The organism is Billgrantia saliphila, assembly GCF_002930105.1.
GTDB lineage: Bacteria > Pseudomonadota > Gammaproteobacteria > Pseudomonadales > Halomonadaceae > Halomonas > Halomonas saliphila.
The window spans coordinates 57,226-113,155 of sequence record NZ_PJRN01000009.1 but is presented as its reverse complement, the minus strand read 5'-3'; the positions used below and the strand labels follow the sequence as shown (position 1 = coordinate 113,155).

Annotated in this window: 58 protein-coding genes and 1 pseudogene (2 of these 59 running past the window's edge); 25 read left to right on the top strand and 34 right to left on the bottom strand. The window is 60.4% G+C overall.

What is annotated here, in order from left to right; all coding sequences use genetic code 11:
• The 3 genes from CYJ07_RS11900 to CYJ07_RS11890 form a co-directional block, all read left to right on the top strand.
• On the top strand, positions 1–482 hold the 3' portion of the coding sequence (locus CYJ07_RS11900; RefSeq protein WP_104203916.1) for a phosphatase PAP2 family protein. It extends 274 nt beyond the left edge of the window; 482 of the gene's 756 nt are visible here — the last part of the coding sequence; its start codon lies beyond the left edge, outside the window; the stop codon is at positions 480–482.
• Between the two features lie 1,364 nt (positions 483–1,846).
• The gene (locus CYJ07_RS11895) at positions 1,847–2,971 is read left to right on the top strand and encodes a hypothetical protein (protein WP_104203915.1); all 1,125 of its coding nucleotides are present in this window, start codon (positions 1,847–1,849) and stop codon (positions 2,969–2,971) included.
• 152 nt (positions 2,972–3,123) lie between these two features.
• Entirely contained in the window at positions 3,124–7,209 is a 4,086-nt protein-coding gene (locus CYJ07_RS11890) for a DEAD/DEAH box helicase (RefSeq protein WP_104203914.1), read from the top strand.
• 503 nt (positions 7,210–7,712) lie between these two features.
• Here CYJ07_RS11890 and CYJ07_RS20310 read toward each other — a convergent pair.
• The 5 genes and pseudogenes from CYJ07_RS20310 to CYJ07_RS11875 all read right to left on the bottom strand — a co-directional run bounded on the left by CYJ07_RS20310 (position 7,713) and on the right by CYJ07_RS11875 (position 11,113).
• Entirely contained in the window at positions 7,713–8,273 is a 561-nt protein-coding gene (locus CYJ07_RS20310) for a hypothetical protein (RefSeq protein ID WP_156085496.1), read from the bottom strand.
• Positions 8,266–9,237 (bottom strand): DUF4747 family protein, encoded by a 972-nt coding sequence (locus CYJ07_RS20220; protein ID WP_106427352.1) that lies wholly within the window; start codon positions 9,235–9,237, stop codon positions 8,266–8,268. The genes CYJ07_RS20310 and CYJ07_RS20220 overlap by 8 nt, the downstream gene beginning before the upstream one ends.
• A gap of 52 nt (positions 9,238–9,289) precedes the next feature.
• Positions 9,290–9,664, bottom strand: a complete 375-nt coding sequence (locus CYJ07_RS11885) for a DUF427 domain-containing protein (protein ID WP_104203913.1) — start codon at positions 9,662–9,664, stop codon at positions 9,290–9,292.
• A gap of 313 nt (positions 9,665–9,977) precedes the next feature.
• Positions 9,978–10,628, bottom strand: a complete 651-nt coding sequence (locus CYJ07_RS11880) for a DUF6544 family protein (RefSeq protein ID WP_197038344.1) — start codon at positions 10,626–10,628, stop codon at positions 9,978–9,980.
• A gap of 85 nt (positions 10,629–10,713) precedes the next feature.
• A pseudogene (locus CYJ07_RS11875) lies at positions 10,714–11,113 on the bottom strand (GFA family protein).
• A 124-nt stretch (positions 11,114–11,237) separates the two neighbouring features.
• Here CYJ07_RS11875 and CYJ07_RS11870 point away from each other — a divergent pair.
• Positions 11,238–11,879 (top strand): DsbA family oxidoreductase, encoded by a 642-nt coding sequence (locus tag CYJ07_RS11870; protein WP_104203912.1) that lies wholly within the window; start codon positions 11,238–11,240, stop codon positions 11,877–11,879.
• Between the two features lie 27 nt (positions 11,880–11,906).
• Here the strand turns inward: CYJ07_RS11870 and CYJ07_RS11865 are convergent, their stop codons facing one another.
• Entirely contained in the window at positions 11,907–12,680 is a 774-nt protein-coding gene (locus tag CYJ07_RS11865; RefSeq protein WP_104203911.1) for an ADP-ribosylglycohydrolase family protein, read from the bottom strand.
• A 191-nt stretch (positions 12,681–12,871) separates the two neighbouring features.
• Between CYJ07_RS11865 and hmuQ the strand changes: the two genes are divergently transcribed.
• Positions 12,872–13,204, top strand: coding sequence for a heme-degrading protein HmuQ (gene hmuQ, locus CYJ07_RS11860; protein WP_104203910.1), 333 nt, complete (start codon positions 12,872–12,874; stop codon positions 13,202–13,204).
• A gap of 95 nt (positions 13,205–13,299) precedes the next feature.
• Here hmuQ and CYJ07_RS11855 read toward each other — a convergent pair whose 3' ends face one another.
• Positions 13,300–14,565: an MFS transporter gene (locus CYJ07_RS11855; RefSeq protein ID WP_104203909.1), complete on the bottom strand. Its 1,266-nt coding sequence runs from the start codon at positions 14,563–14,565 to the stop codon at positions 13,300–13,302.
• Between the two features lie 43 nt (positions 14,566–14,608).
• On the opposite strand from CYJ07_RS11855, the gene CYJ07_RS11850 reads away from it, so the two are divergent.
• Both CYJ07_RS11850 and CYJ07_RS11845 read left to right on the top strand, forming a co-directional pair.
• Positions 14,609–15,115 (top strand): winged helix-turn-helix transcriptional regulator, encoded by a 507-nt coding sequence (locus CYJ07_RS11850; protein ID WP_231489621.1) that lies wholly within the window; start codon positions 14,609–14,611, stop codon positions 15,113–15,115.
• 58 nt (positions 15,116–15,173) lie between these two features.
• Complete coding sequence (locus CYJ07_RS11845; RefSeq protein WP_104203907.1) at positions 15,174–15,854, top strand: 5'-methylthioadenosine/S-adenosylhomocysteine nucleosidase; 681 nt, start codon at positions 15,174–15,176, stop codon at positions 15,852–15,854.
• Between the two features lie 17 nt (positions 15,855–15,871).
• Here the strand turns inward: CYJ07_RS11845 and CYJ07_RS11840 are convergent, their stop codons facing one another.
• A complete protein-coding gene (locus CYJ07_RS11840) occupies positions 15,872–16,213 on the bottom strand; it encodes a cupin domain-containing protein (RefSeq protein WP_197038343.1) in 342 nt (113 codons plus the stop codon).
• A 172-nt stretch (positions 16,214–16,385) separates the two neighbouring features.
• Here CYJ07_RS11840 and CYJ07_RS11835 point away from each other — a divergent pair, with 172 nt between their 5' ends.
• From CYJ07_RS11835 to CYJ07_RS11820, 4 genes are all read left to right on the top strand, one after another.
• A complete protein-coding gene (locus CYJ07_RS11835; protein WP_104203906.1) occupies positions 16,386–16,874 on the top strand; it encodes a pyridoxamine 5'-phosphate oxidase family protein in 489 nt (162 codons plus the stop codon).
• A gap of 260 nt (positions 16,875–17,134) precedes the next feature.
• Positions 17,135–17,470 carry a hypothetical protein gene (locus tag CYJ07_RS11830; protein WP_104203905.1) on the top strand — a complete coding sequence of 112 codons (336 nt, stop codon included), beginning with the start codon at positions 17,135–17,137 and terminating at the stop codon, positions 17,468–17,470.
• 181 nt (positions 17,471–17,651) lie between these two features.
• Positions 17,652–18,218, top strand: a complete 567-nt coding sequence (locus CYJ07_RS11825) for a TetR/AcrR family transcriptional regulator (protein ID WP_104203904.1) — start codon at positions 17,652–17,654, stop codon at positions 18,216–18,218.
• Positions 18,215–19,393 (top strand): MFS transporter, encoded by a 1,179-nt coding sequence (locus CYJ07_RS11820; protein ID WP_104203903.1) that lies wholly within the window; start codon positions 18,215–18,217, stop codon positions 19,391–19,393. The genes CYJ07_RS11825 and CYJ07_RS11820 overlap by 4 nt, the downstream gene beginning before the upstream one ends.
• On the opposite strand, the gene CYJ07_RS11815 is transcribed toward CYJ07_RS11820, so the two are convergent.
• The 3 genes from CYJ07_RS11815 to CYJ07_RS11805 all read right to left on the bottom strand — a co-directional run bounded on the left by CYJ07_RS11815 (position 19,394) and on the right by CYJ07_RS11805 (position 23,113).
• A complete protein-coding gene (locus CYJ07_RS11815; RefSeq protein ID WP_104203902.1) occupies positions 19,394–19,609 on the bottom strand; it encodes a hypervirulence associated TUDOR domain-containing protein in 216 nt (71 codons plus the stop codon). It lies immediately after the preceding gene.
• A 100-nt stretch (positions 19,610–19,709) separates the two neighbouring features.
• Positions 19,710–21,752, bottom strand: coding sequence for a CocE/NonD family hydrolase (locus CYJ07_RS11810; protein WP_104203901.1), 2,043 nt, complete (start codon positions 21,750–21,752; stop codon positions 19,710–19,712).
• A gap of 59 nt (positions 21,753–21,811) precedes the next feature.
• Entirely contained in the window at positions 21,812–23,113 is a 1,302-nt protein-coding gene (locus CYJ07_RS11805) for an ATP-grasp domain-containing protein (RefSeq protein WP_104203900.1), read from the bottom strand.
• 317 nt (positions 23,114–23,430) lie between these two features.
• Here CYJ07_RS11805 and CYJ07_RS11800 point away from each other — a divergent pair, with 317 nt between their 5' ends.
• The 5 genes from CYJ07_RS11800 to CYJ07_RS11780 all read left to right on the top strand — a co-directional run bounded on the left by CYJ07_RS11800 (position 23,431) and on the right by CYJ07_RS11780 (position 29,703).
• On the top strand, positions 23,431–24,285 hold the full coding sequence (locus CYJ07_RS11800) for a cyanophycinase (RefSeq protein WP_104203899.1): 855 nt from the start codon (positions 23,431–23,433) through the stop codon (positions 24,283–24,285).
• Positions 24,282–26,924: a cyanophycin synthetase gene (gene cphA, locus CYJ07_RS11795; RefSeq protein WP_104203898.1), complete on the top strand. Its 2,643-nt coding sequence runs from the start codon at positions 24,282–24,284 to the stop codon at positions 26,922–26,924. The genes CYJ07_RS11800 and cphA overlap by 4 nt, the downstream gene beginning before the upstream one ends.
• Entirely contained in the window at positions 26,921–28,096 is a 1,176-nt protein-coding gene (gene iadA, locus CYJ07_RS11790) for a beta-aspartyl-peptidase (RefSeq protein ID WP_104203897.1), read from the top strand. The genes cphA and iadA overlap by 4 nt, the downstream gene beginning before the upstream one ends.
• 364 nt (positions 28,097–28,460) lie before the next feature.
• A complete protein-coding gene (locus CYJ07_RS11785; RefSeq protein WP_104203896.1) occupies positions 28,461–28,973 on the top strand; it encodes a phasin family protein in 513 nt (170 codons plus the stop codon).
• A 340-nt stretch (positions 28,974–29,313) separates the two neighbouring features.
• Complete coding sequence (locus CYJ07_RS11780; protein ID WP_104203895.1) at positions 29,314–29,703, top strand: GFA family protein; 390 nt, start codon at positions 29,314–29,316, stop codon at positions 29,701–29,703.
• A 70-nt stretch (positions 29,704–29,773) separates the two neighbouring features.
• On the opposite strand, the gene CYJ07_RS11775 is transcribed toward CYJ07_RS11780, so the two are convergent.
• From CYJ07_RS11775 to CYJ07_RS11755, 5 genes are all read right to left on the bottom strand, one after another.
• Positions 29,774–30,307 (bottom strand): DUF2380 domain-containing protein, encoded by a 534-nt coding sequence (locus CYJ07_RS11775; RefSeq protein ID WP_104203894.1) that lies wholly within the window; start codon positions 30,305–30,307, stop codon positions 29,774–29,776.
• Positions 30,308–30,452: 145 nt separating this feature from the next.
• A complete protein-coding gene (locus CYJ07_RS11770) occupies positions 30,453–31,067 on the bottom strand; it encodes a LysE family translocator (RefSeq protein WP_104203893.1) in 615 nt (204 codons plus the stop codon).
• Between the two features lie 92 nt (positions 31,068–31,159).
• Complete coding sequence (locus tag CYJ07_RS11765; RefSeq protein WP_104203892.1) at positions 31,160–31,996, bottom strand: AraC family transcriptional regulator; 837 nt, start codon at positions 31,994–31,996, stop codon at positions 31,160–31,162.
• Between the two features lie 203 nt (positions 31,997–32,199).
• Complete coding sequence (locus CYJ07_RS11760) at positions 32,200–32,664, bottom strand: DUF2846 domain-containing protein (RefSeq protein ID WP_104203891.1); 465 nt, start codon at positions 32,662–32,664, stop codon at positions 32,200–32,202.
• A gap of 403 nt (positions 32,665–33,067) precedes the next feature.
• Entirely contained in the window at positions 33,068–33,838 is a 771-nt protein-coding gene (locus tag CYJ07_RS11755) for an IclR family transcriptional regulator (RefSeq protein WP_197038342.1), read from the bottom strand.
• Between the two features lie 157 nt (positions 33,839–33,995).
• Between CYJ07_RS11755 and CYJ07_RS11750 the strand changes: the two genes are divergently transcribed.
• The 5 genes from CYJ07_RS11750 to CYJ07_RS11730 all read left to right on the top strand — a co-directional run bounded on the left by CYJ07_RS11750 (position 33,996) and on the right by CYJ07_RS11730 (position 39,294).
• Complete coding sequence (locus CYJ07_RS11750; RefSeq protein ID WP_104203889.1) at positions 33,996–34,757, top strand: enoyl-CoA hydratase/isomerase family protein; 762 nt, start codon at positions 33,996–33,998, stop codon at positions 34,755–34,757.
• A gap of 17 nt (positions 34,758–34,774) precedes the next feature.
• Entirely contained in the window at positions 34,775–36,307 is a 1,533-nt protein-coding gene (locus CYJ07_RS11745) for a class I adenylate-forming enzyme family protein (RefSeq protein WP_104203888.1), read from the top strand.
• Positions 36,308–36,396: 89 nt separating this feature from the next.
• Complete coding sequence (locus tag CYJ07_RS11740; RefSeq protein ID WP_197038341.1) at positions 36,397–37,377, top strand: TRAP transporter substrate-binding protein; 981 nt, start codon at positions 36,397–36,399, stop codon at positions 37,375–37,377.
• 70 nt (positions 37,378–37,447) lie between these two features.
• On the top strand, positions 37,448–37,987 hold the full coding sequence (locus CYJ07_RS11735; protein ID WP_104203886.1) for a TRAP transporter small permease subunit: 540 nt from the start codon (positions 37,448–37,450) through the stop codon (positions 37,985–37,987).
• Positions 37,987–39,294 carry a TRAP transporter large permease gene (locus CYJ07_RS11730; protein WP_104203885.1) on the top strand — a complete coding sequence of 436 codons (1,308 nt, stop codon included), beginning with the start codon at positions 37,987–37,989 and terminating at the stop codon, positions 39,292–39,294. Before CYJ07_RS11735 ends, CYJ07_RS11730 begins: the two co-directional genes overlap by 1 nt.
• A gap of 81 nt (positions 39,295–39,375) precedes the next feature.
• Here CYJ07_RS11730 and CYJ07_RS11725 read toward each other — a convergent pair whose 3' ends face one another.
• Positions 39,376–39,978 carry a glutathione S-transferase N-terminal domain-containing protein gene (locus CYJ07_RS11725; RefSeq protein WP_104203884.1) on the bottom strand — a complete coding sequence of 201 codons (603 nt, stop codon included), beginning with the start codon at positions 39,976–39,978 and terminating at the stop codon, positions 39,376–39,378.
• Positions 39,978–41,183: a YbfB/YjiJ family MFS transporter gene (locus CYJ07_RS11720; protein ID WP_104203883.1), complete on the bottom strand. Its 1,206-nt coding sequence runs from the start codon at positions 41,181–41,183 to the stop codon at positions 39,978–39,980. The genes CYJ07_RS11725 and CYJ07_RS11720 overlap by 1 nt, the downstream gene beginning before the upstream one ends.
• A 177-nt stretch (positions 41,184–41,360) precedes the next feature.
• On the opposite strand from CYJ07_RS11720, the gene CYJ07_RS11715 reads away from it, so the two are divergent.
• Entirely contained in the window at positions 41,361–42,269 is a 909-nt protein-coding gene (locus tag CYJ07_RS11715; protein WP_104203882.1) for a LysR family transcriptional regulator, read from the top strand.
• Here the strand turns inward: CYJ07_RS11715 and nfsA are convergent.
• Positions 42,244–42,975, bottom strand: a complete 732-nt coding sequence (gene nfsA, locus CYJ07_RS11710; RefSeq protein WP_104203881.1) for an oxygen-insensitive NADPH nitroreductase — start codon at positions 42,973–42,975, stop codon at positions 42,244–42,246. The genes CYJ07_RS11715 and nfsA overlap by 26 nt on opposite strands.
• A 104-nt stretch (positions 42,976–43,079) precedes the next feature.
• Here nfsA and CYJ07_RS11705 point away from each other — a divergent pair, with 104 nt between their 5' ends.
• The gene (locus tag CYJ07_RS11705) at positions 43,080–43,604 is read left to right on the top strand and encodes a YgjV family protein (RefSeq protein WP_104203880.1); all 525 of its coding nucleotides are present in this window, start codon (positions 43,080–43,082) and stop codon (positions 43,602–43,604) included.
• A 22-nt stretch (positions 43,605–43,626) separates the two neighbouring features.
• Here CYJ07_RS11705 and CYJ07_RS11700 read toward each other — a convergent pair whose 3' ends face one another.
• The 3 genes from CYJ07_RS11700 to CYJ07_RS11690 form a co-directional block, all read right to left on the bottom strand.
• Complete coding sequence (locus CYJ07_RS11700) at positions 43,627–44,472, bottom strand: EamA family transporter (protein WP_104203879.1); 846 nt, start codon at positions 44,470–44,472, stop codon at positions 43,627–43,629.
• A gap of 114 nt (positions 44,473–44,586) precedes the next feature.
• Positions 44,587–45,201, bottom strand: coding sequence for a LysE family translocator (locus CYJ07_RS11695; RefSeq protein ID WP_104203878.1), 615 nt, complete (start codon positions 45,199–45,201; stop codon positions 44,587–44,589).
• 342 nt (positions 45,202–45,543) lie between these two features.
• A complete protein-coding gene (locus CYJ07_RS11690; RefSeq protein WP_104203877.1) occupies positions 45,544–45,909 on the bottom strand; it encodes a YciI family protein in 366 nt (121 codons plus the stop codon).
• A gap of 197 nt (positions 45,910–46,106) precedes the next feature.
• Between CYJ07_RS11690 and CYJ07_RS11685 the strand changes: the two genes are divergently transcribed.
• Positions 46,107–46,541, top strand: a complete 435-nt coding sequence (locus tag CYJ07_RS11685; protein ID WP_104203876.1) for a VOC family protein — start codon at positions 46,107–46,109, stop codon at positions 46,539–46,541.
• Between the two features lie 34 nt (positions 46,542–46,575).
• A complete protein-coding gene (locus CYJ07_RS11680) occupies positions 46,576–47,046 on the top strand; it encodes an anthrone oxygenase family protein (protein ID WP_104203875.1) in 471 nt (156 codons plus the stop codon).
• An 81-nt stretch (positions 47,047–47,127) separates the two neighbouring features.
• Here the strand turns inward: CYJ07_RS11680 and CYJ07_RS11675 are convergent, their stop codons facing one another.
• The 12 genes from CYJ07_RS11675 to CYJ07_RS11620 form a co-directional block, all read right to left on the bottom strand.
• Positions 47,128–48,105 (bottom strand): lysylphosphatidylglycerol synthase domain-containing protein, encoded by a 978-nt coding sequence (locus tag CYJ07_RS11675; protein ID WP_104203874.1) that lies wholly within the window; start codon positions 48,103–48,105, stop codon positions 47,128–47,130.
• 18 nt (positions 48,106–48,123) lie between these two features.
• The gene (clsB, locus tag CYJ07_RS11670; protein ID WP_104203873.1) at positions 48,124–49,329 is read right to left on the bottom strand and encodes a cardiolipin synthase ClsB; all 1,206 of its coding nucleotides are present in this window, start codon (positions 49,327–49,329) and stop codon (positions 48,124–48,126) included.
• A complete protein-coding gene (locus CYJ07_RS11665) occupies positions 49,320–50,108 on the bottom strand; it encodes an endonuclease/exonuclease/phosphatase family protein (RefSeq protein WP_231489620.1) in 789 nt (262 codons plus the stop codon). The genes clsB and CYJ07_RS11665 overlap by 10 nt, the downstream gene beginning before the upstream one ends.
• A 173-nt stretch (positions 50,109–50,281) precedes the next feature.
• Entirely contained in the window at positions 50,282–50,659 is a 378-nt protein-coding gene (locus CYJ07_RS11660; RefSeq protein ID WP_104203871.1) for a DUF427 domain-containing protein, read from the bottom strand.
• A gap of 11 nt (positions 50,660–50,670) precedes the next feature.
• Complete coding sequence (locus CYJ07_RS11655) at positions 50,671–51,723, bottom strand: SDR family oxidoreductase (protein ID WP_104203870.1); 1,053 nt, start codon at positions 51,721–51,723, stop codon at positions 50,671–50,673.
• 98 nt (positions 51,724–51,821) lie between these two features.
• Positions 51,822–52,091 carry a DUF808 family protein gene (locus tag CYJ07_RS11650; protein WP_156085495.1) on the bottom strand — a complete coding sequence of 90 codons (270 nt, stop codon included), beginning with the start codon at positions 52,089–52,091 and terminating at the stop codon, positions 51,822–51,824.
• A gap of 99 nt (positions 52,092–52,190) precedes the next feature.
• Positions 52,191–52,553, bottom strand: a complete 363-nt coding sequence (locus CYJ07_RS11645; RefSeq protein ID WP_104203868.1) for a hypothetical protein — start codon at positions 52,551–52,553, stop codon at positions 52,191–52,193.
• Between the two features lie 25 nt (positions 52,554–52,578).
• A complete protein-coding gene (locus CYJ07_RS11640; protein WP_197038339.1) occupies positions 52,579–53,202 on the bottom strand; it encodes a hypothetical protein in 624 nt (207 codons plus the stop codon).
• An 82-nt stretch (positions 53,203–53,284) separates the two neighbouring features.
• Positions 53,285–54,181, bottom strand: a complete 897-nt coding sequence (locus CYJ07_RS11635; protein WP_104203867.1) for a CopD family protein — start codon at positions 54,179–54,181, stop codon at positions 53,285–53,287.
• A 2-nt stretch (positions 54,182–54,183) separates the two neighbouring features.
• A complete protein-coding gene (locus CYJ07_RS11630) occupies positions 54,184–54,579 on the bottom strand; it encodes a copper resistance CopC family protein (protein WP_104203866.1) in 396 nt (131 codons plus the stop codon).
• On the bottom strand, positions 54,569–55,846 hold the full coding sequence (locus tag CYJ07_RS11625; RefSeq protein WP_104203865.1) for a M20/M25/M40 family metallo-hydrolase: 1,278 nt from the start codon (positions 55,844–55,846) through the stop codon (positions 54,569–54,571). The genes CYJ07_RS11630 and CYJ07_RS11625 overlap by 11 nt, the downstream gene beginning before the upstream one ends.
• A gap of 69 nt (positions 55,847–55,915) precedes the next feature.
• Positions 55,916–55,930, bottom strand: the end of a protein-coding gene (locus CYJ07_RS11620; protein ID WP_104203864.1) for a hypothetical protein. The gene runs 657 nt beyond the window's last position; the window shows 15 of its 672 coding nt (coding positions 658–672); the start codon falls outside the window, past its right edge — the gene reads right to left on this strand; it ends in the stop codon at positions 55,916–55,918.

Sequence of the window (55,930 nt, the reverse complement as noted above, 5' to 3'; positions counted from 1 at the left end):
GTGTCGGCGTGCTGGTAGTGATCACACTGGGTGCCCTGGGCTACCTGCTACTCGCCCGGCACCATCGTGCGGCACTCTTTGCCTCGGTCGCGGTGCCCGGCGGCATGCTGCTCAGCACGTTGATGAAGATGGGCTTCGATCGCCCTCGGCCCGACCTCGTGCCGCATGAAGCCATGGTCTACACCGCGAGCTTCCCCAGCGGCCACTCGATGATGTCTGCCGTTACCTACCTCACCCTGGCCGCCCTGCTCATCCGTGTACAGCCAGCGCTGAGGCTAAAGGCCTACCTGCTGATACTGGCGATCCTGCTCACTCTGCTGGTGGGCATGAGCCGTGTCTACCTCGGCGTGCATTGGCCAACGGATGTACTTGCCGGCTGGACAGCCGGAGCGGCCTGGGCCGCGCTGTGCTGGCTGGTGATGCGCTGGTTGCAACGGCGCGGGCAGGTAGAGACAGAGGAGAGCAGCCCGGGCACCGAGTAGGTGCTCAAGCGATGGTAGCGGCAACATCAAGGGGTCTTCGGCTCCCAACGCCACCAACCTCATCCTCACGCGGGAGCTGGTATACACCAGCATCACCCGCGCAGGGGACTGGCTCACGCTGGTAGAGACGGGCCGTGGGATGCGGGATAAGGCAGTGACGAGGGAGGTGGTTAGGGTGAGTGGGTTGGGGAGATTGCATTGAATAACAACGTTATTTTCGGGATGCTCTCTTCTTAAAAAACCCATCACCCTGATGACTAGTACCACCCCAAAGGTTAAGATGATTAAATTCGTATTCACAGCTGGGACAGCTTTCATGTGGAACTGATCTTCCCCGCCTTGTAGAACTACAATGCCCCCTATAGGCTGGGCTTGGGTGCAAACCTTCTTGAAGCGAGTAAATTTCAGTGAGTGAGTCCAACATTTTGGAGAATGCCTCGGCCTCCACACCGCCAAGAAAAGCCCGAATATCTATTCCATCAGTTTCACTCGCCGAAGCTGATGAAATTCCAGTCGACACACTCGTCCGTTTTGCTATGCGTGATGGGCGTCGGCCAAGGCCGATATACACTGCACACAAATGGTTTGCACGACGCCTCCCATCGGTGTTTCGCAGTCTTCTTATCGGCGTGACCAATGCCCCTGGGTCAGATTTCGACTCGCTCTATTATGGAGAGGCTGACCTTCGCAGCGCTACGGTTCTAGACCCTTTTGTCGGAGGAGGCACCTCTGTCTTTGAAGCTTCCCGCCTCGGCGCGACTGCCTATGGATGCGATGTTGACCCAGTAGCCTGCGCCGTAAGCCAGCTCGAACTAGATGCAGCCGGAATGCCAGATCTGCAGCCAGCGCTCAAGACACTCATGAGCCGGGTCGGTGAACAAGTGACGTTATTTCATAGGTCGGGAAGTGATCTAGTATTACACCACTTCTGGGTGCAGCATGTTAACTGTACATATTGTGAGACTGAATTCGATGCCCATCCGAGCTACATTCTTTCAGACGACGGACAAACCCGTTATGCAATCTGTTCACAGTGCGACGAGGTAGCTGTACTACCGTCTGAAACCACCGAGTTCGACTGCAAATGTTGCGGGGCTCACACTGTGTGTGACGCCGGACACGGCAAGAGTGGACGTGCAATCTGTCCAGGATGCGGACATGTAGAACCTCTTATCGAGCTCGGGCGCCGGGGGGGAGCGCCCCAATGGCGCCTATTCGCGGTTGAGACAGTCTGTAGGACCAAGGACCGGCGTATCGTTCCAATTTCAGAGCGGACACTACGCCGCGCGACGGATGAAGACCGGCAACAGTACGAGGCTGCGTCCGACGCCCTTAAACAGGGTTTGTCCGACGGAACGCTAGAGTTGCCTGAGGATATCATTGAGGCGGAAGGCTGGTCGGATAACCGGCTCGTCTCTTACGGTTACCGGCGCTGGACTGATCTTTTTAACGATCGCCAGCTTCTACATCTTGCGCTGCTCATGAAGGAAATCCGTACGCTGGAAGAACCGGTGCGCTCAGCGATTTCCATGGCGTTTAGTGACCATCTTACTACCAACTGCATGATGGCCTCCTACGCACACGGGTGGCGGCGGCTGACCCCACTCTTCTCGCTGAGAGCGTTCCGCCACATTCAGCGGCCAGTGGAATTAAATCCTTGGATCGAACGCACCGGTCGCGGGAGCTTCCCTAACACGGTCCGGAAGCTCGAGCAAGCTGCGGCCTACGCGCGATCTCCTAAGGAGCCGGCAGGTGAAGGTAAGTTCGTATCGGTCGACCCGGTTTTGGCGAAGCGAAAGGGGGCAATTCACCTTGGCAGTGCTCGAAGACTCGCCTTCCTGGAAAATGCATCTGTCGACATCGTAATGACAGATCCACCTTATTTCGACAACATAGCTTATTCAGAGCTGGCGCAGTTTTTTGCTCCCTGGCTCAAGGCCCTCGGCATCATCGGGAGTCTAGCCCGCGTACAGATTATGGGCGAGAGTCTAGTTGCGCACAAGAATCACTCCGGTAGCGTCCGGAAATTCATATCTGGGCTCGGGCAGGCTTTTCAGGAAGTAGCGCGCGTTCTCCGTCCAAGGGGAATTGTGGTGTTCAGCTATAGGCATACTGAAGCACTTGCATGGCTCGCGCTTGCCGAGGCAATTGCAACGACAGATCTCTACGTCACCCGCGTTTTACCGATGCCGGGCGAAGTGGGGATGGGTCTCCATGGCCAAGGAAAGCGTGGTTTGTGGGATGCCATCTTCATCCTCCGCCATGGGCGCAAGGATCCAATCACAAAGCTTACTATCTCTCCTCACGACATCGAGGATGCTGGTCAAGCTGTGGCCGAATGGCGCGAGAGATACGGCCAGCTGGCGATTCCCTTCAACGAAATCGATGTAACCGCCCTGAAAAGGGCATTTCTTGTCGGCAGGGCACTTCCGAAGAGGAAGAGAAGCAATCTAAAAGAAGCCATGCTCCTTGAGGTCGCTTTGAGCTGATTATACAAAATTTAAATTGGAAGGTGGCGCCAGTGCCGTACTTGAGCAAACGAGTTGTAAGCAATTACTTTCGCACTGGCTGTGCTCGTCAGCTTGCGCTACTCCTTTATCCTCACAACAAGACCTACGAGCCAGAGCGAAGCAAGCTCGGCATGCCACCCAAAGCGGTAGTGAGAACTGGCCTTAACGCTCTCACCGAGGAAGGAAATCGCTGGGAGCAGGAAAAGCTCCAAGATCTCGAGGTAACCTTCGGCAGCAACTCCGTAGTCGGTGCCAAGACGAGAGCTGGGTTCCAAGATCAGAAGCTGATTGATGTTATGCTAAAAGCTCTGCCGGGCACATTTCTGGTCCGCCCAGCCTTCGAGGTTGGGCAGAGTTTCAAAGCCGCCATGAGCATCAACGTTATGGCCTCGACGTATGATCTTACCTTCGGCAAGCTCATTCCCGACCTCATCCAAGTGCTTGCACCTAAAGATGTCGGCCGCATCGTAGAGGCCGACGGCTCCGTACACGATCCCGACGGCCGTATTGGTCTGCGTGTAATTGACATAAAAATGACAGCAGAGCCGAGCGCTTCCTATTTCGCCGAGATCACCTACTACTCGCTGGCACTGGCGGGATGGTTACATGACCATAGCCTCACCGATCGCTACGCAGTGGTGGCTGAGGCGGCAATCTGGCCTGGTTCGCATGAGGCGTCAGCAATCGTGCGATTGCAGGCGACGAAGCGTGACGCCGCCGCCATTCCCACTACTGACGAACTCCGCTACGCGCTAGCGGAGGATATCGAAACGCTTGAGATTGACGTGTTCTCGCCCCGGCTACGACACTTCTTTGGCGTGGAACTGCGCGACGTTTTGGCGACGCCGTGGCACACTCTGGACTATCACGTCGGCACTGCCTGCAGCGGCTGCGAGTATCTGGGGTACAGTTGGAATCCCTCCGTGGTCCCAGATCCCGATCACTGTATACCGCGTGCGGCGGCCGATGGACATTTGAGCTCGATCGCCTTCCTACCGAAGGGGGCGCGCCGTGCGCTTGGCGACATCATGCTTACCACGGCCCAATCTCTAGCTACACTGACTTCCGATCACGCAGCGTTCGACTGCCACCCCAAGCTCCGAGCCACAAGGACTGTAGTTGCGGGGCGGGCACAGGCACTGGCAGGCGGCGTCAGCAGCATTCCAAGTGGCTCCGGCACCTCTGCCGTCATCCCTAGCTGGTCGGACCTCAGCCTCTTTCTCTCAGCTGACTTCGATTTGGGCAGTGGCCTGACGCTCGCCTTCGGCATCGGTGGCTTCTCGTACATTAACGGTCAGAGCGAAAAAGTAGATTCTCAGGTCTTTGTCAACGACACACGCAGCCCTCAGACCGAGACACGCGAGCTCCTCAATTTTCTCACATATATCGACAAGGCACTGGCGGACGCGACCAAGGCAGACCCTAGAGCAACTGTCCAAATCTACATCTGGGATAGCGTCACCTATGAGCACATCATCCGTGTCATCGGGCGCAATTTGCAGCACGTGCTCGCAGACGGCAGCCTCAAGAAGCTCGCCTGGCTGTTCCCAGCCGAGGAGATCATTGAGAACGCGAAGATCCGATCTGCAAACGCCCCGATCACGATCGTGCGGAACGCCATCCAGGCACTCGTAGCTGCACCAATCCCTCACTACTATTCGCTGCTGCAGCTAGCACGGCACTATAGGCCTACTGCGAAGCCCGGCGCGAAGCTAAACGACTTCCACGTTCCAACCATATTCGAGGATCCACTCTCGGATCAGGTACCGTCCGAACGCGCACACGAGATCTGGACCAGAATGGGAAGTCCTAGGCCATGGAGCCAGCAAGTTGGACAGCTCCGATCAACTGTTACGACGAAGCTCTGGGCGACCTCGTCCATTGTCCGTCGGCTCCGCGATGACCTGAAGGGTATGCTGCGGAGCCGCGCCCCAAAAATTTCTGACATCAAAGCGCCATCGATGCTCCGCGGCGTGAGCGCTGACGGACAAATCTGGTACGCATTCGCCCGACTGAACGCACAGGTTGCGGCCCTTGAGCACAACATTTCTATGGCCACGCCGGTTCATGAGAGAGAGGCTCGCTATCTTGCAGCACGCCTTGAGATAGAACTCACCGGAGCTGCGCTCATAGAAGCAGAGGCGTTGCTCGGCATTCCGATGCGTCCCGGAGTGCGAATCTACCGGCTGGGATCCAATTCACGCGAGGCGAAGTTCGAGCCCGGTGATTTTCTCTGTGCAATATCACCTGCATCGATGGCTGACTTCCATACCAAGCAGGTGCGAGACTTAACTGGGGGGATTTCACTGCCAACTAATTTCCCTTCGTGGATTGGTGAGTTTGGAAACGCCACGACATTGACCGGAACCCAACTATTGGCAATCGACCGAGAGCACTTGCTGGTTGCGATTTCATTCGACCTACGAGTCGACGCATTCCTTCGGAAGATCGAGCCAACTCTAGATCTCACTCGGGATGTCGTTTTGGACAAGCAGGTGCGGGACTTCCTCACCGGCAGGTTGAAAACCACGCTCAAGGCGATCGGTAACCCACCGCTCGCAATCAGCGCTGGCTCATCCACCGCAACGGTTATTGGCAAGGCCGCTCCAAAGTCCGCAAGCGCGCATGTGCCCGTGGCTGATGTGCTGTGGGACACGGCGATGCAATCGCAGACCCCTACTGGACGGAATGGGTCCGTAATTCAGGCAGCACTGGAAGCACAAGGTATCGAGCTAAACGCAAGCCAGTGGGAGGCTCTTCACGAAGCAGTGGAGAAGCGCCTCGCGCTGATTTGGGGGCCTCCTGGAACTGGTAAGTCACAGACGCTTCGCGCGATCCTGCTCGGCTTGCTCCTCGACGCCAACGCGACAGGCAAACCTATACGCATACTGGTAACGAGCAACACTTACGATGCTACCGACAACATTGTGCTCCGAACATTCGAACGCATCCATCAGCTCGGCGAGGCTATAACCGGAAAGGTGCGGCTCGCTCGGCTCCGCTCAGATGCGAAAGAAGATGCACCTGGACTCTCTGCTGGCATTAATCTTCTCAACGACTCGAAAACTCCAGCTATTCGCGAATTACACGACATGCTTAACTCTGGCGCCACAAGCGTCATAGTGTCAGCCCCTCCACAACAGGTGACTAAGTTTTCGAGTATCAAGGGGAACGCTGCCGAACAAATCTTCGACGTAGTCCTGATCGACGAAGCTTCTCAGATGGACATGGCGAACGCGGTTCTTGCCTTAGCTCCCATCGCGAGCGGCGGATCAACTATCATCGTTGGCGATCCAAAACAGCTTCCTCCGATCCAACAGGTCGACGCGCCGGCCGGCTTCGAGACGCTAGTGGGGTCAGTTTACGACTTCGTGGCCAATCGAAGGGGGATCCTCTCGAAGGATCTACTAAAGAACTATCGCTCAAACGATATGATCGTTGGCTTTAGCCGCTTCGCCGGCTATCCCGCGAGCCTTTCGGCAAAATACCCCGATCTGCGGATAGGAACCAATACTCCGTTCCCACTAACATGTCCGACGGATTGGCCGGCTCAGCTCAGTTTCAGTGGAGAATTGGCGAGGCTTCTTGATCCATCTCAACCGATTTGTTCGTTCGTATATCCAGAGGGTCGAAGCAGTCAGTGGAATGAATTCGAGGCTCAGACCGTAGCAGCACTGCTATGGCTGCTGCGCAGCCATTTGAACTCGAGCCTCGACAATGATCCTGATGCAAGCGCGACTGGACTTCACAGCGCGGAGAGCTTCTGGAGTAGTGGAGTAGGCGTGGTTACACCGCATCGCGCCCATAAAGCACTTGTGGTCTCCAAGCTGAAAGCAATCTTCGGGCCATTCGGAGACAACAGCCAACTGATCCGCGATGCCGTTAATACTGTTGAGCGTTTCCAGGGGCAGCAGCGCGACGTAATTATTGCGAGCTATGCTCTGGGCGATCCCGACGCCATTGCAGACGAGGATGAGTTCCTACTATCGCTCAATCGATTTAATGTTATGTCATCACGCCCTCGGGCCAAGCTGATAGTCCTTGCCAGCCAAGAAGTCATAAATCACCTTCCATCTGATATCGAAGTAATGCGAGATTCGCGCCTACTAAAATATTTCGCTGAAACTTTCTTAGACCAACATACTGACATGAAGATTCCCTTTAAAGAGAATAATTTGGAGGTGGTGCGAGCTGGCTCCTTTCGCTACAAGCAGTGAGGGGACAAGCGAGTAGCCCCTGATTCCCCATGCTCCCAGACGCAGGGAGCGTAGCTTATCTTGGCTTTCTCATGCCTTCTGAAACGCAAGCTAGCGCAACTGCAACTGCAACTGCAACTGCAACTGCAACTGCAACTGCAACTAGAGGCTGCCCAGCTGCCTATGATGGTGGAAACAGGGTTTGCCTTGACGCGCACAAATTCCAAGGCTCTGAATTCACCCACACCGCTCTGCTGTTCCCCGCGTCCCAACCCCATCCTCACACTAGTGCTGGTCTACACCGGCATAACCCGCGAAAGGGTCTGGCTAACGCTCCTAGAGACTGGCCAAGGATGTTGGATGAGACGGCGACGAGGAAGGTGGATAGGGTAAGTGGTTTTGGAATAGGATGAGAGGTGGCACCCGCTTGTGTTCCAGTCAACTTGAAGTGTTTATATTACACTAGACTGGCAGGAGGGCGCTCCAAGAAAACCGATCATAGTACTAATCACACCAGCACAAAACTACTTCTCATTCAATGCATCAACACCAGACCTAGATAACATATAAACAGCAGCAATCACATCAAATATAAGAAACGTTGAATAAACGATAAATGCCAAATGCCAAACCCTCCCAAGAAAACCACATGGGTTATATAAAAAACTCAAAACCATAGTCACAAAAATAATAAAAAGCGGGTAAGCCAAGTCTATCGAAATCATCTTTGCTTTAGCAACGGACTTCTTAGCAACATCCTCGTATGCTCGAGAAGTCACAGCCAAAGCAAAAAGCCCTATAACAAACCCTAAGATACTTGGGTACGCAGATTTCACATATTCCACAGAATCCAAATAAAAGCGTTCAGAAAAAAACCAAAAAAAAGCAAAGGCCGTAAAAAAAGAAACAACAAGGGGAAAGATGACCCTCCTCCCCCAACTTCTCATTGGAGCCAAGGTTAGCAAGTTCTTCTCTTTCCCCTCCCAAACATAAGCATTAACCAGTACCAAAAGATAAAAAAACGGAGGAAAAAATTTTCCCAGTGAAAGTATTTTTTTAACAAAGCTCTTCCTAAAGTCACTCATCGCCTTCACCAGGAGTCATATACTCTTTTGCTTTCTTTTCGTTACCTTCATCATTCTCTTTTGATTTAGTCGAATTATTTTTTGCTGTAATTATTGAATTAAGAACATCGCGCTCAAAATCTTTAGGAGCCTTGTACTCACCACTATCTTCTTCATACTCTTCTACTTCCAATATAATTGGCCTATTATCCGTATGAAAACCCTCTCTTTTTCCAGTTTCGGCATCTCTATAAGAAATAGATGCATGACCTGTCGGCAAAGAAAGCATTAGCAATATCTGGGCAGATTTTGACAACGCAGCCATAACCCCACCTTTTTTTGCTTTCTCAACAACCGTAGATTCTGATATCCCTTTATCTCTATACTCTTTGTCTTTTTCAACGAGTTCCTCTCTTACAAACTCGAAAGAATTTGTAAAGGAAGCCTTAATTTCCGCTCTATAGTAGCCATCCGCTTTACCTTCCAGCTCTTCAATTGCACTATAATCATTGAGCATCGAAGCATCAACCACATGATTCGGGAACTTTTCGTCAACGCATGGCCCAAAAAAATGGTGGAATATTTTCTTCAGCACACTAGGTGAGGGAAGCTTCTTTTTATCCTCTATTGCTAAAACGTGATTCTCAAATGAATAAACAAAGAAAAACGCCTCATAGTCGCTGGACGCTGGCCCGTGCGCTGAATACAGAGGCTTTAGCGTAAACGGCTGCACCACCTCCTCTATCAAATTAAATTTTATAAGATAACCTGAGGCATAGTTTTTCTCAACCTTAACTTGCTTTAACACATGAAAAATACCTCTCGAAACAAGGGCAGCTTCTGTAACTTGACCACCATCCTCCCAAACATAATCCAAATGTTCTTTAAGACGCAAGCAAACATCTCTGTAACCTGAAGAGCCAATATTTCCATGCTTGGCATAATCCAATGGCGTAGCCTGGACATTATAATAAGAAAACCTCATACCAACCCCTCAACCAAACCCAACAAAAGAAAAACAGGCCAAGTAAAAACTCTCATCTCGCTAACACTTCATCCCGCCGAAAACAATGCTCCCGCAGAGCCTTCCAGAGTGAGATTTCTTGATTGGAATGAAAGGAGTCATTTAATATTTGTCCCTGGATGCCCTCTACCGGGCGCTGACTACTCCACGCCACATCCTTGCGCTCACCAAAGGAGAAGCACGAAGCTTCGCCGTTAAGGGGACAGCGGGTCACGGTGTTGGAGAGAATCAGCAGATCCATACCAATATTGCCGCGGGAAAGGTACTGCCGGAACGAATACTCGATAGCATGAGTGCTGTCGGCAAGCAACATATCACCGTCCATAACCTGCACTCGAAGGTACGCCAGATGAAGAGTGATACAAGGCTCGGTGGACTCCTTTTTCATGCGGGCTATCCCTAGCGTACGTGTGTCGTTATGTGTCTTTACGTTTCAGCCTAGCACCGAAGCATGACTTTTCCCATGTGCTGGATCAACGCAACCCAACTAGAGAGGAAGGCTACGGCGCCAAAAGCCGCACCTCCCCCACCCTCGCCCGAAAGAAAGGAAAGTACGCCTCTGTGCCGAAGTGATTGCCGCCGTGGACCCTGGTGGGTAGGGTGAAGCCTTCGAAATTACGGAAGTCGTCGAGATAGCCGCCGAAGGGCTGGAGTCGCCACTCCTTCTCGGGGCTGGCGTTGCTCCATCGTGGGAACTTCACCTAGAGTGGTTGGCCGTTTTCGGCTACGGCAATCTCTATCGATTGCTCCAGCGTGCCGTGGGTGATTACCGCTCGTGCCAGATTGGGCTCGTCGGTCTCTTCCCAGCGCACGCCATGCTGTGGCAGCAGGGCGGCAGGTGTCCAGAAGGAGGCCTCCCCTGCCACACGGCCGAACGACGAGCGTAGGTGATTTTCGTCGTCGCCTGCCCGGGCGACGGGAAGCGTGCCGTTGAGCCAGAAGCGAGTCCAGGAGCGGCCGTTGGCCATGCCGTCCGAGCCGCTTAATTGCATGATCCCCGCACCGGCCCGAATCCGCCAGATAAAGCCGTGCGGCGGGGCGAGGATCTGCCTTGCCCGCATGGGGCGGTAGCCCTGCGCTTCCTTGCTACCGAGACCGATCTCGCCGGTCATATGGATTTCGCTGACGACACGGAGCGGTGTGCCAGGGGCGATGGTGTAGAGGAAGTAGCGCCGCGCCGCGTCGGGCAGGCCTTCGACCATGGCGGGATCGAACGTTTCGACGGTGGCGGGCGCCTGGGATTGCAGCCAGGCCCAGGCCTTGTCCATCGCGCGGTTATCGGCCAGGCGCCAGGCCTGCATGGCCAGTGCCGCTATCAGCAGCAGACCCACCGCCGTTGCCACGTACACCATCCGGTCTCTCCTGCGCTCTGCTCTTGTTCTCTTCTCTCTACGCTCTTCTCTACTCTGTGCCCTTCTTGTGCGGGGCACTGATCACTCAACGGGGGAATTCGGAAAACCTGGGCAGCTCGTCGGCAAGCTCGAACCACTCGGCCTTGGAAGACACCCAGGCGTGGTAGCGTTTGCTGGGCGATACGGGCGTATCCAGGGTGCCGAGCCGCAACCGCTTGGCTTCGGGCATGTCGTCGCGGGCGCTGTAGAGCGGGCTGCCGCACTCGGCGCAGAACACCCGCGCCTTGTTCGGCGTGGGCGCGGTACTCCTTGAGGTATTCCGCGCCCTGGGTGATGCGAAAGTCGGCCGAGCGGATGGGCGCCACGGCGGCGAAGGCCGAGCCTTGGGCCTTCTGGCACTGCTGGCAGTGGCACATCGAGACTTCATCGATCTCGCCGCGGTACTCGTATGTCACTTTCCCGCACAGGCAGCTTCCCTGGTGCATCGGCGTCTCTCCCCGGTGGCTTTCGCTTACGATACCCTTTCGGTATCCGATGGCTGAAACAAGCGTCAAACGCGACCGGGAGATGGTAGGGTTCGAGGAAACCCTACCCCATGGCTCAGCGACCATGCCCCACGTCGACATCACCGTGATTTCCGATGCCATCTGCCCATGGTGCTTCATCGGCAAACGCCATCTCGATCTCGCCTTGGCCGAACTGCCCGAGGAAGTCAGCGTGTCGGTAACCTGGCACCCCTTCGAGCTCAACCCCGACATGCCCGCCGGGGGTCTGTCGCGGCGTGACTACCGCACCGCCAAGTTCGGTTCCTGGGAGCGTTCCCAGGCTCTCGACGCCCAGGTGGAGGCTGCCGCTGCCCAGGCCGGTCTCGAGATTCACCACGAGCGCATGACGCGAACGCCCAATACCTTCGACGCCCACCGGCTGATCTGGCTCGCCGGGGAACATGGCGTCCAGTCGGCGGTGGTCGACGCGCTCTTCCGGCGCTACTTCGTCGAGGGCGAGGACATCGGTGACAGTGCGGTACTGGCCAACGCCGCCCGAGACGGCGGGCTAACGGAACTCGACATACCCGCCTTTCTGGCGGGCGATCAGGGGCGGAGCGAGGTAAAAGCCGGCCTCGACGAGGCGCGGCGCCTGGGCGTGAGCGGCGTGCCCACCTTCATCCTCAACGGCACCACCGGCCTCTCGGGCGCCCAGCCTCCCGAAGCACTGCGCCAGGCGGTTCTCGAGTCGACCGGCAAGAGTTGAATGGTGTCGCTTCAGGCATACCAGGCATCAGGATGCCGGGAATTGGGCTTCGAAGGCTTCCACCACCTCGCGCAATTGCGGCGTCAGCCTTGCCAACGTCTCTCTTCGCAGCGCCTCGGGCAGACCCCCTTGGAAGGCCTCCGCCATCGCACCCGCCATGCACGCCTGGGTGTCGGCATCGCCGCCCAGCGATACCGCATTGCGAATGGCCGATTCGACACTATCGGCTTCCAGAAAGGCGAGGATCGCCGGCGGCACCGAGCCCTGGCAGGAGACATCGAAGCGATAGTTCGGTCGGATCTCATCCAGGGCTTGGGAGAGGTCATAGCCGAAGCGTCCCTTCACCTCGGCACGCAGGCTCGCCTTGTCGGCACCCTGGCGCGCCAGGAAGATCACCGCCGCCACCGCCTGGGCGCCGCGGATGCCTTCGGGATGGTCGTGGGTGACCTCGGCGCTGCGCCTGGCCAGGCTTAGCGCCTCCTCCAGCGACGTGGCGGCAAAGCCCACCGGGGGCACCCGCATGGCCGAGCCGTTACCCCAGCTGTAGTAGGGCTGCCTGTCCCGTTTTGCCGCCCAGCGCATGAAGCCGCCGCCGAATCCGGCGTTCGGATAGCGATGGAAGTAGTCATGGAAGGCGTCGACGAAGTCGCCGCCGTGCAGCAACACCTCGGCGACGGCAACGCAGAGCACGGTGTCGTCGGTAAAGGTGCTGTCCGGCGTGAACAGCGGAAAGTCGCGGTGCTTGGTGCCGCTCCCTTCGTGCACCGAACCGATGATATCGCCGGCGATGGCGCCGAGCATCTTGACCTCCTTGAGCGCTTTGGAGGGATCATCTGAGCGTAGCCAACAACCCCGGTTATCCATAGCCGAAGTCAAGCTACCGGCGGGATCAGCGCTTCAGCGCCTTGGACGATCCTGACCTTGCCCCCTGTCGACGTCGGTGTCATCGTCTTCCGGTCACCATTGGCTGCCAGACCACAAGGAGCAATATCGTGTTCATCGCCATGAACCGTTTTCGGGTCAACCCCGAGCGAGTGGAAGAGTTCGAGCAGATCTGGCTGGAGCGGGAGACCCACCTGCAGGGCCTGCCCGGCTTCGTCGAGTTTCATATGCTGCGCGGCCCCGAGAAGGAGGACCACGTGCTCTACGCCTCGCACACCATCTGGCGTTCGCGCGAGGACTTCGAAGCCTGGACGCACTCCGAGGCGTTCCGCAAGGCGCACGCCAACGCCGGCCAGAGCAAGCGCGAGGGGCTCTACCTGGGCCCGCCGAACTTCGAGGGGTTCGAGGTCATCCAGACGGTCGGCAACGATAGCGATGCCTGAGAATGGATGAGGATCGAAGCATGAGCGCAGCGCTTCGCGCCGTTCATGACTGGGATTGGCCCCTCTAGGCAGGGTCATAGGATCCGCTTCGTTCCTCATTGCCTTCTGGTTCCCGTTTCAAGCTGAGGCGTAGGGGCCGGCATGTACTGCCGGGTGGCCGCCCAAAACATCAGTGCCAGCAGGCTGACCGCCGCACCCAGGACACAGACGCCTTGCCAGCCGGCATGGGCGTAGGTGGCAGTCGTGCCGATCGCCCCCAGCCCACTGCCGACCGCGTAGAACAGCATGTAGAGGCCGATCAATCGGCTGTGCGCCTCCGGCCGGGTACGGAGGATCATGCTCTGGTTGGTCACGTGCAGCGCCTGACCGCCGAGGTCCAGCAGCACGATCCCGATCATCAGCGCCCAAAGCGACCACTCCATCAGTGACAAGGGCCACCAGGCCAGCAGCAGTACCACCAGTGCAGCCGCGCTGCTGCGTTGGCCGAAACCCCGGTCTTGCCACCGCCCGGCACGCGCAGCGGCCAGCGCACCCACGACACCGACCAAGCCAAAGGCGCCGATGACGGTATGCGAGAACTCGTAGGGCGGCGCGCTCAACGGCAGCACCAGTGCACTCCAGAAGATATTGAAGGCCGCGAACATCAGCAGCGCGAGCACGCCACGAATTTGCAGCGCTCGTTCTTCTCGTAGCAGTTCCAGCATCGAGGCAATCAGGCGCGAATAGCGCATGTTGCCAGGGGCGGCAGCAAGCGCTGGCAGCCGCCGCCAGAGCGGTACCGCGAGTGCCAGCATCAACGCGGCGGCCAAGAAGTACACGCTACGCCAGCCGGCCAGGTCGCTGACGCCGCCCGCGAACACGCGGGCCAGCAGCAGGCCAATGAATACGCCGCCTTGTGCCGCGCCGACCACACGGCCCTGCTCATGGGGCGCGGCGGCGCTGGCCGCATAGGCGATCAGCCCCTGCGTCATCGCTGTGCCCAGCAGGCCGACGGCAAGCATGCCGGCCAGCAGCACCGAGGTGGATGGTGCCAATCCCACAACGCTGAGCGCGACCACCAGAGCCAGCAACTGCACGGCCATGAGGCGGCGGCGATCCAGAAGATCTCCCAGCGGCACGAGCAAGAGCAAGGCCAAGGCGCACCCCACCTGTGTAGCCGTGATCACGCCGCCAACGGCCGCATGGCTGATGCTGAACTCCAGGGCCAGCGCATCCAGCAACGGCTGCGCGTAATAGACATTGGCGACGCTCAAGCCACTGGTAGCGGAAAACAGCAGTACCAATCCACGCGACATGTCCGCATGCGGCACGGGCGTACTGTCATGGCACAGCGATGCAGTCGAGATGCAGGGAGCTTTCATGAGCATCACTCCATCAGTCTAGTTTTAAATTGAAACCGATTGAATGCTGGATCAGCGAGTTTTAAAATGCAACTACATCGCTCGTAAAATCGAAGGGGGCTTCATGTCTCGTCGCAAACCTGCGAATGACGGGCCCTGCCCGGTGGCGCGCTCCGTCGATGTGATCGGTGATCGATGGTCACTGCTGATCGTGCGGGATGCTTTTGATGGCACGAACCGCTTCGGCGACTTCCAGCGCAGCCTGGGTGTGGCCCGCAACATATTGTCCGACCGCCTGCGCCAGTTGGTCGAAGCGGGCGTCCTGGAAACCCGGCCAGCATCGGACGGTACTGCCTACAAGGAGTATGTGCTGACGGAACGGGGGAAAAGCCTGTTTCCCGTCGTGGTGGCTTTGCGCCAGTGGGGGGAGCGCCATCTGTTTGCCCCGGGTGAGCGACACTCACGATTGGTCGACAAGAAGACGGGCGAGCCCATACCTTTCATGGCGCCCAAGGCCGGCAGCGACGACGAGTTGTTGCCCGGCGAGGCCGAGGTGCGGAAACTGACGTAGCCCAGCACGTCAAGAGTACACTGGTGCGCTGTACCCCTTGGCAAGGCGAGCAGCGTCGATGAACAACTCCTCTACTTCTTACTCCCGGTTCGATGATTCTGGTGAGGCCAAGCTGACGCAACTCGGCGGCTGCAACGTGCTGTTCGCGATGGCGGCCGAGGCCGAATACGGCCCGCACCTCCGGAAGCGTTTTCCCCCATTCATGACCGGAGTCGGCCCTGTTGAGGCAGCGGTGGAACTCACCGCGGCCCTTGCCGCCCTCGCCCAGCACGGTCGCCTGCCGGACCTGGTGGTGTCGCTGGGCTCGGCCGGCAGCCGTTCGCTCGAGCAGACCGAGATCTATCAGGCGAGCTCCATCGCCTACCGCGACATGGATGCCTCGCCGCTGGGTTTCGAGAAAGGCGCCACGCCCTTTCTCGACCTGCCGGCGATCATGCCCCTGCGGCTGCGCATCCCCGGCATTCCCGAGGCGACGCTCTCCACCGGCGCCAATATCGTCTCGGGCGAGGCCTATGCGGCCATTGCCGCCGAGATGGTGGATATGGAGAGCTACGCCTGCCTACGCGCCTGCATGCGCTTCGAGGTGCCGCTGATCGTGCTGCGCGGTATTTCGGACGGCAAGGCGGAGCTGCACCACGTCGACGACTGGACGGAGTATCTGCACGTCATCGACGAGAAGCTGGCCGCTGCCGTCGACCGCCTCGGCGAGGCGCTGGCCGAGGGGCTGCTGGCGCGCTGACGCTCGAGGTTGCCGGGTCAGGAGGTTTCCGATACGGCTTCGCCACCTTCCGGGCCGTAGAAGAACACCCAGGTGGCGAAGTCATCGGTGAAGTCTTCGAACCGGTGGACGACGCCCGCCGGCACGAACAGCACCTCACCGGCCTCGAAGGGCTGCCGGGTGTCTCCGTTGACGAAATGGCCCGAGCCGGAGAGGACGACGTATACCTCGTCTCGGGTATGCGGCGTTTGGCGATCCACCCCTTCGGGCTTGTAGATCTCGACCTGGAGCGAGCCGTGTCGGAATACCTCGGCAAAGGGCACACCGTTATTGTCCTGCAGCTTCTTCAATGCAGCCGTTGGGATCAGGCGCTCCATCATGGTCTCTCCCCGGTAGGGTTAAAGGTAACTGAGCCGCGGACGGATTCGGCTCACGGAACAAGCAGGGCCCATTTGCTGAGGTGGCCCCGGGTAGCTAGGCTGATTCCGTCATGTTCGGCATTGCCGGCGTGACGGTTATTCGCCGCACCGAACTCGACAGGAGGTTGAAGCCATGTCCAGCCCTGAACACAAGCAGAAGATATGGAAGATGATCAAGGACATCAAAGTCGGCATGCTGGTCACGCTGGACGGCGAGATGCCCCGCGCCCGGCCGATGCACCTGGTGCAGGATGAATATGACGGCACCCTGTGGTTCTTCACCCGCCGCAGTGCCGAGAAGGTTTCCGAGACCAGCCGCGACCACGACGTTTGCCTCAGCTTCTCCGATCAGGAAGAGGGCGTGTACGTGTCGCTCTCGGGCAAGGCCAACCTGACCGCTGACCGCGAGCTGGTCGAGAAGTACTGGAACCCGTTCGTCGCGGCCTGGTTTCCCGACGGCAAGGACGATCCGGACCTCGCCCTGCTGGAGATCAAGGTGACCATGGGCGAACACTGGAAGGCCAAGGAGAGCAAGGTGTTCCAGCTTTATGAGTTCGCCAAGGCCAACATCAAGAAGGACGCCACCCCGAACCTGGGCGAGAACGAGAAGTTCGGTGGCTGACATCGTGCGCCGGCAGCGCCTGTAAGGTGAAGGGCCATCGGCGGCGCGGCCCCGGTGGCCTACTTCACCGCTGGCCGAATATCTTCCCGCAGTGATCCCGACGAGGTGAGCCTCGCTGCAAAGCAATTCCGCCGTGGCTACCCAGGTGTGCGCGGTATGGCGTGCCTTTTTCCATTGAGCTCGCCGCCCTGTCTCAGGCAGGATGAAGAAAGGAAGTAGGTTGGCAAAGACAAGCAACGGCATACCGCTGGAGGAGCCACATGCAACCGCTGAGCTATTACTACTACAACGTGTTGGAAGGTCTCGAAAAGCCGTGCGACGTACCGTCGGCTCAGCTGCAGGAGGGCTACGACATACTGTATCGACATGGCGGGCGCATCGAAATTGACCTGATGCGCAAGACCGAGGATAGCAATGCCCAGGGCATGCCCTACCACTGGTACGAGGCCCTGGATGAAGAGCAGCGGGCGAAACTGCACAAGGCCCTGAATGACGAAGATCCCGCGAAGATTCTCAAGATTATCCAGCGTAACGGCTATGCCGGCGTGCTCTACCACCATGCCTGGCATAACTTCCGGGAGTCGGGAGCCGCCTAGGCTCTGTCCGAAAACTGGCTGCGCTCGGCCATGTCATGCCGACTGCTTGGTCAGTAAGCCCAATATGCAGGGCCGCTTTCCCAGGAAAGCGGCCCTTTTACTTATCGTTTGACACCGTCGACTCTCCTGGTTTTAGATGCACCTGCATTTAGATAGATCGGTCTATATAGGAGCGTATCCCATGCCAGCCTCCAAGCGCGACCAGCTGCTCGCCACGGCCGAGCGACTCTTCTATGAGCAGGGGTTCCACGCCACCGGCATCGACCGCATCGTGGCGGCCGCCGGGGTGGTGCGCATGACGCTCTACAACCACTTCGCCTCCAAGGAAGCCCTGGTCGCGGCCGTGCTTCAGGCCCGCCATAAACGCTTCGTCGCCAGACTCGATGCGGCGATGTCCGCCGCTGCGCCGGGCGAGGCGACACGGGCGCTGGTCGATGCACACGGCCGCTGGCTGGAGGCCTATAGCCGGCATGGTTGCATCATGGCCAAGGCAATGGGTGAATTCGCCGAGCACAGCACCGAGATCCATGCCTTGGCGACGGCCGCAAAGCACGACCTGCTGGCACGCCTCGAAGCCGCCGTGGCCTGCGATGGTCTGAACCATCATGCCGGCCTGGCGCGACGCCTGTTCATGGTGCTGGAAGGCAGCAATACGGCGGTGGTGCTGCTGGGCATGGACACCGCCCTGGCTGACACTCGGGCGGTAGCCGACATACTTCTCGAAGCAGCCCGGAGCGAGACCCCATGAGGCCCCTCTCTCCCCTCGGCATGGCGGCCCTGGGCAGCGGGGTCATTGCCATCACCTACGGCCTGGCTCGCTTCGTGTTCGGGCTGTTCCTGCCCTCGATGCGCGACGAGCTGACGATTTCGCCGACCATGGCGGGTGTGATCGGCGCCCTGCCTTTCCTGAGCTTCGTTTTCGCCATCCTCGCCGCGCCGTGGGTGACGCGCTGCCTCGGGGTTCGCCACGCCGGGGTGGCGGCCGCCGGTCTGGCCGGAGCCGGGCTGTTGACGATCGCCCTGGCGCCGTCATCGCTGCTTCTCGCCGTCGGCGTGCTGACCTGCGGCATCAGCACGGGGCTCTCCTCGCCGGCGATGGCGGAGGCGGTGTCCCGGGCCGTGCCGCCCGGGCTGCGCGGGCGGGTCAATGCCACCATCAATGCGGGCACCAGCCTGGGGATCGCGCTCGCCATGCCCGCGGTGCTGATCTGGGCGGAAGCCTGGCGCAGCGCCTATATCGGGTTCGCCGCCCTGGCAGCATTGGCCGCCCTCGCCGCTCTGTGCTATTTGCCTCGCGAAGCACCACGTTCCTCGCGGTCTCGCCCGGCAGCCCTGCCGGTGAGTCGTGAGCAATGGCTGGGCATAGCCCGGCTGAGTGGCCTTGCCGTTGGCATGGGTTGCGTGAGTGCGGCCTACTGGGTGTTTGCACCCGATGCGGTGATCAACGCCGGCGGGCTCGGCCCGAGCCAGACCGCCTGGATGTGGCTGGCAGTCGGCCTCGGGGGGCTGACGGGCGCCGGCGCCGGCGATCTCATCTCGCGCTTCGGGCCGGCGCGCAGCCATGCGGCCAGCCTCATGGTGATGTCTGGCTCCATTGCGCTGCTCGCCCTCGATCCCGGCAACTTCGCCCCCGCCTTGTCATCCGCGGCCCTGTTCGGCGCCGGGTACATGACCCTGACCGGTTTCTACCTGGTGAGGAGCATCCAGATCATGAACGAGGCGCCCGCCTTCGCCCCGGTGCTGCCGCTGCTGGCCACCTCGGTCGGCCAGGTCGCCGGCTCTCCACTGGCGGGCTGGCTCGTCGGCGCCGAAGGCCATGCCGCCGCCTTCATGCTCTTCGCCACCCTGGGGCTCGCCGTTGCCGGGCTGGGGTTGTGGTTATTGAAGGAGAGAGCCGTCTCCAATGTGCGCGCTCCTGGATAGCTAGTCATCGATCTTGGTCAGCGCCGAGTCCTTGTGCATAGCGATGTGATCGGTCTTGTCGCTCTTGATCTCATACTGCGGCTCGTCTTCGCTGGCGTGGCGCTTGTGCCCCTTGTACTCCGTGTCTTTGGTATGAACGCGGATAATCTTTCCGCTAACGTGGCCTGCCTCGGAGTTCCATTTCACATGATCGCCAACCTTGAAACGCTTTGTCATCGCTCACCTCAAGCTAGAGAGTCCGATTCAACGTGTTTCCGTTATAGGAGATGCTTGGGTAGGTTGCCAACCGAAGCACTGGGTAGCCCGGCAACTGCACTCAAACCAGGTCGCGCGGGATCTCCTCGTCCCAACTCTTGGAAAAGACACGGCTTTCGCCCTCATAGGCATCCATCGTTGCACGCAGGCGAAAGGTGTCCGCATTGGAGGTCATCAAGGTGCGGGTCACGCTGCGTATTGCCCAGTCGCCGCGTCGGAAGCTACGCTCCCACTCGGTCCAGCCGCTCAGGCTGTCGTAGTTGCCGTAAGAATAGGTATAGCGCTCGACGACACGTGACGAGAGTTCGAGTTCGATGTCATCGAGACGAAAGGTGCCTTGGTCGTTGATGACTTCGAGTGTGGTCTGGTCATGGGCCAGGTCACGTATCACCCGCCACGCTTCCTGGCTCGGCTGTATCAGGGTCATCGCCAGCGGCGGTGCGCCCTCCGGCGGGCCAAATGGGTTCAGTGCCGCTTCTTCCTGGGGTCGAGGCTCACGGCATGGCAGGATCAGCCGGCAGCCGGCCGGGTGCACCGTCAGCTTGACGGGCTCTGGCGACGGCCAGGCCAGCGGCCAGTAACTGGTCGAGAGCGAGAGCCGCATGGCGTTGCCCACGGGAAATTTCTGCGCGATGTGTTTAAGCGGTACGCGAACCTGATAACGCTTGCCGGGCGCCAGCGGCTGGGGAAATTCGTCACTGTCACGGTGGGTCAGGTTGAGCAGGCCATAGGTAATCCGGGTCGCCTTGTCGTCCTCGGCGATATCGCTGAGCCGTAGCGCCACCATCGCCACCGGCTGATCGGCTTCGATGTCGAGTTCGACAACGGGTTGCCCGCAAATCTCGATGTCCCTTTCGAGTCGTGCCGACTGGAATATCAGCGAGCCGCCGTCCTCGTCGCGTTGATCGTGAGGCAGGTCCGGCGGGGCATTGTAGGAGCACCACTTGCCGGCATACAGCCCGACCGACAGCGGCGAGCGCACGGCAAGTGGGACATCGTCGCCCCGTACAGGAGCCTCGGCGCCCTGCGGGTCGGGCAACAGGTCATGACCGCTGGTGAGGCGGTAGTGCTTCGGTTCGATCCGCGGCGATGGCCAGCTCGGCTCGGCAACCCAGCGCCCCGGTCGTACCTCGTAGCGGGCCGACGGTGGAACCGATTCCTGCATCCATACGCGCAGCATCGGCTCGTCCATGATCCCCGTTTCCTTGCCCTTCAACCAATAGTCCCACCAGCGCAGCGATTCCTGCATGAAGCCGATGGCCGGGCCGGGCACCCCGAGGTGGGGATACTTGTGCGCCCACGGGCCGACCAGGCCCTTGCGTGGCACGTCGAGCCCGGCGAGCAAGCGAAACACGGCATTGCAGTAACCGTCTGCCCAGCCGCTAACGGCATACACGGGGCAGCGAACGCGCGAGAAGTCCTCGCAGACCGAGCCATGCTTCCAGTAGCCATCGCGACGCTGATGCTGGAGCCAGGTAGCCAGCCACAGCCCGCTGTCCTCGAGGCGTTCCCGCCACATCTCCCGCCAGCGCTCGCCGACCAGTAACGGGTCGGGTGGACAGGTATTGGCATCGAACATCGTCGAGGCCCACGACAGGTTATCGCCGAGCAGGCAGCCTCCCATGTGGTGGACATCATCGGCGTAGCGATCGTCGGTCGAGCACAGCGTGATGACGGCCTTCAGCTCGGGCGGCTGCAACGCTGCGATCTGCAGGCCATTGAACCCGCCCCAGGAGATGCCGATCATGCCTACCGCACCGGTACACCAGGGTTGCTCACCCAGCCAGTGCAAGATTTCGACGCCATCGTCCAGTTCCTGTTGCAGGTATTCGTCTGTCAGCACCCCTTCCGACTCGCCGCTGCCGCGGATGTCGACACGCACCCCGGCGTAGCCGTGGCCGGCCCAGTAAGCGTGAGTCTGAGCGTCGCGCATCGCCGTCAGGTCTCGCTTACGATAAGGCAGGTATTCGAGGATTGCCGGCACCGGGTCGCTCTCGGCATCCACCGGACGCCAGATACGTACTCCCAGCCGGCAGCCATCGGCCAGCGTGATCCAGCCCTCCTCCTCCCGCACGTCGCGGGGAAAATCGCTGACGATATGCATGACCCTGCCCTCTTTACCGTAACGGGTTTTCTTACGCTTGATGCCATGGCGATAACGCCTCAGCCGACGATGTCCTCGAAGGCGAAATGTAGCTGCTCGGCAAGGCGTGCGTAGTTCTCTTCCAGCGCGTCTTCGGCGTCTGCGCCCATCCACACGGAAGCCAGGGCGTAACTGTAGCTGTCTTGCTCAGGCAGGGATGACAAGCGCATGCCGATCTCGACCTGAACCGTGATCAAGGTGCCGGGGAAGGCTTGCTGCAGTGACTCGATCTCTTCGGCACTCGGGACCTGGCTGACGGTGGCGTCGATGAAGAACACTCGATAGAAGAATTCCGCTGCGACTTTGAATGCCCCTTGGCGGTAAGGCATGTCTGGTTTCTGCCCGAGGCCCAGATCCACCGTCACTTGCTGATGGCTGACCCCATCGACCTTTTCGAACAGGTCGCAATGCGATTGTGCAATGCGGGTATTGATCTCCAGTAGCCAGATGCGATCTTGCACTTCGTCCCAGAAGTATTCGATGTTGAACGCCGCATTGTCGTAGCCGATATGAGCCATGACTTGACGAGTCAGCTCTTGCATCTTGGTCTGAATGGATGCGGGCAGTCGGGACGGATAGCGATAATAGAAAAAGCTCAGCACTTGCGGGTAGCGAATCGAATCGACAATGGCATAAGGCACAACGTTACCTTGGAACACGTATCCCTCGACCGTGCATTGCCATCCGCCGATAATCTCTTCCGCCATGCAGTGGCCGCCATCGACCGAGCGTACCTCGTCAGGCAGGTCGGTTTGCTCGAGTACGTAATTGAAAGGTTCGGAGATCGTCCCGATGCCTTCACACAATCGCGCTACGGCATAGGCGAAGTCTTCGGGGCTTTCGATGCGAAAACCCAGCCGCGAGCCTGACGACTTGATCGGTTTGACGAAAAAGGGAAAATACAGCCCCGCCTCCCCTATATGCTGCAACGCCTGGGCGTCGAAGGGGTCGAATGCGGTAAAGCGGGGAATATAATCGGCAATCACCTCGTGCTGAACGAGCCGGCTCCAATACTTGTGCTCGCATTTAAGCAGACTTTCGAGACTGGCAGAACGCGTACCGAATCGCTCACAGAGCAGCGGCAGCATGGTCGAGACGGGAAAATCCATGTAGCCGACGATGGCATCGATAGGCCCACTGAAACCTTTCAACTGGGTTTCGGCCCTGGAAAGCATGTCTTCGATAGGAAAGATATTCGTATCATAGACTTCCGCCGGATCGATCACGCCATGAAACCGATAATCCTCTGCCCCACGTAGATGCTCGAGCCGCTTATGGTTGTATTCATTCAGCCCAACGACAAACACATTCCGAACGCTCATGATCGCCTCCTGGCGCAAGCTCGGCTGTCGCGGCCCTCGCTGCCGAGCCGCAACGAGTCGCAGGCGGGGTATGGGAAGGCCTATCATCGAAGCATAGCGGTTTATCGTTGCAGCGCCGGGGCAATGCGCGGAAGAGCAGAATTCCACTGTTCCGCAGAAGGGGGTTGGTCAGGCTGAGGGATCACTATAAATCTGGCTAGGGTGGTTTCCGGCTGTTATAAGTGAAGACACGGGTCAACGCATCACGCGATACGCCATTGCCGGTATCGGCAATGATTCAGCGTTCCTCAAAAGCGTCGCTGGGCGGCGAATGGAATATGGCGCCACACCCCCCCATCGTTTCAGGCCACATCGTGGCCATTGGCGGTGCCGAGGACAAGACCTCTGAACTCGCCATCCTTCGACGGGTGTTCGAGCTTGCCCCCAGCGACAGTGACGAAGTGGCCATCATCGCCACGGCCAGCAGCATTCCCGAACAGCTCTTGCCCTGCTACGAAGAAGCCTTCTCTCGATTGGGCGCAAGCCAGGTCCATGCGTTGGACATCCGGGATCGCCAGCAAGCCGCCAATGCCGACAATGTGCGGCTTATTCAGCGAAGTGGCGTGGTTTTCTTCACCGGGGGAGATCAGCTTCGCCTGACCAATATTTTCGGCGGCTCAGCCACCCTGCGAGCCATCCGCGAGCGCTTGAGGGCCGGCGCCGTCGTGGCAGGGACCAGTGCCGGCGCCGCGGCCATGCCAAGCACCATGATCTACAACGGTGCGGCGGCGGACGCTTTGCGCAAGGGGGCGGTCAACATGACCTTCGGCCTGGGCTTCGTTCGCGGGATCATTATCGACAGCCACTTCCTCGAGCGGGGGCGTTTCACGCGCCTCATGGAAGTGGGCGCCAGCAACCCCGAGCAGCTGGGTGTCGGCATCGGCGAGGATACAGCGGTCATCGTCCACCCGAACCGCATCCTTGAGACCATCGGACCGGGGCACGTCATCATCATCGATAGCCGGGATCTGGCGAGTTCCAATATCGCGGAACTGCCCATGGGCGCGCCGGTCGCCGTCGAGAACATGATCCTGCACGCCATGGTCAGTGGGCACGGGTACGATATCGATGCGAGGCGCTATCTTGTCGCCGACGAACTCAAAGCCGTCCTGGCGGAGAGGCAAGCGCAATGATCATCCTCGAACATCGGGCGCTACGCGGCCCGAATTACTATAGCCGCTATCCGGCAATCTTCATGCGGCTGGACATCGGTGAGCTCGAGGCGCGGACGAGCGATACCGTCCCCGGCCTCGTGGAACGCATCACCGAGCTGCTGCCGACCCTGTACGAGCACCGCTGCTCGGTCGGACGGCCCGGTGGGTTTCTGGAGCGACTCGAGCGGGGTACCTGGGCCGGCCATGTGGTGGAACATGTCGCGATCGAACTACAGAATCTGATCGGCTTTTCGGTGGGCTACGGCAAGACGGTGGATTCCTACGAAACCGGCATCTATAACGTCGTCTATCGTTACCGGGACGAGGCCTGCGGCCTGGCGGCCGGCGTGGAAGCCGTCGATCTCGTCGCCCGGCTCTTCGATGGCGACGAGATCGATATCACCTCTGTCGTCACCCGTCTCAAGCAAGTGCGCGACGCGCATATGCTGGGGCCCTCCACGGCATCGATCGTGGATGCCGCCATGCGACGAGGAATTCCCTGTGCTCGTCTCGACGAGAACAGCAGTTATGTCCAACTGGGGCACGGTTGTCGTCAGCAACGCATCCAGGCGACGGTGACTTGCCGCACGAGTCTGATCAGCCACGGCATCGCCGATGACAAGCACTGGACCAAGCAAGTGCTCGGCGAGGCCGGCATTCCCGTGCCGCGCGGGTGCCTCTGCCACACGATTGAAGAGGCGCTGGAGGCCACCCTCGATATCGGCTATCCCGTCGTCGTCAAACCGCTGATCGGCAATCACGGCCGTGGAGTGAGCACGGACATCTCCGACGAAGCGGCGTTGCGGGAGGCGTTCACCATCGCCTCCCGCCATCACTCGACGGTCATGGTCGAGAGTTTCGTCAAGGGAGAGGATCACCGACTGCTGGTGATCGATGGCAAGCTTGTCGCAGCCGCCAGGCGTCGCCCGGCACATGTGGTGGGCGACGGTGTGGCGACGCTGCAGGCGTTGATCGACCGGGAGAACCGGGACCCGCGTCGCGGCATCGGTCATGAAAACCTGCTGACGCAGATTCACCTGGACGAGCAGTCACATCGTCTGATCGCTCAGCAGAATCTGACCCTGGAGAGCGTCATCGCGAAAGACGAGGTCGTCTACCTGAAGTCCACGGCGAACCTGAGCACGGGGGGCACCGCGACGGATATCACCGACGATGTGCACCCAGAAGTGAAGTACACGGCAGAGCGCATCGCGCGCCTGGTCGGCCTGGATATCATCGGCATCGACCTGCTCGCCGAGAATCTGGCGATGCCCCTGGAGGAGCAATCTGCCGCGGTGGTCGAGGTCAACGCGGGGCCCGGGTTTCGCATGCATCTTTCCCCGACCCATGGTACGGGCCGGGATGTCGGTCATCACGTCATCGAGATGCTCTTTCCCGATAGCGAGGATACCGGGCGGATCCCCATCGTTGCGGTAACCGGCACCAATGGAAAAACCACCACGGTGCGTTTGATCTCGCACTTGCTCCGCCAGGCTGGACGCAGTGTCGGCATGGCCTGCACAGGGGCCATCGAGATCGACAACCACACCATCATGCGGGGAGATTACAGCGGGCCACAGGCGGCCACGACCGTACTCCGCGAGCCCACCGTCGAGTATGCCGTGCTGGAAGTCGCGCGGGGCGGCATCATGCGCCGCGGGTTGGGTTTCGATGAATGCCAGGTCGGCGTGCTGCTGAATATTGCGAGCGATCATCTGGGGGAAAACGACATCCACACCCTGGATGAGCTGGCACGCTGCAAGACCGTGGTGATCGACGCGGTCCGCCAGGAAGGAACGGCCGTGCTCAATGCTGACGATCCGCGCGTGCTGGCGAGCCGGGAATGGGCCAGAGGGAAGGTGATCTACTTTTCCCTGGACCCCGACTCAGAGCCAGTCCGTCAGCATGTGCAAGCCCATGGGGTCGCATTCACGGTGCATGACGAGTGCATCGTAATGCGCCAGGGAAACGTCGAAGCCGCCATCGTTTCGGTAGTGGACGCCCCGATTACCTTCGAAGGCCATGCCCCTTTCAATGTTGCCAATGCCCTGGCGGCCAGCGCCGCGGCCTATGCCCTGGGGCTAAGCATTGCGGATATCCAATTGGGCCTGCAGACGTTCCACCCCACGCCGGGGCAGAATCCGGGACGCACCAATTTTATCGACGCCGGCGACATAAAAGTACTGATCGACTACGGCCATAACGTCCCGGCGCTTAAAGCCTTGAGCGAACTCGTGAGCCGTATCCCCGCGCGGCGGCGCATTTGCGTGGCCAGCGCCCCGGGCAACCGGCGTGACGAGGACCTGTTTGCTCTGGGAGCTCAGCTTGCCCGCATGCATGACATCGTCTTGCTCTGTGAAATCGAACCGCGAGGACGCCCCGACGGTGAAACCGCCGGCCTGCTGCGCGCTGGGGCGGAATCGGAGGCCGGCACCTGCCACGTCGAGGTGGTCATGAATGAACGTCACGCCGTCGACAGAGCGTTCGATGAGGCCAGGGAGGGCGACCTGTTGGTACTGCTGATCGATGACATCGAAAGCGCCACCGAGCGCCTGCGCGGACGCCGGTTCCTGCCGGTTGCCCCGAAGACGGCTAGCGATACAGGCGCCCGACCATGACATCCCGCGATGCGTATGATGCCGCCGGGCTCATGACGCTGCTGCGCGTCGGCGGTATCTTTTCACCCGAACGGATCGAGGCGACAGACCTCCTCATGGCAGGAGGAAAAATCGTCGCCTTGGGAAACGACCTCGGTGTGCCCGAGAGCTGGCCTATCGAGGTGATCGAGGCGCGCCATCTCATCGCCGTTCCCGCCTTCATCGACCAGCATGTGCATGTCACCGGGGGCGGGGGCGAAGGCGGCTGCGGTACCCGCTGCCCCGAGATCTCGGCCCGGGAAATCGCGGCGATGGGAATCGGCACGGTGGTGGGTGTACTTGGCACCGACAGTATCAGCCGCTCCCCGGCCGATCTGCTGGCCAAGGTGCGCGGGCTTGGTGCCGAAGGCATATCGGCCTTCATGTATACCGGTGCGTATCGCGTTCCACCTCCCACACTGACCGGCGACATTCAGCGCGACCTGGCCTGGATTCCTGAAGTCATCGGCCTCGGGGAAATCGCCCTCTCGGACCATCGCTCGAGCCAGCCACGCCAGGATGAAATCGAACGGATCGTCAGCGATACACGCATCGGTGCCATGCTGGCCGGCAAGCGGGGTATCTGCCATTTCCACATCGGTGACGGAAAGCGGGGACTGGAGCCGTTGCGCAGATTGCTATCCGAGACCGAGATTCCCGCCGATCAGGTGATTCCCACCCATGTGAATCGCCACCCGGCCTTGCTCGAGGAAGCCGCGGATTATGCGCTAACATTCGACGCAAGTGTCGATGTCACGGCGTTTGAAGATGCCGGCGACGGCCTTTCCAGCTTCGATGCGGTGTCCCGGTTACTGGCACGCGGCGTGCCCCCGGAGCGCATCACCATGAGCTCCGATTGCAATGGCAGTTTGCCTGAGTTCGATGCCAAGGGGACGTACCTTGGAATGAAGGTAGCCAGGAACACGACTTTGATTGCGGATTGGCAACGCCTTGTTCATGAAGGTGTGCTGCCTCTCGAATCGGCTTTGAGTCTGATTTCCACGAACGTGGCCCGGGTACTCGGTTTACACGCCAGCAAGGGACATCTCGCTATCGGCTTCGAGGCCGATGTGACGCTACTCGACAACGACCTTCAGCCGCAGCAGACATTCGTGGCGGGGAAATGTCTTTATGACGGAAGCAGCACGGAATAACTCAGGGTATTTATCCGCAGAATCGGCCCTCAGTCATATCGCCCATGGCGAGTGTTCCTTTGAATGGTGTTCTGCCTGAAATACAATAAGATAAAGCCACTCGCGACCTTCTATTCCAAGCCTCACGGTGAATACTTGGGGCTGGGTGTGCTACCGCACAGAAAAACTTCCCCTAACTGTTTATAGTTGGGCTTATGTAGTCGCAGGTGCCGGCTCGACAAGGAATGACGCGCTGTCATCGTGAAGTTGGCGATCTACATAAATAAGCCAAATTCGCATCAGTCTGTTGAGGGATTACTTTCTGAATTGCGCATTTATTTGAATTATTACTTCACTTGTCTGTCACAAGACAAGGAGAGATTTGATGAACGTTGATAAAACCAAGGCATATGGCAACCAAGCTACCGAGCGAGCCGCCGAGCAGTTCAACAATGCCATTGGCGAGCCGGTACGTGCCTATGGAGCACTAACCACTGATTACTTTGAACAACTGTTCTCGGCTCAGCTCGATGCCGTTCGCGCCTTTGCTGACAGCAGTTTGGCGCAGTCCCGCTCCTGGCTCGAAGTCAAAGACTCCGACAGTTTTCGGCAGGTAATCGAGCAGCAGCAGCAGGCCGTCCAGCAATTGAGCGAGCGGCTGAAAGAAGACGCTGACAAGATTCAAGCGTTGAGTCAGGAATACCTGAAGGAGACTCAGCAACTGGCAACGGACAATATGCAATCGGGTCGCCAGCAGATCGAAGAAAATATGCAAAAAGGAAAGGACCAATTGGAGAACAGCTTCCAAAAAGGTAAGGCAGAGGCTGATGACACTCAACAGAAAAGCCAGCCGCAGAGCGACAAGAGCAAGAAGTCGGCCAGCGCAGCACATAAGTAAGCTTGATGGCGAAACAGGCAAGATTTAATTTGCAGGGCCGTTTTCCCCGGGAAAGCGGCCCTTTTGCTAAAGAATAGATAAATAAATCGGGGCCGGCCCCTTGTCCTCATCAGCGTGCGAACTCAGCAAACTTTGGTATCTAATCGACAAGATCGAACCGCTCCGTCTTGGCCGAGATCCAAGCGTGGTAGCGCTTCCCCTCTCCTGGTGGCTTCCCACCACGATACCCTCTTGGTCAGGTAACGCCACATGCACGGCAACCGTTTCGAAGCCGCGCGTCTGCTATTTTTACCTTCATCGATAGAGGCCGTATGCGAGGCCACATCAAAGGAGATGCAGCATGAGCCGGTTAACGGGAGGTTGCCTTTGCGGCAACGTTCGAATCGTGGCGACGGGCCGCCCCTACCGGGTCGGCTTGTGTCACTGCCTCGACTGCCGCAAGCATCATGGCGCGCTGTTCTTCGCGGCGGCGATGTTCCCTGAGGATGCGGTGACGATCGAGGGCGAGACGCGTGACTACGCCGGTCGGTTTTTCTGCCCTCGCTGCGGGTCGTCCGTCTTTTCGCGCTCCGACGACGAAATCGAAGTGTACCTGGGCTCCCTGGATGCCCATGACCAACTGATGCCGACCTACGAGAGCTGGGTCATCCGTCGCGAGTCCTGGCTGCCGTCGTTTCCGAGCATGAAGCGCTACGAGCGCGATCGTGACACCACGGGTCGCGAGGAGTAGGTGGTCGCAGCCCGTCACCGCCCCCGCTGGCGGGCTCGTTACTTTTACAGGGCGATGCTACGCCCCGGTTTCAGCGCGGAGGAATGCAGCTCTCCTCAATGTGACGCAAGGTGTACTGCGCCATGCGTTGCCATGCTTCGTCGGTATCGCCTCGATAAGACAAGAGTTGCTCGCAGGCAAACGTGTTGTTGTCGTTCAGATCCAGCATCGCCAGCCTTACCCTTCCAATCAGCGTACTCACTTTGTGTATCTCGCCGATAAGAAGATATTGAGCACCAGCGGTCTTGGCCTGCCTGGTAAGAGCGGCCAGGCCAGGGGTCCGATGCGTACAGCGTTCCACTTCACAGGTCAGGCCGACAAGCGTGATCTCCTGGTTTCCGGCAAGACCGCTGTGCAACGTCTCATTGAGCGATTTCAGTCTCGCTTCGTGCTCGGCGCTTTGATCCTGGACTTCGCCGGAGGTGTCCTGGAAATCGAATTGGGCCAAGGCCAGGGTCATTTTTTCGGTATCAGCAAAAAGTGTCGATGCCGTTGCAATCGTGCTTGTCAGAAGCAGGAAAGACATTCCGCGCGCGATCCAGCGATATACGTCTTGTGGGGTCATGGCGCCTCCTGATGGAGCCTGTGTAAGACGCGCCAAGCCCCTTGCGGTGGTTCGTTTGTAGTCTTAGTGCATGATCTGCTTTGCGGCCATCATTTGGCTGATGATGGTCGGCAGCGTGAGCAACGCCTGAACGCTTCGCGCAGCCTCAAAACCCGCCCGACGCCAGCGGCAACCACACGTGCTCGTAGCCGATGGTGATCGCGACCCACACCAGCAGTGCAGCCATGGCGAGACTGAATCCTTTGAGCAGCCTCGGATTCTCGATTCGCTGGCCAAGAACGGCGCCCATCAGCGCGTAACTGCCGGGGGCGCCGAAGGCCAGCACGGCCAACCCGAGCGACCAGAGCAGCAGGCTCACGCCGTGGATGCCGACGGCGGGGAACTGGATCGTGGCGATGGGCAGGGTCGCGATCATGCCCTTGGGGTTGCACAGTTGCATGATCAGGCCATCGCGGAACTGCAGCACGCGCGGCACTTCACGGACCTTGCCCAGGTCGATGCTCGAGCGGGCGATCTTGACCGCCAGATAGAGGATGTACCCACAACCCACCGCCCCCACCATGGCGAGCATGTCGCCACGCACCCAGGCCGCGCCGGCCCAGCCAAACAGCAGGAAGAGCGTGAGCATGGCCAGCCCCACGCCGACGAAAAAGCCGAGAGAAGTTCTGGCCTGGCCATTGAGGCCGGCATTCAGGCCGAGCAGATTCACAGGCCCAGGCGTGTACATGACGCCCAGGGCATAGGCGACGATCTCCAACATGGCGGGAACCTCGGTCAGGGCTAACGAAGTGTGGGGAAGCACTTACGCATGCCGAGCGCCATTCGCTCTGTGCAGACGTTCAGTGCGGTCGTTCAGTGCCGAGCAATGACGCTGCGCTGGTACTGGAATGGCGTCTTGCCGTAGATGCGCTTGAAGCGCCGGTTGAAGTGGCTGAGGTCGCTAAAGCTGTAGCGGAAGGCCACTTCGTTGGGTGCCACGCCGGCCTCCAGGGCGTTGCGCGCGGCATTGGCCCGGCAGCTCAATACGTACTGGTGCGGCGTGATGCCGAACTGCTGCCGGAACAGGCGCAGGAAGTGGTATTTCGAGAGATGGGCGGCCTGACTGATGTCGTCCAGCGAGAGATCTTCCTCCAGGTGCGCAAGGATGTACTCCTTGGCGCGCTGCAGCAGCGCATCGGGCCGGCTCGTCGTGCCGCCAGGCTGGAACTTGCCGGCACGCTGCACGAGACGTGACGCTATCTGGTAGAGGGCATGCTCCTGCTCGATGCGAGAGCCCACCTGATCGCTCACCAGGCGAGACAGATCCAGGATGGCGCCGCGCAGTTGGGGGTCCGCCATGAGCGTTTCACTGGCTCGGAACCGGCCGGCACGCTCACATCCCGCCGCATCGGCAAATAGCGTCTCGAGCTGGGCGGAAGGCACGTAGACCATGACATACCCCAGCGCACTGTCGTCGCCCGGGTGACCATCGTGCACCTGCTCGGGATTGAACTGGATGACGTTGCCGGGAGGGCTGCGGTGAAACTGCCCGCCGCTGAAGAAGTCCTGCCGTCCGGTGAGGGTCACGCCGAAGGCATACTCCTCGTGGGCGTGGCGGTCGTAACTGAAATCGCTGAACGTTGCCTGAAGGACCGTCAGCTCGGGAATATGCCGACTCTTGGAGTAGTCGAAGCGACTTGTCTGTTTCACCGCACCATCCCTCCTGAACGTCACTCAGGCATAGCTTAGGCCTGACAACCGGTCCGTGGCTTGGACATTATTGCGGAAAACACATGGAAGAGATCGAAGGGCTGCGGCGCAGTAGGGATTGAGACAGAGGCCGAGGCTGTGCCCAGGCCAGGCTCGACGATCGGTTGACCAAGGCGCCGTCGAAAGACGGCGCCGATTGCGGATTATTGGCTACACGTTCCCGAATGTGCCATATCCAGCTTGCTCACTTCTTCCATACCTACTTCTTCATCGACGAGACGCAGATTGGCGCCACCGACGAAGGCACCCATCTTGATGTATTGCTCGATGAAGTAGTTGTTTCCCGCCTCGGCAAAAAGATTCATGGTATTGGGAGAAAATTCGGATTCGGTGGCGATCTCATGCTGCTGGTCGCCTTCTACCGGCTGGTAAAAGAAAACCCCACGTGCACTTTCACCGACGCACTCGTCATCAATCCAGATATCCTTCTTCAAGGCCGCTCCGAAAGGAGCCTTCTTGCGAAAGATATACACACCCGCCATGCCTTCGGGCGGAGCTTCGAATTGCTTGGCTTGAGATGACTCTTGCTGTGGAGCCATGTTGACCGAGGCACACCCTGTCATCAGCGCCAGTACAGCCACGGCAGCTGTGGTTTTGAGCAATTTCATTTCAGTTCCCTTCGTTGATTCCAAGCGACTTCAGCCACTTTTTTAATAAGTGGTTCTCGGACCACTTCTTTGTAGAGCTACTTGGCGGGGCGAGCCTTGTAGCTTGTCATGTTGCGTGCGGGAAGGTAGCAGAACGAATAATGCTGAGGAATAGAGTTTCTCTCACCCCTATGTAAGCCATTTCTTACAGAGATACTGCTATTGGTCATTTGGCGTTCAAGGGATATTGCCGTACTAAGCTCTGCGCAGTTGACACTGTTATTAGCTGGTTAATGGCAGCCATCTCGGCACTGATCGCGCTGGGCATCGCTCTTGCCGTAGCGGCCTGTGCTGGTCATCGGCAACCTCATGGAGTACCGTCCGGCTGCGCCATCGCCCGTGAAAGAAAACGGCGTCGAAGTCGCTACAACCGCGACAATTGACGTGCCGTGGCGATCAGCAGATCCGAGAGGTTCTGCTCCAGCTCCTCGGGCATGCTCCGCACCCGGGACATCGAGATGCTGACCGCCGCTCGCGGCCGGTTGTGCCTATCCAGTACCGGTACCGCAATCGAGATGTCGGAGAGAAAATACTCCTCCACCGAAAGGGCATACCCCTGGCGCCGGAACCGAGCCAAGCGTTCCATGATCGCCGGTACCTCGTGCACGGTATTCGGCGTGTAGGCCTTTCGCTGCGTCCGCTCCAGGATCGCCCTCGCCTCTTCCTCTTCCAGCTGCGATAGCATCGCCAGCCCGGGCGCCGTGCAGAACGCCGGCAGGCGCGATCCAATGGTGATGTCGGTATCCAGCATGTTGCGGCTCAGCAAGCGGGAGAGATACACCACGTCTTGCCCGTCCAGGATCGTCAGGCTGACCGAGCCTTCCGTCTCCTTGCTCAGGTTCAGCAAGTAGGGGCGTACCTTGTCGACCAGTGGATGCGCATGGAGATAGTGCGCGGCGATATCCAGCGTGCGCACGCTGGGCTCGATCAGCTGCGTCTCCTCGTTGCGCTGCAAGTAGCCTAGCTGCGTCAAGGTGTGCACGAAACGCTGCGCCGCACTCCGATCCATATCGCAGCGTTCCGCCAGCTGCTTGACGCTCATCGCCGGGTGTTCGGCATCGAAGACCTCTAGGATCCGAAACGCCTTCACTACGCTCTTGACCATCAAGCGGTCCACTTTTTCTTTTTCGCTCAAAGCCTTACCTCTTCTCAGTCGGATCTTTTCGCAAGAAAAGTCGTTTCTTGGGTCGATTTTAAGTTTTACAACGCTCGCCATTCAACTACATTGATTATATGTAGATCACTCATGATCGCATTGCAATCACGAAGACACAAACAACCGAGAGGCAATCATGTCCGAACACATCCTCACCAACAAGCAAGGCCGTGTCGGCGTCATCACCCTGAACCGCCCCGAAGTCCTCAATGCCTGGCACAGCGAGATGCGTCAGCAGCTCATCGCCGCTCTCGACACGTTCTGCAATGACGATTCCCTCGGCGCCATCGTGCTGACCGGAGCGGGCGAGCGAGCCTTCAGTGCCGGCCAGGATCTCAACGAGACCCGGTCCTTCGACGCCGAACGGGCCAAGAGCTGGGTGGGAGAGTGGGAGACCCTCTACGGCAAGCTGCGCAGCAGCCCCAAGCCCATCATTGCCGCGCTCAACGGAGTGGCGGCCGGTTCGGCCTTCCAGGTTGCCCTGCTGTGCGACTTCCGCGTCGCTCACGCCGACGTTCGCATGGGGCAGCCCGAAATCAACTCGGGTATCGCCAGCACCACTGGCCCCTGGATCATGCGCGAACACCTGGGGCTCGCTCGTACCATCGACCTGACCCTGAGCGGCCGCCTGATGAATGCCGACGAGTCGCATGCCCTCGGCTTGATCAACCGCCTGGTCGCTGCCGACCAGGTGCTGCCGGAAGCGCTGGCGCTGGGGGAAGAGCTCGCCGACAAGCCGCCCGTTGCGATGCGCCTGGATCGTCAGCGCTTCAAGGAGATCACCGAGCCCGGTTTCCGCGACTGCCTCGAGGCGGGGGTTCGCATCCAGGGCGAGGCCTACGCCTCGGGCGAGCCGGCACGCATGATGGAGCTCTTCCTCAAGCGCCGAAACGGTTGAATCGGAATCTGACACCTATGATATTCAACCTCAACGATCCCAGTTTCATTCTTGCGCTGCGCGATATCGCAACGCGCGAGCCGGAGCGCTTGTTCGGACACTTCGATCAACGCCCCCTGACGTTCGGCGAGCTCGACCGTCAGGCCGAGGCACTCGCCGCCTACCTTCGCCGGGAGTTGGGCATTCGCCCAGGCGAGCGTGCCGCAGTCATGATGCACAACGGCCCCGAGGCCATCGCCATCCTGTTCGCTCTGGCCAAGGCCGGTATCGTCTGGGTGCCGGTCAATGCTCGCCAGCGCGGCAATGGATTGAAGTACATCCTCGAACATTGCGATCCCGCAGTCCTGTTCACCGATGCCGACCTGTGGCCGGTCGTCGTAGATAGCGGGGCGGCATTCACGGGCAGGACGCTGCTGCTGGGAGGCGCGGAAGACACGATCGCCGAGCATCTCCAAGGCAAGGAGAGACTGGACGCACCGGCGCCGGCCATGTCGGAGCTGTACGCCTTGATGTACACCTCCGGTACGACGGGCAAACCAAAAGGGGTACGCGTCACGCACGCGATGATGGCCTACGCCCTGAAGAGCGTAGAGCTGCTCTGTTCGATCAAGCCGGGCGACGTTTTCTTCCAGTGGGAGCCCTTCTATCACATCGGCGGCGCCCAGATGCTATTGCTGCCGCTGTTCTTCGATGTGCGGCTCAGCCTGACCGAGCGCTTCAGCGCCAGTCGCTTCTGGGAGCAGGTCAATGCCAGCGGCGCGACCCACATCCACTACCTGGGTGGCGTGCTGCAGATCCTGCTGAAGCAGCCGCCCAGCGAGTTGGAGACCGCGCACAACGTGCGTATCGCCTGGGGAGGGGGCTGCCCAAGCGACATTTGGTCGACCCTGCAGGAGCGCTTCGGTTTCGAGATCCGCGAGTGCTACGGGATGACGGAAGCCTCGAGCCTGACCACCTTCAATGCTGAAGGAAAGCCGGGATCGGTGGGCCGCGCCGTTCCCTGGCTGGACGTCGCCATTCACGATGACCGGGGCCGCCCGGTACCGACAGGCGAGCCGGGCCAGGTAGTGGTCCGTGAAACGCAGCCCGGCGTGCTGTTCGATGGCTACTTCCGCAACGCCGAGGCCACGGAGAAAACGCTGGCAAACGGCGTGCTGCATACCGGCGACCGCGGCTGGCTCGATGCGGACGGCTTTCTCTACTTCCTCGGGCGCATTACCGATAGCGTGCGCTGTCGGGGCGAGAACGTCTCGGCCTGGGAGGTGGAGTCGGTCACCCAGCAGCACCCCGACGTCGAGGAGTGCGCGATGATCGGTGTCGCCGCCGACATCGGTGAGCAGGAGATCAAGCTCTTCCTGAAGCCGAAGGCCGGTCGCGACATCGAGCCTCGTGAGCTTTACCTGTGGCTGAAGGAGCGCCTGGCCTCCTACCAGTGCCCACGCTATCTCGCCATCGTGGATGAGTTCGAGCGAACTCCCAGTCACCGCATCGTCAAGCACAGCCTGCCCAAGACCCTACACGAAGCCTGGGATAGCCAACGGCTTCATTGAGCGTGAACCAGAGGTAAAAGATGGACAATAACGACAAGAGAAAAGACCCGACCACCCTTCCTACAACTAGAAAAGAGGAGACCAACAGCATGGTCCATGTACTGCGCAAGACCGCCGCCATTACCTCGTTGACCCTGGCAATCAACGGCCTGGCCCACGCCGACGTCTGGGACCTTCCTTCCCCGCAACCCTCGGACAACTACATCACCGAGAACGTCAGCTGGTTCGCCGAGCAGGTGCGCGAGGCCACCGATGGCGAACTGGACATACGCGTTCACCCGAGCGGTTCGCTGTTCCCCGGCGATCAGATCAAGCGCGCCGTTCAGCGCGACCAGGCACAGATAGGCGTTCATGTCTTGTCCGCCCACCAGAACGAGAACGTCCTTTACGGTATCGATTCCGTGCCTTTCCTGGCGGATTCTTTCGAAGAGTCCGCCCAGCTCTGGGAGGTGACCAAGCCAGCACTGGACGAGATGATGGCGGAGCAGAACCTTCAGCTGCTCTACCATATTCCCTGGCCCCCGCAGGGCATCTTCTTCGACCGCGAGATCGAGTCGCCCGAGGATGCAGAGGGCCTCAAGTTCCGGGCCTATAATACGGCGACGGCGCGCTTTGCCGAACTGATGGGCATGACGCCTACCTTGATCGAGGAAGCCGAGCTTTCACAGGCGGCCGCCACCGGCATGGTGCAATCGCTGATCTCCTCCGGCGACCCCGTCTACAACCACCAGCTGTGGGACTATCTTCCCCACTTTTACGATGCCAAGGCCTGGCTCGTCCTCAGCCACGTCTTCGTCAACAAGGACCGCTGGGAAGCTCTCGACGAGGAAACGAGGCAGGAAGTCCTGGCCATTGCCGCAGAAGCCGAGCAGCGCGGCGAGGAGCAGGCCAAGGAACTCACCGATGAACTCAAGAGCCGACTGAGCGACAAGGGCGTTGCGATCAACCAGCCCAACGAGGAGCTGCAAGCGGAATTCAACCGCATCGGTGAAGCGATGCAGGAGGAGTGGCTGGAGAAGGCCGGCCCGCAAGGCCAGCAACTGGTAGAGGAATATCGTGCCATGCAATGACGGCACGGTTCATGTCCCCATTCCGCGGAATGGGGACTCCGCTTAGCTGGTTGAACTAGAGGTCGCTCCCATGAATTCCTCCACTTCCCGTGCAGCCAGGTGGCTGGAAACGCTCTATCGCGTCTTCGGGTATCTCGCCGCGCTATGCATTTTCATCATGCTGGTCGTGATCGTCGTCCAGGTGGTGATGCGCTGGAGCGGCATGACCCTGCCTGGCGCCACCAACTATGCCGGCTATCTGATGGGCGCCAGCACGTTCCTTGCCGCGGCCTATACCTTTCATGAAGGCGGGCATATCCGCGTCGGTCTCCTGGTGGAACGGCTCGGGCGCTTTCGTCCCATCGGCGAGCTGTGGTGCCTGCTGGTCGCGGGCGGCATCGCCGGCTTCATCACGTGGCACGCCTTCGATGCGGCCTATTGGTCCTATCGGTTTGGCGACGTCTCATCAGGGCAAGATGCCATGGCGCTCTGGATACCCCAATCGCTGCTCGCGCTCGGCTCCACGGCTTTCACGATCTCGATCGTCGACCATTTCGTGCGCACTCTGGCCGCGTTGTTTCGTCCCGCACACGCCAACCACCACGGAACCCATCCCGTGAGGAGTCTTTGATGGATTTCACCGAACTGGCCATTGCGCTTCTGCTCATCCTTTTCCTGCTGCTGGGCTCCGGCGTCTGGGTGGCCCTGTCCCTGGTCGGGGTGGCCATCGTGTGCATCGCGTTCTTCACGGGCCGCCCCATCGGGGCCTCGATGTACAGCACGCTTTGGACGTCTTCGACGAGCTGGACGCTCACGGCCCTTCCTCTGTTCATCTGGATGGGAGAAATCCTTTACCGTACGCGGCTTTCCGAAAGCCTCTTCCGCGGATTGAGCCCTTGGCTCAGTTGGCTGCCTGGGCGGCTGATGCATACCAACGTCATCGGCTGCACCCTGTTCGCCGCGGTCTCGGGTTCTTCCGCCGCCACGCTGACCACCGTGGGCAAGATGTCCATGCCTGAGCTCAAAAAGCGCGGTTATTCCGACTTCATGAGCGTGGGAACACTGGCCGGCGCCTCCACCCTTGGCCTGATGATTCCCCCCTCGCTGACCATGATCGTTTATGGCGTGATCACCAATCAGTCCATCCCCAAGCTCTTTATCGCGGGGATACTCCCCGGCCTGATACTGGCTGCGCTGTTCATGGGGTATGTGGTGGCATGGGGAATCCTGAAGAAGCCCAACATCGACAAAGAACCGGCCATGACGATGAAACATCGCCTCTATGAATCGCGCCTGCTGATTCCTGTCGCACTGTTGATCATCACCGTGATCGGCTCGATGTACTCCGGCCTCGCTACCGCGACGGAAGCCGCCGCTCTCGGGGTCGTCGGTGCACTGCTGCTCGCCGCCATACAGCGCAGCCTGACCTTTTCGTCGCTGGTGGAGAGCTTGATGGGGGCAGCGAAGACTTCCTGCATGATTGCCCTGATACTGGCAGGCGCCTCGTTTCTGACGCTGGCAATGGGCTTTACGGGGCTTCCGCGCGGTCTGGCCGAGTGGGTGGGCACCCTGGATCTCACGCCTTTCATGCTGCTGCTTGCCCTGATGTTCGTCTACATCGTACTGGGCTGCTTTCTGGATGGCATCTCGGCGGTGGTGCTGACCATGGCCGTCGTCACGCCCATGCTCAACGCAGCCGGCATCGATCTACTCTGGTTCGGTATCTTCGTCCTGGTCATGGTGGAGATGGCCCAGATAACGCCCCCGGTCGGTTTCAACCTCTTCGTCATGAAGGGCCTGACCAACCACAGCCTCGGCTTCATCGCCAAGGCAGCGGCGCCGATGTTTCTGATCATGGCGCTCATGGCGCTGTTGCTGATCGCCTTCCCCGGCCTGGCAACCTTCCTGCCCGGCTATATGAACGAAGCCACGATGTGACCTCGATCCCTCGTTTCCGTCACGCCCCCGATTCGGGGGCGTACGCCTTTGACATGCGTTGGATCAACGGAACCCGACGAATCACTCGAATGCCGTCTGCCGGAAGCTCTCGCGACCGGCAATCCGGCGGTGCCAGGCGTCTAGCTGCGGTCGCCCCTGTGGCCAGTTGACTTCGGGCAGTCGGAACGCCACGTAATCCAGCGCCACCGCCACTGAAATATCACCGAGGGTGACGTTGCCGCTGGCCTTGTCTTCGTCGAGCTCACTTGCAAGCCGCTCCAGGATTCGCTGGATGGCATGCTTGCGTCGTTGCCCCAACACGCTTTCGTCGACCTCGGCCCCCATGTGCTTTCTTGTGATGACCGTGGAGAAAGCGGCGTCCATCAGGCCTTGGCCAAGCCCGGCCAGATGCAGCACCTGGCTCAAGCGTGTGGCCGGCAGCAGCGATTCGCCCTGCCCAATGCCTTCCAGAAAGTAGGCAATGAGTAGGGATTCGCCCAGCGTGGTGCCGTCTTCGGTGATCAGTGCCGGAATGCGTCCTGCGGGGTTGGCCTCGAGCAGTTCGGCATCATTGGCCCAAGGGTCGCTCCAGCGTAGCGTGACGTTCGATGCCAAGCCCTTTTCCATCATGACGATGCGCGCCATGCGGGCGTAGGGAGAGGTTGTATTCAAGAAGAGTTCCATCACTTTCTCCTGGGGTGGAGGGGTATTGAGCCGTGGCGCTCCTGCCCGCCGCGGCTGAGAAGCACCAGGATGAAGCCGCCGGCAAGCATGAAGCTGCCGATGGCGAAGAGCGGGGTATACGAGCCGCTGGCAGCGTAGAGCGCGGACATGCCATACCCGGCGGCGGCCTGTGCCGCGGCGAAAGCGGCCGTGGCCTGCCCCCAGAGCTTCTTGTGCCGGATGGGGCCAACCAGTTCGGCCAGGCGCCCCGAAGTCAGCGCGACGATACCGGGGATCATGGCACCGACGAGGAACGATGACACCGATCGGCTGAGAAACGCCAGGGACAGCAAGGGCAGCGCTACCGCAGCCGCCTTGGCGAGGTACGCCAGCGCCAGGCCGGTGTGCCAGCCAAGACGCCGAGCCAGGACTCCCGCGATCAACGGACCGCATACGGCGCCCACGCCAAAGACACTCCACTGCAAGGCAGCCGCGGCATGGCCCAACGCGTTCTCCCGGGCCAGGTAGTCGACCCAGAACACCGTATGCGGGACGAAGCCCACGGCATCCAGGGCATAAGCTGCAATCACCAACAGCACCGCCACGGAAAGCCCGACAGAGCGACTGTCCGATGTCGCGTCACTTTTCGTTGCAGCCGCCGGCGCCTCCAGGCGGGAGAGCCCCCGGTCGCAGAGAATGCCGGCCAACGCACCGAGCCCTCCCAGGGTGACCCAGGTGGCCGCCAGGCTAACCTCGAGTAGCAGCGGCACCACCCACGCCGAAAGCAGCGCGCCCAGCCCGATCCCCGTAAAGACCAGCGCTCCCACGCTGGTCCGACGCGCTGCGGGGGTGGCGTACAACGCCAGCGAAGGGCCGACGACCATGAGAATGGCACCGGCAATGCCCGAGACCAGCCGCCAAAGAAAGAACCAGGCAAAGCTGGCCGGGCCGGCGCAGAGCAGGAAACTCAAGGCGATGGACGCGAAACACACCCCGATCAGCGCTCGTGGAGGGTATCGCTCCGACAAGGTATGAGCTGAAAGCGCCCCGATCAGATAACCCAGCAGGTTGGCGGCTCCCAGGTAAGCCGCCTGACTGGCGTCGAACCATTGCGCCTGGATCAGCACCGGCAGTAACGGGGTGTAGGCAAAGCGCGCGACACCGATTCCCGCCAGTGTGGCCATGACGCCCGTGAGCAGAGCGGGAATATCCTGCCTGTTGATCATGAGGAAGTGTCCCGGATAGAAGGCAATGGGCAATTGCGCTGACGCCAGCGAAAGTGGCGCTCCCCGTAAGCGCCTTGACACAGACAGCGTAGGGGCAACAACTGTTGATGAGAAACGATTTGTGGTGATGTTTTCTATCTGCTTTAGTGATATTACCGAGCCGACAGGAGATGCATCGTGCAGCTCAAATCACTACGCTTATTCATGGCCGTCGCCGAGACCGGAAGTTTCGTTGCAGCTGCTCAGCGCCTCCACACTGTGCAATCGAACGTGACGGCTCACATCAAAAAGCTCGAAGGAGAGCTGGGGGCCCAGCTCGTTCACCGGACCGGTCAGGCTCGCCTAACGACCGCCGGCATGGCACTGACAGAATATGCGCAGCGTATGCTGAATGCTCACGATGAGGCGTTAGCGCTTTTCGAGGGCAGCCCGCATGCCAGCGGCCGGCTGCGCATCGGTGCCATGGAAACAACTACCGCCTTGCGCCTTCCTCCCCTCCTCGCCGCCTACCATGCCGAGTATCCGGAAGTGAATATCCAACTGAGGACGGGACCGACAGCGGACCTGATCGAATGGCTGATGGAGGGGCAGGTGGACTGTGCTTTTGTCGCAGGCCAATTGGAACACCGCCGCTATCATGCTCTGAAGGCGTTCAGTGAAGAGCTCGTGCTGGTTGGCCCTGCCCCCATGGCTGCCATGCCCACGGTGGAAGAACTCTTGGCATCGACTTTCCTCGCCTTTCGCCAAGGCTGCAGCTATCGGCAGCGTATCGAGCTACTGCTCTCTTTCCATGGCGTCAGTGCCGCCAGAATCTTCGAGTTTGGCACGCTGGATGCCATGCTCGGATGCGCCTCCGCCGGGATGGGGTACACGGTGCTACCGAAGGCTACGGTCGAGGCGCATCAGCATCGCTTCGGAATCGACTACGTGGAACTGGAAAGAACCATCGCGCACGTCGATACGTACTTCGTTGCAGCCGAGCCGAATACCTGGTCACCAGCTTTGGCACGCTTTGCCGATGCCTTGCGCAGTACCGTGGCAGATGAAGCTCCGCCTCTCTTCATTTCATCTCGAAGCCACGCTTAGTCAGGAACTCGCGCATATGGACGCGCAGCTTGCTGTCGAAGAGCGGCGTGAGGTTTCGTGACCAATTGGAATCCTTGTTGCCGCCACGGCGCTCGCTATAGTAGCTCTGCATGGCCTCGTCGAAGGCGGCCACCAGCTCGCAGTCGTCGGTGTAATAATCCTCCTTGAGGATCGCTTCCACCGGCAGGCGCGGCTTGACGTCCGGATCGACGGCCGGGTAGCCGAGGCACATGCCGAATACCGGGTAGACGTGCGCCGGCAGCCGCAGCAGGTCACTGACGGCCTGGGGATTGTTGCGAATGCCGCCGATGAAACAGATGCCGAGCCCTTCGGATTCAGCGGCAGTGGCTACGTTCTGGGCCATCAGCGCGGTGTCGACGCTGGCCACCAGCAGCTGCTCGGTCATGCCGCGCACGACGTTGGCGCCGGTACGCTCAGAGGCCTCGGTGGGGCGCTTCATGTCGGCGCAGAACACCAGGAAGTCGGAGGCAGTCGCGATGTAGGACTGGCCGCCGGCCAGCTCGGCGATCTTCTCGCGGTTGGCCGGATCCTTCACGTGGATGACGGTGTAGGCCTGGACGTGGCTTGAGGTCGCGGCGGCCTGGCCGGCGCGAATCAGTTCCACCAGCAGCTCGTGCGGGATCTTGCGGTCGGTGAATTTGCGAATCGAGCGGTGGGATTTCAGCAGTTCGATGGTGGGGTTCATGTCGCCTCGAAAAATGCCTGTCGAATGTTAACCTGCTTAGTATCTTTCATTCATCGACGTATTGCATTTGCCCGCCCCATTCACTTATCGAAACGGATAGCCGCATGGAAGAGATCGGACTGAGGTGGCTGCTGGGTCAGGCCGTCAGCCTGGTGGCCCTGGCGCTGTGCATCGTGGCGTTTGCCAGCAAGCGCGACGACCGGCTGTTCGTGCTGCTGCTGTTCGCCAATGTCGCCTTCGCCGCGCAGTTCGCGCTCTTCGAGAGCTGGGTGGCCGCCGGCATCTCGGCACTGATTGTGCTACGCATCGCACTGGTGCGGCGTTACCCGCGTAACCGCACAATCATGGCGGGCATGCTGATCGCCACCCTGGCGGTGGCCACCCTGACGTGGAGCGGCCCGCGGGACATTCCGGCCCTCGCCGCGGGCCTGCTCGGCACCTACGGCATGTTCATGCTGCGCGGCATTCCCATGCGCATCGCCCTGGCCGTGGCGGCACTCTGCTGGGTGGCGAGCAACGTGCTGGCGGGCTCCATCGGCGGCACCATTGCCGAGAGCCTGATCTTCCTGACCAACGTGATCACCATGCTGCGCTTGAGGCGCGATGCTCGGCTGCAGTGCTCGGCATGAGATTCCCTACCGTTTTATGTCGCTATGGCTTGTAGCGCGTCAATGCGATACCGCATGCGATCAGCCCAGACGAGACGAACCGCCAGACGCCGAAGCCCTCCTTCAAGATAAGAGTGGAAATCAGCGCTGCGAATAGCACGCTGGTTTCACGGAGGGCCGACACCATGCCAAGCGGGGCATAAGCCATCGCCCAGATAACGATCCAGTACGCACCAACCTGCATTCCGCCGCCAAGCGCTGCGGGCAATAAATTCCCACAAGCAATTGCCTTAATCGCCTTGTACTTCCAGGCAACAGCAATGAGAAAGGTCAGTAAGCCATTCCCTATCGTCAGGCATATCGCAAAGCCTAACGCTGAACCCGCCTGCCGTGCCCCGAGGCCGCCTACCAGCGTGTAGGAGGCGATTAAAACACCTGTACCAAGAGCAAGGAGGATAGCCCGTGGGTTTTTGGTGACACCCGTTCTGGTATCGAATGCCAGCGACATCACACCACTCCCCAGGAAGAGCACTCCGAGCAGCGGAAGAAAGCTCAGCACTTCTCCGGCGAACACGGCAGCTCCCAGGGTAACGAGTAAGGGTGCCGATCCGCGAGCGATGGGATAGACCTGACCAAAATCGCCATGGTGATAGGCCAAGGGCAGACAGAAGTGATACGCCGTATGAATCAAGATGGCCAAGACCAGAAGAGGCCAACTAGCAGCATCAGGGAGCGGTACGAAAGGTAAAGCGAACGCAGAAATAAGGCTTCCGAATAGCGTGATTACCGCCATGACGGCGATTCTGTCGCCACCCACTTTGACGATTGCGTTCCAACTTGCATTGAAAAAGGCGGCCAGCAATACGACCAAGGTGATCTCGACGCTCATTTCATCACCGTCCAATGGTCATATGCGGTTACTCAGTGAGCGACGGCCTCGCTGAGCGCATGCCGATCGCACGGTTTAGTGAGAGATGCCCATCCGATATCGTACGTACTGGAGTCAACTCCGATTGGCAACAGCAACTGCAGCGCCGCCGAGAGCTATAGCTCCGAGACGATTGGCGACACGGGCGGCATTTGGTGTTCGCAGTAGTAGCCGCGCCTTATGGGCGAGAAGCGTCCAGCTCAGATCGATAACCGCCAAAGTTGCGATGGTAATAACCACTAGCACTGCCCATTCCGAAAAGCCAACAGCCGCTTGATCGATCAGAGAGGGTAGCAGAGCAATGTAGAACACCATGATCTTGGGATTACCTAAAGTGAGCGCCATACCTGCACCAAACATAGACAGCGGCGAAGCTCTGCGAGGCAAATTGTCGGAACCTTCTCCAACTGGCTGACGCCACATCTTGAAGGCCAACCAGCCCAGATAGGCTATGCCAAGCCATTTCAGGATATGGAAGCCCAATTGAAAGGTCTGTGCCATTGCTGTCAGCCCGGCCAACGCCATGCTCAGCCAGATGACTTCACCAATCCACATTGCTGCGACAAAGGGAAGAACATCACGCCAGCCATTGGTGATAACGCGAGAAACTAGGGCGGCGATGCTCGGACCTGGGGTGCCCGCATTTAAAAGCAAGGCACCAGCGAAGATGGCAATTGATAAGGGTTCCATAAAGGCTCATCCATGTAAATTTAGTGATAAACAAACACCTCACAACGTGGTTCTAAGCCGCAATGACTTTATTTCCAATTTATCAGAAGCTCTCATGGCTAGCGATACGTTGGCGCGAGCCATGCCACCTAGGCGGGGCGTCGGTTCTTGAGGATGCTCATCTCTTTGAGATTGTCGTTTTCGTGGTAGATCTCGCCACAGAAGGCGCTGGCAACCTTGCTGGAAGCACTGGCCAGCGCCAGAAACCCTGATCGCCGGTCGACACGCCCATAGCATAGCCGACTTCATACACCTCGCCCTGACCGCTTGTGCTGTGTCTTCAGCAACCTGTTGGCAATACCCTTACAAAATCGGCCGAGGCTGGCTGAAGTCCACTACGGGGCGAACCTCGATGGCGCCAATGCTCGCCAGGGGGTGTCCGCTCGCCACTCGTGCGGCTTCGTCGAGATCCTGTGCCTCGATGAGGATGAGGCCACCCAGCACCTCCTTGGTTTCCATGAAGGGGCCGTCTGTCGCCAATACCTCGCCCTGTCGCATTCGCACGGTCTGTCCCGATTCGGGCAGTTCCAAGGCTTCGGCCATGACGAAATGACCGCTTGCCTTCAATGTCTCGTCGTAGCTCGAGCACGTCTCGAGTACCGCGTTGGCTTCCGGACTGCCGCCAAAGAGCACCTTGGGGTCATAGTAAATGAAGCAGGCATAGCGCACGGGAACACTCCTTCCGTTGGGTGGCGTAATGGTTCGTTGTCGTTTCGGCCGGCTCGAATTCGACATGGCAGCGCAGGCAGACAGGCGTCTTTACCGAAAGCACCGGCGTCATGTCGAAATCGGCAGATCACGTTCGACTAGCGAAAGAGAGCACAACCCACTATCACTGATAAACCAACCTGGTGGAGACCCTTCGAATGTCACGCATGATCTTCGTGAACCTGCCCGTTGCCGATCTCGAAAAATCGATGGCGTTCTACGAGTCGCTCGGCTTTACCAACAACCCTCACTTCACCGACGAGACGGCAGCGTGCATGGTATGGAGCGAGGCAATCCATGTGATGCTGCTGACCCATGCCAAGTGGCGCACCTTCACTAACCGCCCGATTCCGCCGGCCGATTCCAGCGAGGTGATGCTGGCCCTGTCGTGCGACAGCCGCGCGGCGGTGGATGCCATGAGCGAGGCAGCCGGTGGCAATGGCGGCATGGCCGACATCAATCCTTCTCAGGATTATAGCTTCATGTACAGCCGCGCATTGGCGGACCCCGACGGTCATGTCTGGGAATCGGTGTGGATGGACCCGGCCTGGGCGGACCCGACGGCCACTCCCCAGGGTGCAGTTGCGGATTGACAGGAAACGCCACTGCACAAGGGAGGCATGACACATGCTGTCGTGGCTACTATGGTTTTCCGCCATCGGCTGCGGGCTCATGGCCGGGCTCTACTTCGCCTTCTCGGGCTTTATCATGAAGGCGCTGGGCCGTATCGAGCTGGGAGCCGGCATCATTGCCATGAACGCGATCAACACGCACATTCTCCGGTCGCCGTTCATGCCTCTCTTCTTCGGCACAACGCTCGCCAGCGCTGTGCTAGCTGCCCTCGCCCTGTTGCGCTGGAGCGAGCCAGGGGCGGCGCTGATGCTCACGGGAGGGCTGGTCTATGTCGTCGGCATGTTCGGCGTCACGCTGGTCTGGAACGTTCCGCTCAACAACACATTGGCCAGCGCCGCGGCAGCCGGCGATGCAGCCGCCGTCTGGCAACGCTATTTGCAGCGCTGGACACTGTGGAACCACGTACGCACGGTCGCTTCGACGATCACCTGCAGCTGCTTCATCGCAGCCCTGCTGGCAGTGTGAGCGAGGCAAGGAGCAATGTTTATCGGCTTGAGCCCCCGGAGGTGTCAATTGCCGCCCGGCCAGCAAGCCCACTCTTCGGCTTCAATCCGGCTGCTGCTCGGCCGCCTTGCGCTGCCTGCCCCGCCGTTCCAACACCAGATACACCAGGCAGGCCACCGCCAGGGGGAGCAGGAAGTAGATAGCGCGGTAGCCGATCAGGGCGGCGAGGATCTCGCTCTTGGCCACCTGGTGCTGGAGCAGGGCGAGGAAGACAGCTTCCAGCACCCCCAGGCCGGCGGGAATGTGGGTGATCACCCCGGCGACGGCACTGATCAGCAGGATGCCGAGAATGGTGGGATAAAGCACGCCCTCGGGCAGCAGCAGGGTGAGCAGAGCCGCCATCAGCGACCAGTTGGCCGCGCCCAGGAGCGCCTGCATCAGGGCCAGGCGCAGCGGGGGCAGAATGATCTCGTGGCCTCGCACATGCCATACGCGGCGCTTGGAGAAGCGGCAGGCGGCCAGATAGCAGAAGGAGATCGCGAGCAGCCCGAAGCCGATGAACTGCAGGCCCTTGGCGCCGATCTCCCATGAGGGCGGCAGATCGAGCAGCCGGAAGGAGAAAATGGCACCGGCCAGTATCATGTAGGCCAGCCAATTGGCGATCAGACTTATGCTGAGTATGCGCGTCACGGTGCCGACCCCAAGCCCCAGGCGGGTATACAGGCGGTAGCGCATGGCCAGGCTGCCGACCCATGCGCCCAGGTTCAGGTTGAAGGCGTAGCAGACGAAGGCCAGCTGCAGGACCCGCCTGGCCGGCAGCTCGTGCCCCGTGTAACGCTTGCCCAGCAGGTCGTAGCTGCTGAAGGCGATGTAACTGGCCGCGGTAATGGCCACCCCTGCCACCAGCGTCAGAGGACTGTAGCCTCGCAGGGTTGTGGCGACTTCGGGCCAGTCCACGTTGCGGGCCATCGAGAACAGCAGCACCGCGACCAGTACGAAGAACAGCAGCGTGACGCCACGTTTCAACCAGCGTAGCCAGAGCTTTCGTGGGGTGGATCTATCGGTCTCGGCGGCTTTCATAGGCGTTCCCTTCAGGCCTCAGTTCGGCGTGCGCTGCTTTTCTCGCGGCTTCGCCGTCAACGGTTCGAGCCTTGAGGTGTGACCGGGCAGCCAGCCCGCACTGAGGGGGAAATGGCGCAGGAAGTGAAAGCTCACCAGCATCAGGGGAGCCCGCCACCAGCGCCCTCTGTCGGCGGCTTCGGGCGTCACCATGCGGCAGCTGCTGTCGATGAGCGCCATCAGGTGATCGTGGATCTGCTGGTTGAGCCTGGCATCGCGGATGAACAGATTGGCCTCAAGATTCAACGACAGACTGAGCGGGTCGAGATTGCTCGACCCCACCGTCGACCAGTCATGATCGGCGATGGCAATCTTGGCGTGCAGGGGATGCTCCTTGTACTCGAATATCTGTATCCCGTCCTTCAGTAGGTAGCTGTACAGCGAACTCGAGAACATCCTGGCCCAGGGCATGTCAGGGCGCCCCTGCAAGATGAGGATGACCTCGACGCCCCGGCGCGCCGCATTGCGCAGCTCGTGCCACAGGCGATAGCCGGGAAAGAAGTAGGCGTTGGCTATCACCAGGCGGGACTTGGCCGAGCGAATCGCTCCGATGTAATGATCTTCGATATCGGTAGGATGCTGGTCGTTGTCACGTATGACCAGGCGCATCTTCGACTCCCCGACGGGAGGGCACGATGCCAAGGTTTCCGGCAACTCCTGCACCGCCTCGTGCTCCAGCAGCAGCGTCCTGGCCACACGCCGGATGTCCTCGACGATCGGGCCGCGCACGCGCACGCCATAATCCTGCTTGCCCATGATGTACTTATCGGGCAAGTGATCCCAGCCGAAATTGATCCCGCTGATATAGGCCACCTCTCCGTCCACCACCACGATCTTGCGATGCAGGCGGCGAAACAGATTGGTGCGCATACCGAGCCTGCGCGGCCGGGGATCGTAGATATGCAGATTGACGCCGGCAGCCTCCAGCTCGGCGATATATTCACTATCCAGATCCGCCGTGCCGTAGCCGTCCACGGTCACATCAATGCGTACTTGCCTCGCCGCGGCGTCGAGGAGAGCCCCCTTCAACTCCTGCCCTACCTCATCATTGAAGATGATGAACGTCTCGATCAGGATTTCCCGACGAGCTGCACGAATCGCATCGAACACGCTGGGAAAATACTGGCTTCCATTGATCAACAGCTCGGCTTCGTTGCCTTCCTTCCATTGGAAATTCACAGGCATATCTCTGCGATGAGTGGCACATGATCAGAGAGGTGCGACCAGGGCTTGCGATAGAGCGCTCTGGGGTTTCGAAACGAGGCATTGCGGACATAGATCCGGTCAAGACGCAGCAGGGGCCAGCGCGCCGGAAACGTCTTGGCCGGACGGCCCTGATGATGAACGAATACTTCGTGAAGCCCGCACCTCATCAGCACGTCGTCAGCCTTCAGCTGCCAGTCGTTGAAGTCGCCGGCGACGATCACTGGCTCATGGCGCGGGATCGAATCCAGCAGTTCGCACAGCAGCCCCAATTGCTCCAGGCGGTGTCCTTGGCGCAGCCCAAGATGAACGCAGATGGCGTGCATCCCGGAGTGGCCGGGAACATCCAGCTGGCAGTGCAGCAAGCCTCGTTTCTCTGTGCCATGGATCGACACGTCCCTGTTGTCGTATTGCAGTATCGGGTAATGGGAGAGCACGGCGTTGCCGTGATCGCCTTCGGGATACACCGCGTTGCGGCCATAGGCGAAATCCGGCCACATGGTGTCGGCAAGGTACTCGTACTGCGGTACGCTCGGCCAGTCGTGAATGCGGTTGGCGTGCTTCTTGTGTTCCCCGATTACCTCCTGCAGGAAGACCAGATCGGCGGACAGAGTGGCAACGGCATCGCGAAGCTCCGGCAGGATATGGCGACGATTGAAGACATTGAATCCCTTGTGCACGTTGATCGTCATGACCCGCAGCGTCTCAACGGACGCCGAGTGCTTTATCTCCTGCTGCGGGCTCCTGTCCGTAACACTCACTTATCCCTCCCTGTTCTGATCAATGACTCAGCCCTCCTGGCAGTACGTCATGGAAAAGCGTAGCAGGCGACCCTCATCCTTGCCTTGCCCTGGCTCGGTGCAAGCAGGATGGGCGTCGCTCGTGCGTCGTAGTACGAGAACGACAGGGTGACGGTCGGTGCGCCTGAACGGCGTCAGTCCAGCACCCGCTGCTCGACTTTATCCGTATCGAAGGCAAGCCTCCCCGCTATCGCCGCCACGGCTTCGAAGGGCGCTTCGTAGCTCCAGGCGGCATCGGGAAGGGTTTTGCCGTCGTGGTCGACGGCGAAATAGCTGGCGTCGCCCTTAAAAGGGCAGTGCGTGACGGTATCGGTGCGCTCGAGACGCTCCATGGCCACATCCTCCCGCGGCAGGTACAGCCGGGGAGGATAGCCGGTTTCGCGCAGCTCGATGGCGTTGCGGGTGTCGGCGAGCAGTACGTCGCCGACCCGGACCTGCACTCGCCGGTCATGCGAGTGCAGCGAGATGCGGCCTTTCGGATCGTGATTCGGGTCGTTAGGAGACGCTGTCATGGGTCACCTCGTTACGGGCCGCCCCTGCCGCCCGTGGCGCTATAGACGTGGCCAGTAGCATAGCTGGACTCCTGCGAGGCGAGCAGCACATAGAGGCCCGAGAGTTCCACCGGCTGGCCGGGGCGCCCCATCGGCGTTTCTTCACCGAAGGTGGTCACGTTTTCCTGGGGCTGGCCGCCGCTCGGCTGGAGTGGGGTCCAGAACGGACCGGGGGCAACGGCGTTCACCCGGATACCCTGCTCGGCGACCTGCTTGGCCAGGCATTTGGTGAAGTTGACGATTGCCGCCTTGGTCATCGAGTAGTCGAGCAGAATTTCGGGTGGGTCATAGGCCACCACCGAGGCGGTGTTGATGATCGAGGCACCCGCCTCGAGATGCGGCATGGCGGCCTGGGTGATCCACAGCATGGCGTAGAGGTTGGTCTTCATGGTGGCGTCGAAGTCCTCGGTGCTGATGTCCGTGATCGAGGACTTCCACTGCTGACGGGCGGCATTGTTGACCAGGATGTCGAGCCCCCCGAGCTGCTCCACCGCCGATTCGACCAGCTCGCGACAGAAGGACTCTTCGCGGATGTCGCCGGGAATGGCCACGGCCGTGCGTCCCTCCGCCTCGATCAGCTCGATCACTTCGCGGGCATCCGACTCCTCCGCTTCCAGATAGTTGATCGCCACGTCGGCACCCTCTCGGGCATAAGCGATCGCCGCGGCCCGGCCAATGCCCGAATCGCCGCCGGTGATCAGTGCCTTGCGCCCCGTCAACCGGCCGCTGCCACGATAGCTCTCTTCGCCGTGGTCTGGGCGCGGCTCCATCTCGCTGGCCAGCCCCGGCCACTCCTGCGGCTGCTCGGGAAACGGCGGCTTGGGATACTGCTCGGTGGGGTCCTGCTTCTGTAGCAGGGAACCATCCCCGGCGCCGGCTGCGGCGCCCTCCCCTACAGCCTGTGAAGTGGACTGGGACGACTGCTGGCCAAGCGCCGGCCCGGCCACCGCCGCGGCGGCCACTCCCGAGGCCAGGCTACCGACGATCTGCCGGCGAGTGGGATCGAAAGCTTGATCGGATGGCATTGCAGCACCTCCCTGTCGTGCGGTTGCGATGACTTCTCACTAAGACCCTAGCCCGAGCCGGCAGGAATACAATCCGCGGGGAGTAACCGTATGTTGCTTCAGGAAGCGGCTCGCCGCCTGAGCGCTCCCACACCACTCACTACCGCCAGTATCACGGCCCCCACCAGGGTGCCCAAGGCGGCATCCAGCGCCGTCTCGCTGAGCGGCCCGAGGATCGTGCCGACACTGGGCAGGTCGGCCGCGACGTGGGTCAGGACCTCGACCCCGTGGTACACGGCAGGCAGTCCATGGGCCAGAATGCCGCCGCCGACCATGAACATGGCCGCAGTAGCGATCACCGAAAGCGACTTCATCAGGTAGGGTGCCACGCGCGCACAATGGCGCCCCCCACCGCCCGGGCCGGCGCAGCGCGCTGGCGGCAGAGCAGGAGCCCGAGGTCGTCGAGCTTGACCGTTAATCGCCTCTCGCTACGCTCGGCCAATGCTACCTCGTTCCACCAAGGCCCGCCGGTACTCCTCCCGATAGGCCTCGACATGCCGCGCCGAATCGGCCGGCAGACGACCGAGCGCCACGGCCAGGTCGAAGAAGCCGCGGTTGGGCAGGTTCTCGCCCCGGCGGCTGACGACCAGCGCGGCGATGAAGGGCCGGCCCTGCGCGGCGTCCTCGCGCATGAGCTGCTCGAGCGCCTGCGCCGTGCGCTGAATGGTGCGCGGGGGCGTGAACCCGAGCGCCTCGGCGAGCTGCTGATAGGTCATCGGCAAAGCGGCCTCGGGCACCGTTTCGAGGATTCGGCGCGCCCGGGTTGCCAGAGGGGTGTTGGATGAAGTCATCGCCGACGCCTCCCGTCTTCTCGCTTCATTCACAACCCATCGTTTTCCGATAGTGCTCGGGGCTATGGCCTGCAGGCACGTGATCGCAGGGATCCGCTTCGCTGTCTTCACGCGATGTGTAGCCTCGCAGCGCGTTGTAGCGTTCTATCTGCGCATCGCTGAGCAGCGTCAGGGTATCCAGATGGCGCGAGAGATGAACGAAGCGGAGCTCCGTGCGAGCGGCCTCCGCCTGTGCTAGCCGCGCGCGCAGCTCGGCTTCGTCGACCTGGCGCTCGAGGAAGAGCTGTTCAAGGGCGCGCTCGGCCTCGATCAAGCGCTCGCCGGCGGGTATCGCCTCCTCGCGCATTCGCTGATGCAGCGCTTGGAGGGTTTCGACCTGCTCCGCTTTCAGCGGAATTTCCTCCTGCAATTCGAGCAGGTGCGCCGGCCCCGGTACGCCATTGAGCTCAGCCGGGAGGGCAAGCCCCCAACCGCCACCGCGGCGCAGCTCCTCGATATCCGCCTCCGAAAGCGTCTTGACCTCGCGTGTCTGCATTTCCGCATAGGGCGCGTGAGCGTGTCCCGATTCCATGGCCGGCACGGGGGCAGTCAGAAAAAGCATGGCCAGTGGAAAGGGCATGGCCATTGAAAAGCGCATGTAACGAGGCATGAAAGCGACTCCTTGGGATCATGTGAGCACATCGTGATGAGGACGATGTCAGCCCAATGGCCAACCATCCGAACGCCAATACCTACCCCATCGGCGCGGAGGTGTTCATCAGCCATGCCGCGACGAGCAGGATCAGCGCCATGAGTACGATCTCTCCGACGATGCTCTGGCGCAGGCGACGCCGGGCATGGCGCTCGCCACGTGCCAGGCCGGGAACCAGCCACCAGCGGTTGCAGGCGCCGAGCCCCACCAGTGCCCCGACCAGCGCCAGTTTCAGCACGAGCACCTGTCCATAGGCGAATTGCCAGAGTGCCGCGACCTTCCCCCCCAGCAGCCAGACGGCCAAGGCTATGCCCGTCGACAGCAGCAGCGCGATCATGCCGCCTCCGAAGCGGCTGAAGCGCCGCAGCTGACTCAGCGGCGAATCGTCCGGAATGTCTTGGCGCAACAGCCGGTAGAGCGGTGGCAGCGCCGCCATCCAGAAGGCGGCCATCGCCAAGTGCGCGATGAGCAGGAAGCCTTGACCGGCATCACCGCGCGTGTGTCCCACTCGAGCAAAGGCCAGCAGCACCAGAACGACCGCCACCCCACTCAGCGCATGGCTTGCGGACCGCAAGCGTCCCTTGAGCCGCATGGCGGCTAATAGCAACAGCCCCGCAAGGGCCAGGCGCAAGCGCTCCCCCTGGGCACTCTCTCCGACGATGCCCAACAACACCGGATCGAAGGCCGCCGTGAGCGAACCGCCACCCAGATAGCCGGCCTGCAGCAGCCACAGTAGGAGCAGCATACCGATGCCGACTCCGGCCGCCATCAGGACGCCCCGCTCCAAGACGACGGTTTCGCCGATGGGCAGCGCGGGAAAGGCGAAGCGGAACATCACGCCACCCACCGCCAACAGTGCGCTCGCATAGAAGCCCGCCAGGCAAAGAATGCGGCCGACCGCCCACGGCTCCAGGCCGACAAGCGTCAGAGCCTCCATCGCTATTCGCGGATCGAGAAGCGATAGTCACCCGACATGGTGTGGCCGTCCTCGGCGATACCACGCCATTCGACCCGGTAGTCGCCCGGAGGCAGCGCTTGAGCAGGCTCTCCTTCATGTCGTTTCGCCATGCCACCCACCGGATTCTCCGTCAGCGGAACTTCCCCCTGTGGACCGGATAGCGCGAACCGGGTGAGACGCAGCGGTGCATCGAGTTCGAAGGCGATACTCGACGGCGCCTGTTGCAGCACTTCGCCATCGGCCGGCTGCGTGGCGACGACATGAGAGTGGGCCAGCAGCAGCGGACTGGCCAGCAGCAGCCACACCATGGCGAGCCGTGTCGCCACGACGCGGGGCGCGAGGCGCTGCCGCCAGCCGCCTTTCGGTTCACCGCTCACCTGCCGCCTCCTCGTCACTGCCCTTCTCTTCCTCGGGCTTTGCCGAACCTTGGTGAACGAGACGCTCGGCCTGGTCGAGCCGCGGGTGGTTGTCGAGGAATTCGCGGTGAGGGTCCGGAAGCGCATCCAGCGCCTGGAGGGTGCGGGTCAGTACGTGAATGGCGGCCAGCACGTCCTGGGTGTTGCCGGTTTCCGAGATGGTGTGCATGTTGCGAATGGGGAACCCAATGGAGGTCGCCGCACAGTCTACCGCGGCGAGCACGCCGGCCATGCCGTCGGTACCGGTGTCGGCGCCGACGATATCGCGCTGCATCGGAATGTCATGCGCCCGGGCCGTGCTCTCGATAATACGGTTGAGCTGCTCGCTGGCGATCGCCCCCACCGACATGGTGAAGCCCTTGCCCATCTGCAGCGGCTGCATGCGCCGGTCGCCGATGCCGGGCGCGGCCACATAGTCGTGGTTCACGTCCACGCCGATCACCACGTCGGGCTCGAGCTCGCCGGCCAGCACGCGGCTGCCGAAGCGGCCGATCTCCTCGTAGCTGGCGATGGCGAATAGCACCCGCACCTTCTCGGTGCCGCCGGCCTCGGCGATCAGCCTGGCGACTTCGGCGGTGACGAAGCAGCCCAGACCATTGTCCAGGTAGGCACCGTAGAAGGTGTCGGGGCTGAAGCCGTGGCGAATGGGTCGATCGAAGATGATCGAGTCGCCGGGGCGCACACCGAGATTCAGCACCTGCTGCTTCTTGTTCTCACCGTGGATCTGCAGGTCGAGATAGATCTGCTCCTTCTTGATGCCCTTGCTGCCTTCGCGCTGGGCCGCGTCGGAGAAATGGATGGCGCCCAGCGCCTCCACGGTGCCCCCCTGGATGATGCGGTAGCGGCCGGGAGCCTCGGGGTCCTCGCTGAACAGCTTGACCTCGTGGCCGACCAGCACGTTGGGCAGGAAGGCGTCGGTGTTGATCCAGACCTTGCCATCGTCGCCGATGCTGCGAACCTGCATGCGGATCTTGTCGGCGTGGCCGATGATCATCACCTTGAACAGTTCGTCCCGACCCGGGTGGGTATCCCATACCACGCCGGCATGCCCCTTGTACTGGTGCATGTGCCAGCCCTCCGGGGCGAAGCTCTCGAAGTGAGGCTTGAGCACGCCATAGGTCATCGCTCCCTCGAGCCCGACGGGGCTGGGAGCGTCCAGAATGCGTCGCATCAGGGTAAATTGCTCTTCGGGCATGGGTTCGGCCCAAGGCTTACGGGTCTCGCTCATTTGGCTTCCTTTCTCTTCGGCTTACTTAGGTGACAGACATTAGTTTGACAGATTCGGTGCCTAGTTGGCCTAGCGGGGCGGAGC

Excerpts from the sequence above, each read along its gene's own strand:
- CYJ07_RS11735 (WP_104203886.1), top strand. The coding sequence starts at position 37,448 with ATGAATTCCTCCACTTCCCGTGCAGCCAGGTGGCTGGAAACGCTCTAT.
- cphA (WP_104203898.1), top strand. The coding sequence starts at position 24,282 with ATGATCATCCTCGAACATCGGGCGCTACGCGGCCCGAATTACTATAGC.
- CYJ07_RS11870 (WP_104203912.1), top strand. The coding sequence starts at position 11,238 with ATGCCCCACGTCGACATCACCGTGATTTCCGATGCCATCTGCCCATGG.
- CYJ07_RS11865 (WP_104203911.1), bottom strand. The coding sequence starts at position 12,680 with ATGCTCGGCGCCATCGCCGGCGATATCATCGGTTCGGTGCACGAAGGG.
- CYJ07_RS11850 (WP_231489621.1), top strand. The coding sequence starts at position 14,609 with ATGCTGGATCAGCGAGTTTTAAAATGCAACTACATCGCTCGTAAAATC.
- CYJ07_RS11725 (WP_104203884.1), bottom strand. The coding sequence starts at position 39,978 with ATGGAACTCTTCTTGAATACAACCTCTCCCTACGCCCGCATGGCGCGC.
- CYJ07_RS11835 (WP_104203906.1), top strand. The coding sequence starts at position 16,386 with ATGTCCAGCCCTGAACACAAGCAGAAGATATGGAAGATGATCAAGGAC.
- CYJ07_RS11785 (WP_104203896.1), top strand. The coding sequence starts at position 28,461 with ATGAACGTTGATAAAACCAAGGCATATGGCAACCAAGCTACCGAGCGA.
- CYJ07_RS11845 (WP_104203907.1), top strand. The coding sequence starts at position 15,174 with ATGAACAACTCCTCTACTTCTTACTCCCGGTTCGATGATTCTGGTGAG.
- CYJ07_RS11810 (WP_104203901.1), bottom strand. The coding sequence starts at position 21,752 with ATGCATATCGTCAGCGATTTTCCCCGCGACGTGCGGGAGGAGGAGGGC.
- CYJ07_RS11680 (WP_104203875.1), top strand. The coding sequence starts at position 46,576 with ATGCTGTCGTGGCTACTATGGTTTTCCGCCATCGGCTGCGGGCTCATG.
- CYJ07_RS11770 (WP_104203893.1), bottom strand. The coding sequence starts at position 31,067 with ATGTTGGAGATCGTCGCCTATGCCCTGGGCGTCATGTACACGCCTGGG.
- CYJ07_RS11700 (WP_104203879.1), bottom strand. The coding sequence starts at position 44,472 with ATGAGCGTCGAGATCACCTTGGTCGTATTGCTGGCCGCCTTTTTCAAT.
- CYJ07_RS11830 (WP_104203905.1), top strand. The coding sequence starts at position 17,135 with ATGCAACCGCTGAGCTATTACTACTACAACGTGTTGGAAGGTCTCGAA.
- CYJ07_RS11745 (WP_104203888.1), top strand. The coding sequence starts at position 34,775 with ATGATATTCAACCTCAACGATCCCAGTTTCATTCTTGCGCTGCGCGAT.
- CYJ07_RS11775 (WP_104203894.1), bottom strand. The coding sequence starts at position 30,307 with ATGACCCCACAAGACGTATATCGCTGGATCGCGCGCGGAATGTCTTTC.
- CYJ07_RS11840 (WP_197038343.1), bottom strand. The coding sequence starts at position 16,213 with ATGATGGAGCGCCTGATCCCAACGGCTGCATTGAAGAAGCTGCAGGAC.
- CYJ07_RS11780 (WP_104203895.1), top strand. The coding sequence starts at position 29,314 with ATGAGCCGGTTAACGGGAGGTTGCCTTTGCGGCAACGTTCGAATCGTG.
- clsB (WP_104203873.1), bottom strand. The coding sequence starts at position 49,329 with ATGCCTGTGAATTTCCAATGGAAGGAAGGCAACGAAGCCGAGCTGTTG.
- CYJ07_RS11685 (WP_104203876.1), top strand. The coding sequence starts at position 46,107 with ATGTCACGCATGATCTTCGTGAACCTGCCCGTTGCCGATCTCGAAAAA.
- iadA (WP_104203897.1), top strand. The coding sequence starts at position 26,921 with ATGACATCCCGCGATGCGTATGATGCCGCCGGGCTCATGACGCTGCTG.
- CYJ07_RS11640 (WP_197038339.1), bottom strand. The coding sequence starts at position 53,202 with ATGCCTCGTTACATGCGCTTTTCAATGGCCATGCCCTTTCCACTGGCC.
- CYJ07_RS11815 (WP_104203902.1), bottom strand. The coding sequence starts at position 19,609 with ATGACAAAGCGTTTCAAGGTTGGCGATCATGTGAAATGGAACTCCGAG.
- CYJ07_RS11645 (WP_104203868.1), bottom strand. The coding sequence starts at position 52,553 with ATGACTTCATCCAACACCCCTCTGGCAACCCGGGCGCGCCGAATCCTC.
- CYJ07_RS11695 (WP_104203878.1), bottom strand. The coding sequence starts at position 45,201 with ATGGAACCCTTATCAATTGCCATCTTCGCTGGTGCCTTGCTTTTAAAT.
- CYJ07_RS11885 (WP_104203913.1), bottom strand. The coding sequence starts at position 9,664 with ATGAAAAAGGAGTCCACCGAGCCTTGTATCACTCTTCATCTGGCGTAC.
- CYJ07_RS11825 (WP_104203904.1), top strand. The coding sequence starts at position 17,652 with ATGCCAGCCTCCAAGCGCGACCAGCTGCTCGCCACGGCCGAGCGACTC.
- CYJ07_RS11855 (WP_104203909.1), bottom strand. The coding sequence starts at position 14,565 with ATGAAAGCTCCCTGCATCTCGACTGCATCGCTGTGCCATGACAGTACG.
- CYJ07_RS11625 (WP_104203865.1), bottom strand. The coding sequence starts at position 55,846 with ATGAGCGAGACCCGTAAGCCTTGGGCCGAACCCATGCCCGAAGAGCAA.
- CYJ07_RS11730 (WP_104203885.1), top strand. The coding sequence starts at position 37,987 with ATGGATTTCACCGAACTGGCCATTGCGCTTCTGCTCATCCTTTTCCTG.
- CYJ07_RS11800 (WP_104203899.1), top strand. The coding sequence starts at position 23,431 with ATGGCGCCACACCCCCCCATCGTTTCAGGCCACATCGTGGCCATTGGC.
- CYJ07_RS20310 (WP_156085496.1), bottom strand. The coding sequence starts at position 8,273 with ATGAGTGACTTTAGGAAGAGCTTTGTTAAAAAAATACTTTCACTGGGA.
- CYJ07_RS11675 (WP_104203874.1), bottom strand. The coding sequence starts at position 48,105 with ATGAAAGCCGCCGAGACCGATAGATCCACCCCACGAAAGCTCTGGCTA.
- CYJ07_RS11740 (WP_197038341.1), top strand. The coding sequence starts at position 36,397 with ATGGTCCATGTACTGCGCAAGACCGCCGCCATTACCTCGTTGACCCTG.
- CYJ07_RS11890 (WP_104203914.1), top strand. The coding sequence starts at position 3,124 with ATGCCACCCAAAGCGGTAGTGAGAACTGGCCTTAACGCTCTCACCGAG.
- nfsA (WP_104203881.1), bottom strand. The coding sequence starts at position 42,975 with ATGAACCCCACCATCGAACTGCTGAAATCCCACCGCTCGATTCGCAAA.
- CYJ07_RS11760 (WP_104203891.1), bottom strand. The coding sequence starts at position 32,664 with ATGAAATTGCTCAAAACCACAGCTGCCGTGGCTGTACTGGCGCTGATG.
- CYJ07_RS11660 (WP_104203871.1), bottom strand. The coding sequence starts at position 50,659 with ATGACAGCGTCTCCTAACGACCCGAATCACGATCCGAAAGGCCGCATC.
- CYJ07_RS11635 (WP_104203867.1), bottom strand. The coding sequence starts at position 54,181 with ATGGAGGCTCTGACGCTTGTCGGCCTGGAGCCGTGGGCGGTCGGCCGC.
- CYJ07_RS11820 (WP_104203903.1), top strand. The coding sequence starts at position 18,215 with ATGAGGCCCCTCTCTCCCCTCGGCATGGCGGCCCTGGGCAGCGGGGTC.
- CYJ07_RS11805 (WP_104203900.1), bottom strand. The coding sequence starts at position 23,113 with ATGAGCGTTCGGAATGTGTTTGTCGTTGGGCTGAATGAATACAACCAT.
- CYJ07_RS11880 (WP_197038344.1), bottom strand. The coding sequence starts at position 10,628 with ATGGTGTACGTGGCAACGGCGGTGGGTCTGCTGCTGATAGCGGCACTG.
- CYJ07_RS11750 (WP_104203889.1), top strand. The coding sequence starts at position 33,996 with ATGTCCGAACACATCCTCACCAACAAGCAAGGCCGTGTCGGCGTCATC.
- CYJ07_RS11655 (WP_104203870.1), bottom strand. The coding sequence starts at position 51,723 with ATGCCATCCGATCAAGCTTTCGATCCCACTCGCCGGCAGATCGTCGGT.
- CYJ07_RS11705 (WP_104203880.1), top strand. The coding sequence starts at position 43,080 with ATGGAAGAGATCGGACTGAGGTGGCTGCTGGGTCAGGCCGTCAGCCTG.
- CYJ07_RS11720 (WP_104203883.1), bottom strand. The coding sequence starts at position 41,183 with ATGATCAACAGGCAGGATATTCCCGCTCTGCTCACGGGCGTCATGGCC.
- CYJ07_RS20220 (WP_106427352.1), bottom strand. The coding sequence starts at position 9,237 with ATGAGGTTTTCTTATTATAATGTCCAGGCTACGCCATTGGATTATGCC.